The organism is Rhodococcus sp. NPDC058521 (assembly GCF_042719695.1).
Classification (GTDB): domain Bacteria; phylum Actinomycetota; class Actinomycetes; order Mycobacteriales; family Mycobacteriaceae; genus Rhodococcus_F.
In genome coordinates this window covers 1-50,977 of sequence record NZ_JBHXNL010000020.1, presented here as the reverse complement: position 1 = coordinate 50,977, position 50,977 = coordinate 1, and the positions used below count along the sequence as shown (strand labels likewise).

Genomic DNA, 50,977 nt, shown 5'->3' with positions numbered 1-50,977 from the left:
AGGAATCGGCGTCGGTTGATGCCCAGGCGTTCGAGCCATCGGCCCACGGTCGACACCGACGCTTGGTGCCCGTCACCTGTCAGTTCGTCGGCGATCCTGCGGGCAGACCACTTCTTGTCACGGCGCAGCTTCTCGATCCGGTCGACCAGAACCGGGTCGAGGGTGGTGGGCTGGTGGTGCGGGACGCTGGCCCGGTCGAGGAGGCCGGCCTCTCCACTGGTGCGGTACCGGTGCACCCATTTCGACAGGCACTGACGTGAGATTGCGGCCTCTGCGGCGACGTGAGCGATCGGCCGGTCCTGGCATCGGCGCACAAGTCGCAGTCTTCCAGCGGGCGTCAGTGGGGCATTACGGTGGGACACGCGGGTCTCCCTCGGGCTCGGATGTGTTGGTCGCACTTCTCATCCTGCCGACGGAGACCCGCGCCGTCAGCTACCCACGTACCCCTCCCCGTGTCACCAACCTCATGAACCACAACAACTTAGCGCTCCTTCCGTCGACACCCAGCGTGGCGGCCAGCTGCGCGCAGATGCGCTTCGGTTCCGGTCGCACTGCGGAGACATGCGGGTGTCCGGACGTGGGCACTACTCACCTGAATGGTGTACCTCGAACTCGGACTGATGGTCGTTCGGATGGTAGCCGCGGAGGTCTTTTTGTATGCGGTCAGTTGCAGCTCATGGCTGGCTCGCGTGGTGTGTGTGCAGTCCGGTGATGAGGAGTTCGACCATGTGTCGTGCGTTGTAGTCGGGGTCGTTGTTCGCGCCGATGCACAGGTTTCCAATGCCACGCATAAGCTCGTATGCACGCTGGCCGGGGTGGATCTCGCCGGCATCCGCAGCGGCGTCGAGTATTTGGGCGCACACGGGGACGAGGCGATCGACGAAGTAGGTGTGCAGAGGCGCGAATGTGGCGTCGTCGGACTGCAACGCCTCTGCCAGGCCATGTTTGGTGACCAGGAAGTCGACGAAAAGACTGATCCATTCCGCCAGTGCGGCATACGGCGTGGTGTTTTCGGTGAGGAGGGCGGGGCCGGCCTGGGCACAGGACTCGACCTGATGTCGGTAGACGGCCACGATGAGATCGGCCCGGGTAGGGAAGTGGCGGTAGATCGTTCCCACGCCGACACCCGCCGTTTCAGCGATATCGCGTACTGGTGCCTCGACACCCGACGTGACGAATGCGGCGGCAGCCGCCTCCAGCAATGTCTGCTCGTTGCGCCGGGCATCTGCCCGCTTCCGTGGGCCCGGTCGTGACCCACTATCTGCATCGATCACTGCTGTTACCTCCACAATTTGATAAACGGAACGGTGTTCCGTATGTTTGGTAGCGGAACACCGTTCCGCTTATTCAGGATGTCAGACCAGGGGCAGTGACACCAACCCACTCGCCGCAGGATCGCTATCACCTTCGGAGGAACGCAACATGCAGTACCGCACATTGGGGCGCACCGGCGTTCAGGTCAGCACTCTCGCGCTGGGTGCCATGAACTTCGGCAGGCTCGGAAACACCACCCAGGCCGAGGTCACCGCCTTGGTGGACTCGGCCCTCGAAAGCGGAGTCAATGTCATCAACACCGCGGACATGTACAGCCAGGGCGAATCCGAGGAGTTGGTCGGCCAGGCCATCGCCGGTCGACGGGATGACATCGTGCTGGCCACCACGGTGGGCCTGCCAATGGGGGACGAACCCAACCATCGGGGCAGCTCACGCCGCTGGTTGATCACCGAACTGGACAACAGTCTTCGCCGGCTCGGCGTCGATCACGTCGACCTCTACCAAATCCACCGGTGGGACCCGAATACCAGCGACGAGGAGACGCTGTCCACGCTCACAGACCTGCAGCGCGCAGGAAAGATCCGCTACTTCGGCTCTTCGACCTTCCCCGCACACCGTCTGGTGCAAGCTCAATGGGCAGCCCACGAGCATCACCTGAGTCGTTACGTCACCGAGCAGCCCAATTATTCGATCCTGCAACGCGGGATCGAAAGTCATGTCCTGCCGGTGACCGAGCAGTACGGGCTCGGCGTGATGGTGTGGAGCCCGTTGGCATCGGGATGGTTGTCGGGCGCGATCCGCAAGGGTCTGGAAATCACCACAAGTCGCTCGAAGTTCATGCCGCAGCGCTTCGACACCGACATACCGGCCAACAGGGCCAAGATGGACGCCGTCGAACAGTTGGCCACGATCGCCCAGGAGGCGGGCCTGACGATGATTCAACTCGCGCTCGGATTCGTCACGGCACACCCGGGAGTGACCAGCGCGATCATCGGTCCCCGCACCATGGATCACTTGCGCTCTCAGCTCGCGGCTGCGGACACGGTGCTGTCCAGTGATGTGCTCGATGCGATCGACGCGGTCGTCGCCCCCGGTGTCGATCTCGCCGCCAACGAAAAGAACGACACACCTCCAGCGCTACTCGACCCGGCGTTGAGGCGGCGTTGAGCGTGGTCCGCGTCGGCCGGTCGCCTGGTGAGGAAACCTCCTGTTGACGCGGGCCCGGTCCGGTTAGGCAGAGTCAGCGGGAAGGGGGTGACCCGACCCGGGTGCGGGAACCCCAGTCGCGGCCGATGGCAGGGCGTCAGCACTCGGTCGTCTCACGTTTTGCCTGTTGCGGCACTTGCGGGCATCAACCGTGGCGCCGGTGGGAGTGGTGCTGAGGTCGGTGAGGTTTGGAATGCGTCGATCAGGAGGGCGGCGAAGCGGCGGGAGGCTGCGAGTCTTGCCGCCGGTGTATTCGCTTGAATGCCGTTGTTGGCCATGATCATCAAGATGAGGTCATTCAGGTCGAAGTCGGGGCGCAGGCGTCCGGTGTCCTTGGCGCGGCGGATCAGTTCGGCGGCGCCGGTCAGCGCGGACGTGCGGATCGCGGCGAAGTCCATGGCGTGCGGATAGGCGGCCATGAATGCGGCGGTGAAGCCGTGGTCGCGTGCTTGCAGCTCACAGAGCCTCTCGATCGTGAGGCAAAAGCCGTGCCAGGGATCGGAGTCGGCGAGCGCCTCGTCCACAAAGGACTGGCAGGCAAGCATCTGGTCGGTGAATGCCTCCGCGACCAGCATCTCTTTGGTCGGGAAGTGGCGGTAGAGGGTGGCGGGTCCGACGTCGGCATGCCGGGCGACTTCCCGCATGGGCACGTCCAGGCCGGTGTTGACGAATACCGTGCGGGCCGCGTCGAGGATGCGTTCGCGGTTGTCACGCGCGTCCGAACGCAGGGTGTGAGGCAAACGCGTGGTCATCAGGTCCTGCCGACGTCCGGTCACCGACACCGCCCGACTGGTCATCGCCGCCTTGGACATGGCCGTCGCGGCCAGGGGTGGTGACGTGGCCGGCACGATTGTGCACTCCGACCGCGGAAGTCAATACACCGCGGAGGTCATGAAGCAGGCCTGTCAGCGTCACGGGCTGCGGCGTTCGATGGGTAAGACCGGCATATGCTGGGATAACGCTGGTGCCGAAAGTCTGTGGTCGACGTTAAAGCATGAGTACTACTACCGCCACACCTTCGCCTACCAGACAGAATTGGTTGCTGCAGTTGACAACTGGATGAACAGCTACAACACTCGTCGAAGACATTCCGCGATCGGAATGCTCAGCCCCATCGACTACGAGAAGTCATTGACCGGGGCCCTGATGGCGGCGTAACCACTGTCCACTTTTCGGGGGAACCTCAGTCCTCGCGAAGCTGCACGGCGTAGGCCCCAAGGCAATCCGACTCCTGAAGGAAGCCCGTGAGATAGCGACCGCCAGAGGACTGAGCGCCGATTCATGAATAAGGTTGTGTGTTCATCCGACGCGCAAAGTTGTTGCATGACCGTGGACCGAACAGCCGAAAGGCGTGTACTTACGGTGATAGGACTGATGCTCGCGGGTGGCACAGCTACTTTCGCAAGTGTCGGCCCACGCCTGCTCACCAAGTTGGCTTCCCGAGATCGCGCGTAGCGTCGAGTACGGGCGAGGCGACGATCGGAGGTGTCATGTTCTGGACTGTCGGAATCATTGTGCTTGCCTTCCTCGCCCTGGTGGTGGATCGAATCGCGTTGTGGGCCGAGCGCAAGGGATGGATCTACTGGCGCATGCACCGTCGAAACCATCCACGCGAGGCGGCGACCGGCGCCATCGACGAACTGCACGCTTTGCTCTCACCCGCGTACCGGCACACTGTCGCCGAGGCGGATGCCAAGAGGATGTCCCGCGTAGATCAAGCCACTGGCGAGGACGTTGGCGTCTCCGTCGACCTCGACAGCGGCGTTGTTCGACTTTCGCGCAGCTGAGGGTTCGCCGGGCCTGCGCGCCTGACTCTCTGCGATTGGCTGCGTTCCGCCGCACCGGCGCTGCCCATTGCTCATACTGGATTCATGGGGTCAGCCATCGGTGACCGATCTACCTCCTCGAACAGAGCATCGACCCCTGGGGGCTGTCCAGGACCCACTGGCAGCCGCACTGCGGAATCTGCAATACCAAGTGTGCTTCTAGCCATCCCTGACATCGGGTGGCTCACCACGTAGAACCTCGACAGGAGCGTGCAATGAAATCAGCCAACCCGTACCTGAACTTCAACGGCAATGCCGAGGATGCTTTCACCCTCTATCAGTCGGTTTTCGGCGGCGAACTCATGATGGTTCGCTTCAGCGACATGGACACCGGCGACGTGGAACTGACCGACGAACAGAAGAACGGTGTCGCGCACGTCGCGCTGCCGCTCGGCGACAGCATCCTCATGGGATCCGATGTTCCCCCGGAGATGGGAGGCCCGGTGACCATGGGAGACAGCTTCGTCGTGTCACTCGAGACCGACAGCGTCGAGGAAACCGATCGACTCTTCAACGGGCTGTCCGACGGCGGCCAGGAGACGATGCCACTGGGCAAGGTGGAATGGGCCGAGCGCTTCGGCATGGTTACCGACAAGTTCGGCGTTCAGTGGATGGTCGGCTACACAGGCAACGTCGACTTCAAGCCCTGACGCGGGTTCAGTCGTGCGAATCGAGAATCGCGTCCACTGCTGTGTACAGCGCTGCAGTTTCTCTTTCGAGGATGGACTGATCGGCGGGTAGGGCACGCTCGAGCGACAGTCCCGAGAGCACGACGTTCAGAAAAGCCGCATGCTGCGCGATATCGCCGGAGACGACGCCTTCCTTGGCTAGAAGCCCGAGCCAGTGTTCGACGCGGCGCTGCCCCTCGTTGACCATTGCCACATACGCCGTCCGAATGTCGTCGGTGGGATCGGGGACGACGAAAGAGTCGAAAACCGTGATCCACGCCTGTCTCGCTTCTTCGCCGACCTCCACGGCCAGGACCTGCCGCAGGCACTGAACCAACCTGTCACGAGCTGGAATCGACGTGTCGTGAATGATGTGGCCGTCGGGCGTGACCACGTCGTAGATCGTCTCGATCACTGCGTCACGTAACGCGCGCTGTGTCGGAAAGTGGTGGCGCAGCGAGCCCATGCTCACCCCTGCCCGTGCCGCCACCGTCCGGACACTCAACGCCGAGGCCGGGTCCTCGTCGAGCATCTCGCAGGCCGCGATGATCACCTTTGCTCTCGAGTCGAGACCACCTTTGCGCGGTTCCGCCATTCGCAATCCCCTCACCAATACACCGTGCTAGCACACTGTGCTAGATTCGTGCCGTCAAGAGCAACAGTACAGCGTGCTAGTGGCTGACGATTCTCGGTGAGTGGAGGTGAAGGCCGTGTTCGAGCAACTGAAACAGAGACGAGCGGCGAGCCGAGTTCGGACAGGAGACGGGCGCGCATTGCAGCGCTTTCGGTGGTGGCAATTACCAGGTCGCGCATTGTTTCACCTTCGCGTCACCGATTTCGCAGGTCGCGACGTGGCATATGCTGTCGACATCCGCCACTGGCAGAACCAGAGTTCGGGCAATGTGAAGGCCGACCTCTACCGCGACGGCAAACACGTTGCCTATTCGACACTGCCGGCAGCCTTACCGGTCGAGGGCGGGACTGTTCAGGTGGCCATGAGCGGCTTCGGCGTCAAACGCTGCCACTACGTCACCGACGGCGGCTCCGAGCGACAGCTGACCCCGGACCCCGCCTCGGCAGAGGGGCGCCGTGCCCGCCTTGCGCACAATCACCCGATCACCAGCCGAGCGATCGGCTTCGTGTCGGTGGTCATGCTGCTCATCGGCGTCGCACTTCTCGTCCTGCAAATAATGGAACCGCTATCGCAGATCCCGCCCATCGCAGATTCGGTCGGTAGCTTCCAGTCCCCCGTCGACCTGCCCATGTGGCTCAACATCGCATTGGGCGTCGGCGCTGCACTCGGCAGCATCGAACGGGCCCTTCGACTGCGCTATCACTGGCTGCTCGACGGCGCCGGCAACTGACTCACTCCCGACAAGGAATCCCATGATGTCTCACTTGTTTCGCTCGGCGGCCGTGGCGGTCGCGGTGACCGGCCTGCTCGTTGCCTGCTCGCAGCCCGCTGCTGAGACAGAAACAGAGCGCTCGGTGGAAGTTCAGTGGAGCGCCTGCCCGGACGGTGTCGAGAACCCCGAGGACGGTCCTTCCCAATTGCAATGCGCCACTGTATCCGTGCCGCTGGACTACGCCGATCCCGATGGCAGGCAGATCGACATCTCCATCTCCCGGCTACCGTCCCGAAACCCGGACGCGCGGCGAGGGGTGTTGCTGCTGAATCCAGGCGGGCCAGGAGGAACCGGCCTGGACCAGCCCAAATTTCTCGCGTCGCTGGGAATGCCGCAGAGTGTGCGGGACAGCTACGACCTGATCGGGATGGACACCCGTGGTGTAGGACACTCGTCGCCGATTGGTTGCGGATTCACCGACGACCTCGAGTACTACGGCGCCGTCCCGCCGTACGCATTCGACAAAGAGGCATTCGCCGAGCAGGCCGCGACCGCAGAGGAGGTCGCCGAACGGTGTGCAACCAACGACGATGGACGGCTACGTCATGTTACAACCGCAAACATGGCCCGTGACCTGGACCGGATCCGGGCCGCGCTCGGTGAAGAGAAGGCCAGCTTCCTCGGATACTCCTACGGATCCGCACTCGGCGCCGCGTACGCATCGATGTTCCCCGAGACGTCCGACCGGATCGTGCTCGACAGCAACATCGGCGACACCCACCTCGACCGGGACGGGTTGCGCAGGTACAGCCGTGGCATGGAGGAGACGTTTCCAGACTTCGCGGAATGGGCTGCTACACAGCATGATCGGTTTGGGTTGGGCCGCACGCCGAAGGACGTGCGCGACACCTACTTCGATCTCGCCGAGCGGCTCGACCGAACGCCAGTGGACGGAATCAACGGTCGAGCGTTCCGACTCGCAACGTTCGTAACGCTTTACAACCCGGAGTCCTACGAGACCGCCGCGCAAACCTGGCAATCCTTGCTCCAGCCGAACGAGGCCGAACCGACGCCCGACCCGCCGACGAGTGGGGAGCTCTCGCCGAACGACAACAGCTGGTCGGTTTTTCTTGCGGTGACCTGCAATGACGTCGAATGGACCGGCGACGTCGCCGCCTACCGACAGTCGGTGGCAGACGACCGCGTGGCGTACCCACTCTTCGGCGCGGCCGCCGCGAACATCTTGCCGTGCGCTTACTGGAAATCCGCACCAACCGAGCCGCCGGTCACCATCGAGAATGATGGACCGGCAAACGTTCTCATTGCGCAGAACCGACGAGATCCCGTCACACCACTTCGTGGCGGACAGCTCCTGGACGAGAAGTTCGGCAAACGGTCCCGGCTACTGACCGTCGACGGCAGCGGACACGGCGTTTACGTTCTCGGAAAGAACAAGTGTGCCCAAGACGTCGTCACCGACTATTTGGTCGAGGGCACCATGGTCGAATCCGACACCACCTGCCCGGCACCGACGCCGTGACAGGATCGGTCAGCTTCAGGCGGAGCCCATTCAGTCCTGGCGTTCGAAAGTGATGAGCAGGCCGTCCACACCACCTGGGCCGAGCCTGCCCTTCACGTCGGCGGCTGTGATCGTCTTCAATTGCCAACCCTTTCGAGCATGCTCGTTGAGGAGCTTCCCGCGCCACCTTAGGTCGATCGGTCACACGCAACAGCGCTGTGTCACATCAAGCCCATCACGAACGTCTGTATCCACAAAGGCTGTTTCCGAGGGCTCGAAGAGAAGGGAGGGGCGGGATGCAGGTTGTGTACACGGTCGTCACCGCTGTCGCGGTCGTGGTGGCGTTGTCCGGTGCCTGGGTGAATTTCACCCATCACCGCATTCCGGTCACCGCAGCCGAGCAGGTCCAGGTGCCGAAGGAGTGGATACGGCCGATCGGCGGTGTCTTCACGGTGGCTGCTATCGGTCTCCTCGTCGGAATCGTCGTGCGGCCGATAGGCGTGGCCGCGGCGATCGGGCTGGTGTTCTTCTTCGTCTGTGCTATCGGCGCACACGTGCGGGTTGGTGACCGGCACCTCGTCCCACCCATCGTCGCGCTGGCGCTGAGCATCACGACGCTCGTGGTGACCGCCATGTCGTAGCCGTGGGAGTCCCGTCCTCACCGTTATCGGTCGATGTTCCACCCATGTCCGCCACAATCGATACGTGGACTTCGACAGCGTTGCCGACAAGCTCTACGGGGTCGTCCCGTCCGAATTCGTCGCGGTCCGGCGTGCCGCGGTCACACGCGCGAAGGAGTCTGGGGACAAAATCCTGGCGAAGGAACTGAGTGCGTTGAAGAAGCCCACGACCACCGGCTGGGCACTCAACCTGCTCTCCCGATCCGCACCCGAGAACGTCGACGAACTTGTCGAACTCGGAGCGACGCTTCGTTCGGCACAGCAGGCGCTACGGGGCGACGAGCTGCGGACACTGGCGAATCGCCGTGCCGCCCTATTTGCGACGATGACCGACCGTGCAGCGTCCGAGGCGAAGGAGCGCGGTCACGAACTTCCGTCGACTGCATTGCGTGAAATCGGCCAATCACTGACCGCGGCGCTCTCCGACCCGGAGATCGGTGACGACCTGCGTCGTGGACGGATGCTCGGTGCCGTGTCCTACAGCGGTTTCGGGCCAGCCGCACTGGCGGCCGTGCCTTCGGCGCCCATCGAAGACGACAGCAGAACGGACGAGGAGGCGTCGGTCGACGACACCGATGAGCCGGCCCCGGAACTCGAAGTAGTGGCCGAGGAACCGGAGACTTTCGAGGTCCGGCGCGCGAGTGCGGCCGACGCCCCGGTGGTGGGGCGTTTGCTGTACGACTTCAACACCGAGTTCGAGACCCCGACACCTTCCGCCGAGGAATTTGCTGCTCGGTTCGAGCACCTGCTCGTCCGCGAGGACGCCCTCGTGCTCCTGGCCGAACGAGAAGAAGCGGCCGGGTTCGGCTACCTCACCTTGCGCCCAACTCCGTACGGAGACGGACCACTCGCGCAGCTCGAGGAGCTCTACGTTCGTCCGTCACTACGCGACAGGGGTATTGGCACACAGCTACTCGAAGCCGCGTTCGTCGAACTCGCCGAACGCGGGGCAATCGAAATGCACATCAATGTCGACGAAGTAGACACCGACACCCGCCGCTTCTACGAGCGGCACGGATTCGTGAACATCCAGCCCGGCACGGACTACAGGATGCTCTGCTACCTGCGTGAGTTCTGAGTCGATCACGCCATTTCGGGGACGTGCAGGTGCGCAATGGCGAGCTCGAACCCACAGGTGTCGAGCACCTCGGCATCGACTTCGTGACCTGCTTCGTCCTGAATGTCGCCGATACGTTCTGCGTTACGTTCCATCGCCTCGGCACTGTCGAAAGTCAGTGAAGACACCACGCGACCCGCAGCATGGTCGAGCATCAGGCCCGCGCTGCAGAAACCGTCAAGTTCCTCCATCTTTGGCATCACGACCATCTTCCACACATCTACGATGCGATCCATGTGCGCCGGCCCGGCCTTCATCCAGGTGATCCGGCAACACGCCCCGCGATCCGCATGGTGATCGCGATGCATCAACGCGATCTCCCACCGCGAGACATCCGTGGTCCCGTGAAAGACCTCGGCTGCGTCGTCGCGCAGCTTCCGCACCGGCCCTTCGCTGGCACGGAGCGACTCGTCGTCCCGCCACGAACTGGTCGCTATGCAACTGCCCGAGTCGCGATCGATCAGCAGCGACATTCCGAGACAGCCGTCGAAGTCCGTCAGCGCAGGCATCACGGTGTCGCGTACGTGCTTGATCCCGGCGTCGATGTATGACGGATGCGACTCAATTGTCGTCGAGCGTGCGAACATGTCGACACCCCTTCTTCTCAGGGCGGCGCCGACCCGGCGTCGCCGGTCATTCCCGTGTTTCAGCCTGCTCCCTCGAGTTACCGAAGGCAATGGGCGGAGTCGACAAGTTTGGGCAGATCCGCCCGCAGGCAGATCAGTTTGATCTCGACCCGGGACGCAAACTGATCGGTAGCGCCGCCGTAGATGTGGGCGCTACCAGCCAGGTCGGGAGCGGGTGGCGGTTCACGAATCTCCGAGTTCGGGCCTATCGGTACCGCGCAGTGCTCATACTGCATTCATGGTGTCAGCCATGCGCGATACCCACGCCGTGATCGTTGCCGACACGGACGGTCGGATCACGCAGTGGGACGCCGGTGCCGAGAGTCTGTTCGGGCATCGCGCCGAGGATGCCGTCGGGAAAAGCCTCGACCTCGTGGTGCCATCACATCTGCGGGAAGCCCACTGGGCGGGGTTCCATCGGGCGATGGAGAAGCCGCAGATCAAAGATATGGCAGCAGACCTACCCGTGCTGTGCGCCGATGGTGAGATACGCAGCTTCGCGGGACGACTGTTGGTGCTCAGCGACGGGCTCGGCACGGCGATCGGCGCCATAGCCATTTACACCGACCAAGGCAGCACAGGAATAGCCCCGTTCGGGTGACGCGACACCCTCACCATCGAAGGGGGCGCACGATGAATCAGCCAACCCGTACCTGAACTTCAACGGCAACGCCGAAGACGTATTCACCTTGCATCAGTCCGTGTTCGGCGGTGAACTGATGATGGTTCGCTTCAGCGACATGGACACCGGCGATATTGGAGCCGTCGTCCGAACCACTCGGCAAGGTGGAATGGGCCGAACGCTTCGGCATGGCGAGCGACAAGTTCGGCATCCAATGGATGATCGGCTACACCGGAAATGTTGACTTCAACCCCTGATCGCAATTCTCGGGGCGAGCACCGGCTCGGTCGTTGTGCCAGGCCTTTGATCCTGCCCACCCCCGGCCGCCGAAGGCCCAACGTACCAAGAATTGGTATGTTGTGACCATGGGTAAGAACACGTCCTTCAGTCTCGACGAGCATTACAGTGCGTTCATCGAGGACGAGGTCGCGTCGGGTCGCTACCGGTCGGCCAGCGACGTCGTCCGCTCGGCCCTGCGCCTGCTGGAAGACCGCGAAACTCACCTGGACGCGCTGCGACAGGCGTTGGTGGACGGCGAACAGAGCGGCCCCTCGACACCGTTCGACTTCGACGCGTTTCTTGCCCGTAAACGTGCCGAGGAGCCGCGCCGCCGGTGAGCCGATACCTACTCTCACCCGCCGCCCAAGCCGACCTCGAACACATATGGGACTACACCGCCGACCGCTGGGACGTCGACCAGGCCGAGGAGTACCTGCGAGCCGTCGACCGCGCAGCCGCGAATCCGCGGGTCTGCCGCGCCTGCGACGAGGTCCGAACCGGCTACCGCATGCTTGCCGCCGGATCGCACACCTTGTACTACCGCCTCACCGCCGAGGGCGTCGTCGATGTCGTGCGCGTCCTGCACCAGCGGATGGATGCCGACCGACACCTCTGACCGGAGCCCGATCGGTTCGTTGACGACCGGGGCGCCCCTTGCACGCGGTCACCTGGATCTTCGAGGGCACCAACCAGATTCACGGTCGCGTGATCGGCCGCATCCTCGCGAAAGAACCTCGATTGTGATGTAGGTTACAGACCTCACGAACCGATCAAACGAGGACGATTCATGTTGAGCACGATGCAAGAGGCCCCGCTGTCGATCGCGCAGTTGCTGAGGCACGGCAGCACGGTACACGGCAACGCTGAGGTCGTGACTTGGACCGACACCGGCGCACGCCGCCGCAGCTACGCCGAGGTCGGCCGCCGGTGCGCGGCGCTCGCGCACGCGCTGCGCGAACTGGGTGTCACCGGCGACGAGCGGGTCGCGACCTTCATGTGGAACAACGCCGAACACCTCGAGGCGTACCTGGCGGTGCCGTCGATGGGTGCGGTGTTGCACACCCTCAACATCCGGCTCTTCCCCGAGCAGTTGGTGCACGTGGCCAATCACGCGGAGGACCGGGTGATCATCGTCGACCCGACGCTGTTCCCGCTGCTGTCCCCGCAGCTGCCTCACCTGACCACCGTCAAGCACGTGATCGTCACCGGTGAGTCCACGGAGGGGCTCGAGGTTCCGGACGGGGTGCAGGTCCACGCGTACGAAACACTGATCGCGGCCCAGCCCACCGACTTCGACTGGCCGGAGGTGGACGAACGGTCCGCGGCGGCGATGTGCTACACCTCCGGCACGACCGGTGACCCGAAAGGTGTTGCGCACTCGCATCGTTCGATCTATTTGCATTCGATGCAGGTGTGCATGACGGAGGGGCCCGCGCTGGCGCAGGGCGACCGCGCGTTGGCGGTGGTGCCGCAGTTCCACGCGATGTCCTGGGGTTTGCCGTACGCCGCGTTCATGATCGGCGCCTCGTTGATCATGCCGGACCGGTTTCTGCAGCCCGCGCCGCTGGCCGAGCTGATCGCCGCCGAGCGGCCGACGTTCGCAGCCGCCGTCCCCACGATCTGGCAGGGCCTGCACCTGTACCTCGAAGCCCATCCGCAGGACATCTCCTCCATGAAGTACGTCCTGATCGGCGGGTCGGCGGTACCCCCGGCGCTGATGCACGCATTCGAGGAAGTGCACGGTGTGCAGGTGCTGCATGCCTGGGGTATGACCGAGACGTCGCCGCTCGGGTCGGTGGCGCGTCCGCCCGCGGACGCCGAGGGCGACGAGCGCTGGCTCTACCGGTACACCCAGGGCCGGTTCCCGGCGTCGGTGCAGGCCCGGTTGGTCGATGATGCGGGACAGGTCGTTCCGAACGACGGCACGGCCATCGGCGAACTCGAGGTGCGCGGGCCGTGGATCGCCGCCGCCTATTACGGGGTCGACGCGCCGGAGAAGTTCAACGACGGCTGGTTGCGCACCGGCGACGTCGGGTCCATCACCCCGGACGGCTACCTCACCCTCACCGACCGCACCAAGGACATCATCAAGTCCGGTGGCGAATGGATCTCCTCGGTGGATCTGGAGAACGCGGTGATGGGGCACCCGGACGTCCTCGAGGCCGCCGTCATCGGTATCCCCGACGACAAGTGGGACGAACGACCGCTGGTGGCCGTTGTGCTGCGTGAGGGCTCGCCCACCACGATCGACGCACTACGCGAGTACCTTGCGGACAAAGTCGCCAAGTGGCAGCTCCCAGAGAACTGGGCCGTGATCTCGGAGGTGCCCAAGACGAGCGTCGGCAAGTTCGACAAGAAGCGGCTGCGGACACAGTTCCAGGACGGCGGCCTTCCCATCACTCGGGTATAGGCTTCGGCACCGGACCGCGAAGGTGGCAAGGTCGGGTTCTGCGTCAACTCGTTGCGCGCACTACGAGTTCCACAGGCAGACGCTGCGATTCGACTTCGATACCCCGGACGAGGTCGAGCAGACAACCGACCGCCGTCTCGCCGATCTCGTAGGCGGGTGACCGGATCGTGGTCAGCGGCACGGGTAATTGGGCCACGATCGGGATGTCGTTGTACCCGACGAGGGCCAGGTCGTCCGGAACGACCAGGCCGAGGTCGCGAGCGACGCCCAGCACACCGACCGCGATGGTGTCGGTGGCTGCGAAGATCGCCCGCGGCCGGTCGGGTCGGTCGAGTAGCGCCCGGCCGGCTGCGATCCCACCGGCAACATCGAACGTGGACGGCAGAATCCGATTCGGCGGCACGACGATCGAGGCTTCCCGCAGCGCGTCGAGGAATCCGTCGACGCGGTCGCGCGCCGTGCTCGCGTTGTCAGGTCCGGCGATGACTGCGAGGTCCGAGTATCCGCGATCGAGCAGGTGACGGGCGGCCAGGTAGCCGCCGTGCCGGTCGTCACCGCCGACGAACGGCAGACCGGCATCCGCGTGACGGGTGACTGTCAGGATGGGAAGCCTGCCGACCGGCAGGGACTCCACGAACGGACGGCCGGGGATATGCAGGCCGCCGAGGATGAGACCGTCGACCTGCCTGCCGATCAGGAACTCCACCGCCCGGCGCTGGGCAGCGAGGTCGTCGGGCGGGCTCGACAGGAGGACCGAGTAACCGGCGCGGGTTGCGGCCTCCTCGATGCCCTGATAGGTGGTGGCGACGACTCCGTCGGTCAAGCGCGTCACGATCACTCCGAAGGTGGTGGTCTTGCGGGTGCGCAGGCTCGCCGCCCATAAGTTGGGTTGATAGCCCAACTCGGCTGCCGCTTCTCGCACGCGCAGAGCGGACGCGGACCATCCGTCGGCGGGCTCCTCCTGGCGGAGCACGCGGGAGGCGGTCGAGACGTGCACGCCGGCGCGCTCTGCGATGTTCGCCAGCGTCGGGGCGCGCGGGGGACGTGACATTCCTTCGTGTCCTCTGTTCTGTGATGTGTGGGTTGACTCACCTATCGGCGGTCCCTAGCATAGGTGATGCAATCGTTCTTGCAATCGTTCTCGCAAACGTTTCCGCCTTGTTGGAACGGCTGCGATCAACTTCCCGCCGGAGGCCCCGATGTCCCAAACCTTGAACCAGCTGTTCGCCCTCGACTCGCTGCTCGCGCCCGAGGAGATAGAAATCCGCGACACCGTGCGCAAATTCGCGAACGACCGAATCCGGCCGCATGTCGGCCAGTGGTTCGACGAGGCCCGGATCCCTGCCCGCGAACTCGCCGAGGAACTCGGCTCGCTCGGCGTGCTGGGCATGCATCTCGACGGCTACGACTGCGCGGGCATGAGCGCCACCGCCTACGGTCTGGCCTGCCTCGAACTCGAAGCAGTCGATTCCGGCATTCGCAGCCTGGTCTCCGTGCAGGGATCGCTGGCGATGTTCTCCATCCACCACTGGGGCAGCGAGGAACAGAAACAGCAGTGGCTGCCCCAGATGGCCGCGGGCAAAGCGATCGGCTGCTTCGGCCTGACCGAGCCGGACTTCGGCTCCAACCCGGCCGGCATGCGCACCAACGCCAAGCGTGACGGCGACGACTGGGTCCTCAACGGCACCAAGATGTGGATCACCAACGGGTCTGTCGCCGACGTAGCAGTGGTGTGGGCCCAGACCGACCTCGCCGAAGGCGCAAAGGGCATACGAGGTTTCGTCGTCCCCACCGACACCCCCGGGTTCTCCGCGCCCGAGATCACGAAGAAGATGTCACTGCGCGCATCGGTGACTTCGGAGCTCGTTCTCGATGAGGTCCGCCTGCCCGCCTCGGCCATGTTGCCGCTCGCGAAGGGCCTGCGCGGCCCGCTCACCAGCCTCGGCGAGGCACGATTCGGCATCGTCTTCGGCGCGGTCGGCGCCGCCCGGGACTGCCTCGAAACAGCGATCGAGTACGCGGGCTCCCGCGAGGTGTTCGACAAGCCGCTCGCCGCCTACCAGCTGACCCAGGCGAAGATCGCAGACATGGCGCTCGAGGTCGGCAAGGGACATTTGCTCGCCTACCAGCTGGGCCGGATCAAGGACCGCGGCGAGATCACTCCCGAACAGGTCAGCACCGGGAAGTTGAACAACGTCCGCGAGGCCATCGCCATCGCTCGTGAGTGCCGCACCATCCTCGGTGCCAACGGCATCACCCTCGAGTACCCGGTCATCCGGCACGCCAACAACCTCGAATCCGTCCTCACCTACGAGGGCACCTCCGAGGTGCACCAGCTGACGATCGGCCAGGCCCTGACCGGTGAGGCAGCGTTCCGGTGAGCGGCGCACTCGACGGCCTGGTGATCGCCGACTTCGGTCGAGTTCTCGCCGGACCCTACGCGACGATGCTGCTCGCGGACTTCGGCGCCGAGGTGGTCAAGATCGAGCGGCCAGGGCTCGGCGACGACACCCGTAGCTGGGGGCCGCCCTGGGTCGACGACCAGTCCAGCTATTTCCTCGGGGTCAACCGCAACAAGAAGTCGGTCGCCCTCGATCTGTCGGACCCCGCCGATCTCGCCTCCGCCCGCCAACTCGTCGAGCGTGCGGACGTGGTCGTCGAGAACTTCCTTCCCGGAACCATGGACCGTCTCGGACTCGGCTACGACGCGGTTCGGCAGCTCAATTCCGACATCGTCTACTGCTCGGTCACCGGGTTCGGCGGCGACAACGTCCTGCCCGGGTACGACCTGCTGGTCCAGTCGGTGGGTGGGCTGATGAGCATCACCGGCCCCGATCCTGCGACACCGACCAAAGTCGGGGTCGCCGTCGTCGACATCGTCACCGGCCTGCACGCGGCGCTGGGAATCCTTGCCGCGCTCCGGCACCGGGACCGAACCGGTGAGGGGCAGCGGGTCGAGGTCAACCTGCTCTCGTCGCTTCTGTCGGCACTGGCAAACCAGTCCTCCGCCTACGTCGGGGCCGGTGTCGTCCCCGAGGCCATGGGCAACCGCCATCCGAGCATCGCACCGTACGAGCTGTTCGACACCGCCGATCGACCGCTGGTGCTGGCGGTCGGCAACGACCGCCAGTTCGCCTCGCTCGTCGAGGTTCTCGGAGCGCCGGAACTCGCCGACGACGCACGTTTCGCCACCAATACAGCCCGGGTGGAGCACCGCGACGAGCTCTGCAAGACGATCACCGACGCGCTCGCGACGAACACCGCCGACTGGTGGTTCGACAAACTCACCGCGCAGCGGGTTCCGTGCGGTCCGCTCAACAACATGGCCGACGCTTTTGCCCTGGCGGAGCGGCTCGGGCTCGCAGCGATCGTCGAGATCGACGACCCGCGCCGGGAACGTCCGGCGCGCCATGTTGCCAACCCGATCCGACTCAGTGCCACCCCGGCGGAATACCGCACCGCGGCACCGCGGCTGAACGAGAACGGCGCGGATCGGCTCGGCGTCGAGGACTGACTCGACACTCCCCTAGGTGCACGCGGCCGGGTCGAAGCCAAGTACCGACAACGCCGGCTTCGACCCGGCCATACCGGCTGCACCTGCCGTCCTCACTGAAGTGCGTGACCCAGACATCCGATTGGTGTTCGACTCCAGTGCGACCCGATCGAACCGGAGCACGTGGAATCGGTTGCACGCCACTCCTATTCATTGTGGCCTGTGGTCGGACATCATGTCACCGCCCACAGCCGAGGGCACCGTGATCCGGCTCGAGGTCGAGCACCTTCCCGGAGTCCGGAATCCGAACCCCTGCGGGGCAGTTGTCGCATCACCACGCGGGGAAGACGCGACAGAACCGACGCCGACGACCCGGACATCGCCGATCTCACAGGATTCAGCTAAGGGAGCGTTAAGAACCGGCGCCAACCGTTCCCATTCCGTGTGATGTACCGCACTGTGTAAATCGAACGTGATGCAGCGCATCGAAGGGAGCATCGCATGACGCGCACAGCCACCGGTGAACGCCGGGTAGTCAGCAACGTACTGAAAGGATCCGTCGGCAACCTGATCGAATGGTACGACTGGTACGTCTACGCGGCGTTCTCCGTGTACTTCGCGAAGACCTTCTTCCCAGAGGGCGACACCACCGCTCAATTACTCTCCACCGCAGCGGTGTTCGCGGTCGGGTTCCTCATGCGCCCGCTCGGTGGCTGGCTGATGGGTGGATTCGCAGACCGCTACGGCCGACGAACGGCGCTCACCCTGTCGGTGACGGTGATGGCCTTCGGGTCGTTGCTCATCGCCGTCACGCCCAGTTACGCCACGATCGGTGTCGCTGCACCAGTGCTGCTGGTGTTGGCCCGGTTGTTGCAGGGCCTGTCCGTCGGCGGCGAATACGCGACCAGCGCAACATATCTGTCGGAGGTCGCGTCAAAGGGCCGGCGCGGGTTCTATTCGAGCTTCCAATACGTCACGCTCGTATCGGGACAGCTGATCGCGCTCGGGATCCAGATCGTGCTGCAGAGCATTCTACCTGCTGCAGCGATGGAGACGTGGGGCTGGCGCATTCCGTTCGTGATCGGCGCTCTGGGTGCGGTCGTGGTGATGTGGCTGCGCCGCGGCATGGACGAATCCGAGTCCTTCACCGCCACAAAGGAACCGGCGGTGCAGTCGCGGAACACCCCAGAATCGCGGCAGGGCTCACTGCGGATGTTGATGCAGTACAAGCGCGAGTGCCTGCTGGTGTTCGCCCTCACTCTCGGCGGCAGCGTCGCGTTCTACACCTACACCACGTACATGCAGAAGTACATGATCAACACCTCGGGCATCGACAAGGGCACCGTCGCGTGGATCAACTTCACGGCCCTGTTCGTGTTCATGATCCTACAGCCGTTCGCCGGCGGACTGTCCGACCGCATCGGCCGGCGCAAGCTGCTGATCTTCTTCGGTGTCGGCGGAACCCTGCTGACCGTCCCGCTGCTCACCGTCCTCGGTGGGACGTCGAATCCGATCGCCGCCTTCGGCCTGATGATGGTGGGCCTGACGCTGGTCACGGGCTACACATCGGTCAACGCGATCGTCAAGACCGAGTTGTTCCCCGTGAAGATCCGCGCGCTGGGTGTGGGTCTGCCCTACGCGCTGACCCAGGCGATATTCGGCGGAACCGTCGAAGCGGTCGCGCTGGCCCTCAAACGGGCCGGGCACGAGTCGATGTTCTTCTACTATGTGACTGGATGCATTGCGGTCTCGCTGATCACGTACGTGTTCATGCGAGAGACGTCCACGCGATCCGCTCTCGACACCGATCGCCGCTCGGCACCGGTGACCGACGAGCCCAGCCCGCCGGAGCGCGAGGTCGCCACCGTGCGCCCCTGATCGAGGACGGAGGAGCCTGGAAGTGCGGATCGCAGTAGTCGAGGACGACGACGGGGTCGGGGACGCGCTGGTCGAAGCGTTGACCGCACACGGGCACGATCCGGTGCGCATGCGCCGCGGCGCCGACATTCTCCTCGGCCACCGCGAGGCGGATCTGGTTCTGCTCGACCTGGGACTGCCCGACGCCGACGGACTGCAAGTGCTCCGGCAACTGCGGTCCGTCAGCGATGTTCCGGTCGTGGTGCTCACCGCCCGCAACGATGAACGCTCGGTCGTGCGCGGCCTGCGCGGTGGGGCGGACGACTACCTGGTCAAACCAGCTCGTCTTGCGGAACTGCTCGCACGCATCGAGGTCGTCTCCCGCCGGAGCCGGGTCGCCGCACAGGAACCGGTCCGCACTGTGACCACGGGCGATATCGTGATCGACCTCACTGCCCGCACCGTCGAAGCCGCAGGCGAGCCGGTGGCATTGACCGCCAAGGAATTCGACCTGCTCGCGGTCCTCGTCGAACGTCCCGGCAGCGCGGTGAGCCGCCAGCAGCTGATGGACGCGGTGTGGGGCGACGCCTATGTGGCTATCTCACGGTCGCTGGACGTGCACATGACCGCGCTGCGCGCGAAACTCGCTCGCCCGGGCCTGATCTCGACCATCCGTGGCTACGGGTACCGTTGGGGAAACTGACATGCGCCGGCGCGTCCTCGCCATTCTGCTCGTGTTCTCTGTGGTTGCGATCGTGGCATTCGCGGTTCCGCTGGCCTTCGCGACCGCGGCCGCCCGCACCCGGGAACTGGGACTGGCCCGGGCCTCCGACGCGACTTATTTCGCGGCGGCGGCGCGGCGCACGGGCGATCCGATCGTCGAGGACCAGTTGCAAGCCGAACTCGACCGCTACCACGGGCTGTACGGCGAGGGTGTCCTCGTGGTCGATGCCCGGGGCACCCCGCGAGCATCGGCCGGCCTCGGACTGGGCGACCTCGGCGTTCCCGCGGCGATCACGGCCGCGCTCCGAAACCAGAAGCAGAACATCAGTTCGTCGTTGACGCCGTGGGCGAACCCCAGGGCGTTGCTCGCAGTGCCGGTCGGCACCGGTGCGCAGGTCGACGGCGCGGTTGTTCTCGAGGCCTCGACGGCCGCCGCGCGCCACGACATCCGGACCGCCTGGATCACGATCCTCGCCGGCGCCGCCGCCGCCCTGACGGTCGTCACCGGATTGGCCGTGGCATTGTCACGCTGGACGGTGCGTCCGCTCGAGCTGTTGACCGACCGGGTCGCCGACCTCACCGCTCAGGTGCCAAGGGCGCCTGGTGCACCGGTGTCCGAGGATCCTTCCCGCCGCTATCACGGACCGCCCGAGGTGCGGCAGCTGGCACGATCCTTCGACACCATGTCGGCGACGGTGCGGTCGTCGGTCCGCGCGCAGCGACAGCTGGTCGCGGACACGGCACACAAGCTGCGCAACCCGTTGGCGGCACTGCAGATCCGGCTCGACTCGCTGGCCACCCACCTACCGGAGGCCGGGGCGCAGACACATCGACGCGCAAGCGCGGAGGCAAGCCGGCTGGGGGAGATACTCGACGCCCTGCTTGCGTTGGCGGCAGCGGAAGTCCCCGACGACGAGCGCCCTGAGGTATGCAACCTGCCGTCGGTGGTAGCCGACCGCGCTGATGCCTGGTCGGCCGCACTGGCCGAGAAGGAGATGCGGTTGACCGTCGGCGACGACATGCATGTGCAGGCCGCCGTATCCGGTGACCGGTTGGCTCAGGTGCTCGACGTGCTACTGAGCAATTCCTGTCGTTACGCCGGAACCGGCGTGACGGTGACAATCGACGCGCGTCGCGAATCGGACGGAATCCGCCTGTCGTACCGAGACGATGGGATCGGTGTGCCGCCGGAGGAACTCGAACGGCTCACCGAACGCTTCTACCGCGCCTCGAGCACGAGTGAGTCGGGCACCGGCCTGGGGCTGTCGATCGCCGGGGCACTCGTCGAGGCGATCGGTGGCCGGCTCGAGCTGCATGAGGTGCGACCGCACGGGCTACGAATCGACCTCGTGCTGCCGGCCGTGTCGGCGGAGGAGGCGTCATGATCGACCGTCGGGCCTTTCTCCGTGTGGCCGCCGCCGGCGTTGCCGGCATCGCAGTGTCGTCCTGCGGTGCGCCACCTGTGTCGTTGCGATTGGTGTCCGGGGAGGTCGGCGGATTCTTCTGGGAGTTCGCGCAGCTGCTCGCCTCCGCGGCGCGACGCGCGAACTCCGAGGTCGTAATCGCCCCCGTGGCGACGGCCGGATCCGTCGGCAATCTTCGAGCCCTGGAATCCGGCGAGGCGGAACTCGGTCTGAGCCTGGTGGATTCGGCGGTCGACCAGTTCACCGAGCACGGCGGTTTCGGGGCCGTCGGTCGAGTGTACGAAAACTACATGCAGCTAGCCGTGCGCGACGACTCGCAGATTCGCCGGATCGAAGACCTGCGAGGCGCTCGCGTCAGCGTGGGTGCGCCCGGCTCCGGAGCACAACTCAGCGCGGAACGGATCCTCGCCGCCGCCGGGCTCGGTACGGCGGGTGCAGTGGACCGGGTAGAACTCCCAATGACGGAGGCGGGCCACGCGCTCGGTAACGGCAGCATCGACGCGGCGCTGTGGGCGGGTGGCATCCCCACGCCGTCGTTCGTCGGGTTGCCGGTGCAGATCCGACTGGTGGACCTGTCCGCCACCGTGGACCAGCTTCGCGTTCAGTATGGGCCGATCTACGAGAGGGTCGTGATCGGCGCGAACACCTACGGCACACACCCTGCCGTCGCGACCGTCGGGCTGGCGAACCTGCTGCTCGCAGCGAACGGTGTCTCGGACACGGCGGTCGGCGCGGTGGTGGATCTGCTGATCGAACATGCTTCGGCGCTCGTGCCGAACCAGGCGGTCGGCAGCCAGTTCCTCGATCGCCAGTCGCTCATCGTCACCGGTGCGGTGCCACTTCATCCGGGGGCGGCTGCCGCCTACGTGCGCCAGCACGGCTGAGCCCACCCGTTGCGGAGACGTTCAGCACACCGAGGCCTTGGTGCAGGTGGTCGAGGGCACGGACCCTCGGCTCGAACCGGTCAGCCACGGATATCTCTCGGACGACAACTGGGACGCCAACTTCGACAATGGTCTGAACTTCATTCTCGACGGTCTCGAGGTGCATATTTCTGCGAACCACCGGGCGTGAACGGATCCGTCGAAACCGCCTCACGGGCAAGCCGAATCAGATCGCACGAATACATTCGGACGGTATCGTCGGAGACCGAAGGGATCGATGTCTACGGTTGAGGAAGACCTATGAAAGCCATCGTCGCGGGAGCAAGTGGTGCCATCGGAACGCCGCTGGTCGCGGCCCTCACACGCTCGGGGCACGAGGTGATCGGAATCTCCCGCAGCAAAGGGGGCGCTGCCCGAGTCGAGGAGCAGGGCGCCAAGGCAATCATTGCCGACGTCCTCGACCGTGATTCCTTGTTGCGAGCATTCGACGGAGCGTCTGCCGACGCCGTCATCCATGAGGCAACGGCGCTGAAGAACGCTCCGACCCACTACCGAGGGCGTGGAATCACCACCACGAACAAGCTTCGCACAAGTGGAACAGGCAATCTCATCGACGTTGTTCGCCTCGTTGGTGCGAAGCGATTCGTCATGCAGTCGATGATCTTCGGGTACGGATTCGCCGACCACGGCACCACGTCGATCACCGAGGACGCACCGTTCGGCGTACCCAAGGGTGGCAAATCGGATCCAGCCATGGAGGCATTCCTGTCGGCCGAACAGCAAGCGTGCTCTGCGACGGACATCGCAGGCGTGGCACTCCGGTACGGGTTTCTGTACGGCCCAGGACCGGCGTCGGCCAGAATCGCGAAAATGCTCCGCACCAAACTGTTTCCCATCCCCCGCGGCGAAGGTGGAACCCTCGGTTGGCTCCACGTCGACGACGCCGTATCGGCGACAGTCGCGGCGCTCGAGCACGGTAAGGCCGGACATTCTTACAACATCGTTGACGACGAACCGGCGACCTGGGGTGACGTCTTCGACGCGATGGCAGCAGCAACAGGCGCACCACGACCGCCACGACTCCCCCAGTTCATGCTCAGGCTGTCGACACCGTTCTTCGCCGAGCAGATGATCGACACCTCGATGCGCGTTTCCAACGCGAAGGCGAAATCCGGCCTCGGCTGGATACCCTCGAAACCGACCTTCCGCCAGGGCGTTGCGTCGATGGCCTGAACGCCGACTCGGGAACGCTGCGCTCACCCGGTCTGGACAAGTTCCTGGAAAATCGGGACACTCATCCGAACCCAAGATGATTGGCCCCGATCCCGGCCTCCAGGCCGGGCAGATGGGATTGCAGGACGAACGCGTCGACTTGTGTGCGGACCTGCTCGACCCGCATCTGCGGGCGACGAACCGTGACATAGGTCCGGACCATGACGTAGGTAGTGTCTGCTCCCGGATCAGCGGGGCGAAGATCCGGCCAGCTGAGGGCCTGCGCAGTCAGCCTCACCACAAACCAGACCACGACATGGCATGACGCGGGACCGTACAAAGTCCATGCCGAGGTTGCCTCAGTGCTCGACGAACTGGGACGCCGTCAATGGCTCAGGCAGGAGTAACACTCGTCACTTCAGTGCGGAAATACCACGTAGCTGTTTGTCGCCCAACAAACGGTTCATCCACCGAACAATGTCAGGCAAAGGGAACATCGAATGAAGCGTTCAACGCGCATTTCCATTTACGCAGCAGCCGCAATCGCAGCGATGGGCATGTCGACGGCCCCAGCAGCTGCCGATCAGCCGGCACCGGACATGAACGGCTACACGCACGCGATTGCGAGTTTCGACATCAGGTGTTTCGGGCTCGGTCCGAACATCCTCGACCTTCCTGCGGGCGGAGGCTTCGCCATTTTCGACCGGGGCGACGGCAACATCACCGCCACCCTCGGTCTCCCCGCACCGTTCTCCGGCGAGTTCGTCAGCCACGTGGATTTCAAGTGGCGGAATCTCACCACCGGGCAGTCCGGTTCCCAGCACGTCGACAGTCGCCGATTCTTCGGAGCGCCGCCACAGGAATTCGATGTGAACACCGGTAAGGGCAGGATCTTGTTGACAGCATTCGTCAGCAATTCTTCCTCCACACAACCTGTCCCCATACCGATGACGCCATGTGCATCACTCGGAACCGTCGATTGACCCAGTTGCCGAGCTGCACCACACTCGCGTTGAGCCCTCCGCGTCGCTCGAACTGGCGGTCTACGCGTTTCACCCTCCGAGGCGTGCCGATAACTCGAGTCCGATGGTCCGCGCAGCTTCCGCCTCCAGCATGTGCCAGTGTGTGCAGTCCAGCACGATGTTGCCGATCGAACCGCTGATGTGCGACTCCCATCCGTTCACGGCCTTGCAGCCCGTGTCGTCGTCTCGACCGGCTGTGAAGAAGAGGAGATCTCCGGTGTACTTTCCTGGCACGTGGTCGATTCCGATGATCTGAGAGTTGGCGACCGCCTGAAACATTCGGTCGACGGCCTGGTCGTCCAGCGTGCCGTAGAGACCTGGCGTCGCGGCGAAGAGACGTTTGGCGTCCTCCGGTGTGAACTCGTCGACTGGCTGCAGCCGCTGCTCCTGGGCTCCCATCAGTCCGAGGACATCGCCGACGGTGATCGGTTCCGGGCCTTGTTCGCGACTGTCGCCGATGAAGGTGTCGAGCATTGCGAGCAGCTCGATCTCCTCCCCCGCCGCCTGAAGCTGGATTGCCACTTCATGGGCAATTGTCCCGCCGAAGCAGTATCCGAGCAGACGGTACGGTCCCTCGGGGGCCACACTCCTCATCTCGTCGATGTATCGGGTGGCCACTGCGGATATGTCCACGGCTGGGGGGAGATCCTCGGTCAGCCACGGTGATTGGAGGCCATAGATGGGCACTTCGTCGTCGACGAACCGGGTCAGTGCCGCGAAACTCCAGGAGAGACCAACGACCGGGTGGATACAGAACAGGGGCCTACCACTGCCACGCGTTCTGATCGGCAGAACCGGATCCAGGGACGAGCCTCTGTCGTGTCCGGCCTCGCCCGCGTCGGCATCGATGCGAGCGGCAAGCGATGCAGGCGTCTGATCGTCGAACATCCAGTGCATCGGGACCGTGCCGACGCCGCGCTCACGCAGTGCGTTGACGGCACGTGCTGCCAACACCGAATTACCGCCGACATCGAAGAACGATTCGTCGACACCGATGTGCTCCACCCCCAGCGCGGTCGCGAATGTTTCGCACACAACGACTTCTGTCGGGGTGCGCGGCTCGGCAACACGTCCGGATGACGACACGGCCAAGGGCGTCTCGGGAACCGATCGAAGTGCGCATCGATCCAGCTTTCCGTTCACGGTCAGCGGAAGAGCGTCGACCTCGACGAGAATGTCCGGGATCTCATGGGAAGGCAGCGTCTCGGCCAGGAAGCTACGGAGCACTTTCGGTTCGGGCCTACTCGACCCGGCCGTGACCACGTACCCGACGAGTCGCTCGTGGTCACCGTCCACGGCGACGGCAGCGCTGTGTACCGACCGATGGCGCGACAGTGCAGCTTCGATACCACTCAATTCGATTCGGTAGCCGTGAAATTGGACTTGGGCGTCGCTGCGTCCCAAGTATTCGAAGCTACCGTCCGCGTTCCGTAGTGCACGGTCTCCCGTTCGGTACATGCGGGTCCCCGGCTCACCGAACGGATCCGGACAAAATCGCGCAGCACTCAACCCAGATCTTCTCCAATACCCACGCGAGACCTGGGGTCCCGCAACGTAGAGATCTCCTGCTACCCCGTCGTCGACCGGTCGAAGAAGCTCGTTCAGCAGGTACAGGGAACTATCGGGAAGAGCGCAGCCGATCTCGTACCCGGTCGCGCTTCGCGCGCGACCGCGATCGATCGAATGCAGTGACGCATGCACCGTAGTTTCCGTGGTGCCGTACATGTTCACGATGGTCGGTTCGACCCCGCTCGCAGCGAACCAAGGTCCGAGCGTACCCAAGTCCAATGCCTCACCACCGAATACGACGTAACGCAGCGTCGACCACCGTCGCGGTGAAGCCACCGTTGTCAGCTGAGCCGCCGCGGTCGGCGTCGTACTCAGAACCGACACACCCTCACGCTCGAGCAACCCCGCAAACTCATCGGGAGCGCGTGATGTGTCGAAGTCCACCACCAGCAATGTGCCCCCGTGCAACAGGGCACCCCACATTTCCCACACGGAGAAGTCGAAAGCAGATGAGTGGAACAGCGTCCAGACGTCGTCTGGGCCAAAGTCGAGCCTATGGTCGGCGGCAGCGAAAAGCGCTGTCACATTGGAGTTCTGTACGACCACGCCTTTCGGGGTTCCGGTGGATCCAGATGTGTAGATCATGTACGCAGCGGACGACGGTCGAACCACGCCACGACGTTCACCCGGATCGATGCCGGCCGTGGATTCTCTGCTTGCGTCAGCGAGTCGTACGACCGGAGTTCCGGTCGCGATCTCCCGGTCGGCGATTACGCAGACCGGGTCGGAGTCGTCGATCACGTAATCGATCCGTTGACGAGGATATGCAGGGTCCACCGGGACGTACGCCCCACCAGCCTTCACAACGGCCAGTATGGCCACGACCAGGTCGATGGAACGCGGAAGCGCCACAACAACCCGCGACTCCACCCCCACTCCATGGCGAATCAGACAGCGCGCCAACTGGTTCGACGACTCATCGAGCTCCTCGTAGTCCATCCGCGTCGAACCGAACACCACCGCACACTCGTCCCCGACACGGCTCGGGCGAGCCTCGTAAGCGCTGAGGAGCGTCTCGTGAATCTTGACGGCGGGTGCTGGCAGCGTGTGGTCGGACGACGAGGGCATCAGCGGCAGCGACGGTACCGCGGAAGCTGCTCCGGCAACGAAGTCTTCGACGAAACCGATCATCACACGGTGCTTCGACTCGAGTTCTGCCGACGAGTATCGTCTGGTGTTTCCGAGAAGATCGAGGTGCAATGCCCCGGATTGCCCCTTGTACAGGTTGATTTGAAGATCTCGAACGGGGCCTGAGGACACCATCGTCACCGGCGCCGGGACGCCATCGACGTTCACCGCGAACTCGTCCAGGATCACGTTCACCACGGGACCGAACGGTGGGCTCGACGGCGGCGCACCACGGTCTCTCTGTATGTCACCGAGACGGTAACGCTGATGTCGTAGAGCTCCGACCAGCTCGGTACGCGATAGCCGAATCAGAGCCTCCCGCGTCTGCCCCGCTACGTCGGCGAGCACCAGCGGAACGATATTCGCGACTGTGCCGGCTGTTTCCCGCACCGCACGGGTGGTGCGTCCCGAGGTAGTGAGGCCAAACGCAACCCCTGGGGTCCTTTCGCTCTCTGCGAAGTACGCTGCCAGTGCGGCGACCAGCACCGCCGCAGGCCCGTTCGTCGCTTCGAGCTCTCGAGTACAGCGTGCGCTCAGCACACCGACGCATCGGCGGGGAAACGCTGCGCGCGGTCCCTTTGTCACCGGCAGTGTCGACAGACGGTTCTGCCAGTACACGCGATCACGCTCATAGCGCGGCGACGATCGGTACTGTGCTTCGACCTCGGACAGGGCTCGCAGATCGGTCGAGCGAGATGGCGGGGGTGCGACACCGACCACATCAGCGTCGTATAGCTCAACGATGCGGCGCAGCATGTTCATCGCCGCGAAGGCGTCCAGCGCCACATGGTGTGCGCGCATGTACCACAAGTTGTGCTGGTCACCGACATGAAGCACAGCGGCAGCAACCAGATGATTCCGAGTCAGATCGATCGGCGTCGAACAGTCCGTTCGCATCCACTTCTGGGCGGCCTCGATCGGGTCCGCGAACCCGGTCATGTCCAGAAATCGAATTCCCTGATCAAGCCCCGGATCCACATACTGAAACGGCTCGCCCTCCACCTCGACCAACCGCAGCACGCCCGAACCGAATTCGATTGCAGCAGAATTACTTGCCCGCCGCAACGCCTCCATGTCGATGTCCGCATGAACGTCGACATACTGCCCGATCATCAATGGCACATCCGGATCGAGGAGCTGAGCTGACCACAACTCTCGTTGTGCAGTCGTCAGCGGAAACATGCCCGTCCCGTATTCATCGACACCCGCCATTTCGACCCCTCCCCCTTCATCGCATTGTCCCTGCCATTCCTCCCCGCTGGAGGTGTGGATCGTAACCGGCATTCGGTGCCGTCGCGCACCGACATTGCCAAGCACTTTCGAGTGCGCTTCCACAAGAAGGGGATTCGTCACCTGCAACGAGCTGGGAGGTCAGTACGACGCTTTCACCAACACCGAATTGTCGGACCAGTCCGTCTCGCCGCTGGTCGTCACCAAGTAGAAGATGTACGGATAGAAACCGCAATTGAACGGTCCGGCCAACGATGCCGATACCGACTCGCCGGGAGCCAGTGTGCCGAGATCTCGGCTGCCGTACAGGATCGGAGCATGGAGCGTCACGCCTTCGGCATCTGCATCACCCTCATTGGTGACCTGCACAGCGCACGTATTTTGTCCCGCCGGTGCGATGGTCAGATCTGGCCCTTCACCGAGCGAACCGGACGGCGCCGCCCCCGCTGTCGCGATACCTGTGGTGGCAAGTGCTGTGGCCATAAGTGCCGTCACTGCTGCTGATCGAAGAATACGCACAGTTACCCCTAGCTCCACTCTTCAGCCCGACCCTGTGCCTCGGAACGCTATCAGTTCCGGTTCGTCGACCACAGCACTGCTTCATACCTCGCCTACGAACGAGAAGCCAACCGCCGTGTCGAGTACTGGCTGAGGGTCCTTGCCGACGAACGTGCCCTACCACGCGGCGACCGCAGCCGGCAGATGAAATTCCTGCTCACCGTCGTCAACGGACTGTCCGTCGAACGCGCACTACCCACCGGCGAATCCACCCTCAACACCGAAACCGCGACGCTCTACACCGTCGTCGACACCATCCTCGCGCAGATCACACCATGACCCTCGAGCAGAGCACACAATGACCGTGCGCTCGCCTGCCACAGGATGTGCGGCTCGATCACAACAAACCGGCCTTCGGATCATTTCCGAACGGTGCGATAGAAAGGAGAAGCAATGATCCTCAAAACCTATGCCAGACTGTTCGTTGCGTCCCTCGACGACGCGATCCCGACACTCGAAGCTTTCGTAGGCCGACCGGCAGACTTGCGATTCTGGGCCGACGATCCAGCTCTACTCGACCCGATAGTGGGGCAATCCCTCTCCCCTCTCCCACCCCCTTCGACCGAGGTGGAACAGGCAGCCGTCGGAGACTTCTCGTCATCGCGGGAGAACCAGCGGCACTTGCCAGGGCTCGCATGGCCGCTGGCCCAGTGATCGTCGACGACCTTGCCGCGACCACCGCACAACTGGTTGCGCTCGGCTCCGATATCGTCGTCCCTCAGACACACAGCGAGACAGGAACATTCACCTACCTACGGCATCACGACGGCAGCATCGTCGAGTACCTTCAGTGGACTCCGCAACTCATCCACTCGATTATTGGACCATGAGGTGCATCTGCCAGCCACTGTTCGAATAGAAGCACGACGTGGTCGGGGAAAAGTAGATATGGTGACGCGAATGGGTCAGCAGCCGACAGATACGATCATGGCGTTGGCCGACTTGGTCACGCCCAATGGCGATACGCGTCGCCGCGACGCTCAGGCTCGTCGAACATGCAGGTGACGCGGGCGCGTCAGCGAAGCACCTTGCCTTCGAATCGAAATCGGCGGAACCCGCTATGCGGTCGCTACTCGCACATCTGGTAACCGCCGGCGTCTTCGAGCACGACGCCGGCACCGACCATCGGAACGTGGGTTGCAGCCCAACGGGTAGGACACCGTCTCGGGGTTGAATGGTGCCTGGACAAGCTTGAAGAGGCCGCCGCACTTACAACGAAACTTGATGAACCGAGCTCAGTTGTCGCAGGGTTGGCCCAGTTACCAATCGACCCGCGCGCAGACCTCTCGCGAGCCGTGCGCTACGTGATCTGGATGCGTGAGAACGGGCTTCTCGACAGTCTCTGCGCCGAGTCGTGCGCCAGCTTCGTCGAAACTCACTCGCGGACCGCCCCGGACCACCCGGATTTGGATCGATTGCGAAACTATCTAACGGCGGACGGCCTGATCGGACCTCTAAGTAGAAGCATCTAACCGCCGTGGTCATGCAGGCAGCCACCTATACCTCTTCTGAGGCAAGCGGCCGAACCGTCCATCTCCAACACGCATGCGCAGAAGCATCTTTCAATCGCCGGAAGCAAGCTGGACGAACGAGCACATCGGTCATCGGTGCCCACGATCGTTGACACGTAGGTTTTATCCTACGTATTGTTTCCGTATGTCAATCTCACAAATTCGAACGATCACCGCCTTTGTCGACGACCAGGACCGCGCGAAAGACTTCTACGTGGACGTCTTGGGTTTTGCCGTACGGTCCGACCTGAAGATGGGCGACAACCGGTGGCTGGAAGTCGCGCCCGGCGACAGTGGCACGGCCATCGTGTTGCACCGGCCGTTCCCCGGCACTACCGCAGGCACACTGAGTGGTGTGATCCTCGACAGCGCGGACCTCGAGGCGGACGCGAAGAAGTTGCGCGAGGCCGGTGTGACGGTCGACGGCCCGGACGAGATGCCGTGGGGAAAGCAGGCCACGTTCGCCGATCCGGACGGCAACAACTTCGTCCTTTCTGCTCCGTCGCGGCAGTTGCCGGAATGAGGCCTCTGCTCCAAGCGCGCGGGCTGGTCAAGCATTTCGGCGCTACGACCGCGCTCGAAGGCATCGACCTGACCGCCCGCAGTGGTGAAGTTCTCGCGGTACTGGGCCGCAACGGGGCGGGCAAGACGACTTTCATTCGTCTGCTTGCCACGTTGTTGCGCCCGGATGCCGGTGCGGTCGAGGTTTTCGGCAAAGACACGGTCACCGAGTCGCTGCCGGTGCGGCGCCTGATCGGGTTGGCGGGCCAAAACGCCACTGTCGAGCCGTTGATGACCGGCGCAGAGAACCTCGTCATGATCGGCGTCATGTACGGGCTCTCACACCGCGACGCACGCACAGCCGCGTACGCGGTACTCGATCGCCTGGGGCTGGCCGACCGGGTACATGATCGGGTCGCCAGCTATTCGGGGGGCATGCGCCGCCGACTGGACCTGGGTGCGAGCTTGGTCGGGCGGCCGCGGGTCCTGCTGCTCGACGAACCCACCACCGGGCTGGACCCCGCCAGTCGTCACGCCCTGTGGGAGTTGGTCCATGATCTGGTGGCCGACGGGACGGACGTCATCGTGACGACCCAGTACCTCGAGGAAGTCGACGTGCTCGCCGACCGCGTGGTGATCTTCGATCACGGCCGGATCGTTGCCGATGACTCACCCGAGCACTTCAAGACCTCTCACGGTGAGGACATCGTCCAAGTGCGCACGCGCGACCCGGAAGGCCTGGCCGTCATCGAACAGACGGTGACGCAAACCCAGCGAACCGGTATCGACGTCGACCGACTCGCCTGTTCGATGAGCTGGCAGTCACCGACTGGCGGTCAAGACGCGGCACGGTGCTTCACCGAGGCCGCCGCAGGCGATTTCACAATCGAGGAAATCACCGTCCGCCGGCCGAGCCTGGAGGAAGCGTTCCTCGCACTGACCGAATCCGAACCGTCCCCGGCTCGAGCCCGGAGCAAAGAGGCTCTGCGATGACCAACCTGGCCGCCACGAGCGCGCCCCCGTCAACCACACGACCCGCAACACACATGCTGACGTGTTCGCTCGCGGCAGCGCGGCGGGTCGTGCTCGTCACCCTGCGCAACCCGTCGCTGATCGTGATGTCGGTGGTGCAGAGCGTGGTGTTCCTGCTGATCTTCCGTTATGTGTTCGGCGGCGCCATCACGCCGGGAACACTGTCGTACGTCAACTTCATGGTTCCGGGCGTATTGACCGTCACGGTGTTATTCGCGGTCATGGGCGTAGGCACGGCGGTCGCCGGCGACGTGGACGCGGGGGTCATCGACCGATTCCGCTCACTTCCGATGCCGTCGCCGGTAGCGCTCTACGGGCGTGCCGCCGGTGAACACCTGCTGACGACGCTGACCCTGCTGATCACCACAGCCGTGGCGTTCGCCATCGGCTTCCGCATCCACAACGGCTGGGGCATTGTCGGACTGCTCGGGCTGTGCATGCTTGCCGCAGTCGCCTTCACCTGGGTGTTCATCGCAGTCGGACTCGCTGCCGGCAATGTTCAGGCCGCGCAGGGAGCAGGGTTCCTCGTCCTGCCGCTATCGTTCGTTTCCAGCGCATACGTGCCCGTCACCTCGATGCCGGGCTGGCTGCAGACCTTCGCAATGCACCAGCCCGTAACGGTCCTCGTCGAGGCCAACCGCTACCTGACCCAGGGAGACGCCGCCCTCGCCGGGCTCGGACACTCCGGCGGCTACTACGTGATCGCCGCTGTTGCCTGGTGTGTCGGTATCCTCGCGGTCGCCCAGGCGGGGGCGCTCGCCCTGTTCCGGCGACGCTGACGCACCCGACGGAAGAGGATCGCCATGCCCCAACGCGCGAAGGCCACCGCGACCGACCGCGTGTTCGGGGCGCTGGCCAACCCCACCCGACGCGACATCCTCGCGCTGTTGCTCGAGGGCCGTCGGCCGGTGCAGGCAATTGCCGATCATTTCGACATGACCCGTCCGAGCGTCTCCGAGCATCTGAAGGTGCTGCGCGAGTGTGGGCTGGTCAGCGAAGAAAAACACGGCCGCCACCGCTACTACCGCATCAACCCCGACCCACTGCACGATCTGCAGAGCTGGCTCAGCCCCTACGAACGATACTGGCGCCAACACCTGACGAAACTGGGCGAGGTGCTCGACACCATGAACGACGACGAAGCAGGCAGCGAAAATGCATGACGAGACGACCAGCGGCAACGATCTAACATCGATCGTGATCGACCAGTTCTACTCACACCCACCCGCGAAGGTCTGGCGGGCGTTGACCACGCCACATCTGATGGCGCAGTGGATGATGGAGCCGGTCGGATTCGCGCCGGTCAAAGGGCAGCACTTCACGTTCAAAGCGACCCCGATACCGGCCACCCGTTTCTCCGGTGACATCGCATGCGAGGTCCTCGAGATCTCCGAGCAGCAACGTCTCCGAATCAGTTGGACCGATGCCAACGCCGCCAGCCCCTACGATTGGACGGTCACCTGGGAACTGCACCCCGAAGGGAAGGGCACTCGGGTGATCCTCACGCACAGCGGCTTCGACCCTGACGACCCGGTCCAGCAGCATGCACGCACACTCATGAGCGGTGGGTGGCCCACAATCGCGCGCCGCCTCGGCGACGCACTCGAAACATTCACATAGCACCCAGACCCGTCCCCCGGCGATGACTCGGGAGTATCGGCGAGCGCACTCACATCTATTGCAGTGCAGACAGTCTCGCTGAATACTACGCCCGCGACATACACACGCCTCAACCTCTCGGGACCGAACCCCGAACACTCCCCCGACGGCATCGTCCGGCTCGCCAACGTCATCGACAGCCTCGTCGACCAACCGGGATCGAGGGCCCCCGAAAGGTGGCGGGTCCGGCCACCTGACCGGCCGGCCCGGTTCCCATGCCTTCATGAGTGACGACTGCAACGCATCCTCCCGATCGGGGTCGGCCACCATGAGATCGCCCGACAAACACGGGTTCACCTCAGCGGCTAGGCGATGGTTGTGGCGGGTCATTCTGGATATGTAGGGTCTAGTTTGTGCGAACGTCGACTCGGGTAGAAGCTGCGATCCATTGCTGTGTTGTTCTGACCTGGGCGCAGGGGCACACGCTGACCACCGGCCAGTTGGCGGACCTGTTCGGTCTTCCTCCGGCGTATTTGAACAAGACCTTGCAGGCTTTGGCCAAGGCCGGTGTCACCGAATCCGTTCCCGGCAATCGAGGGGGTTTCGCCTTGGCCCGCTCGGCGACGGCGGTCTCCTTGATGGATATCGTCGCGGCCATCGAGGGTCGAGATCCGCTGTTTCGGTGCCAGGAGATCCGGCAGGGTGGCACGGCCGCCGCCACCCGTGTACCCGTGGAGGCCTGCGGCATTGCCCGTGCCATGGGGCGCGCCGACGCGGCCTACCGCCGTGAGTTGGCGTCCCAGACCCTGGCCGAGGTCGCGAGCGCGTCGGGGACAGGCCCCAAAAGGCGGGCGTTGGCGGCGCTCGGGCTCTGACCCACTCGTCTCAGATCGGACGGGTCGTTCGCACGGAAGGAAACTGGACAATGATTATCTACATTGAGGATCATCGGCCGTTGCTGCGTTGTTGGCCACTGCTGTTGGGGACCTTCGCGGTCGGCACCGACGCGTGGGTTGTGGCAGGCTTTCTGCCGGAGATGGCCGATGATCTCGGTGTGACGGTGACCGCGGCTGGTCAGACCGTCACGGTCTTCGCTGTTGCCTATGCGATCGGCGCGCCGCTGCTGGCGGCCTGGACGTGTCACCGGCCGCGCCGGGCGCTGATGTGTGTGGCACTGGTCGCTCTGGGGGTTGTCAACCTCGGCGCGGCCGCCGCGCCCTCCTTGGGTCTGCTGCTCGTCGCCAGGGTTGCCGCGGGGTTGGCCGCTTCCGTGGTGACCCCTACTGCGGGTGTCCTCGCTGCGGCGAGCGTCCCGGACACCCATCGTGGGCGCGCGCTGGCGCTGGTGATCTCGGGACTGACGCTGGCGACTGCGATCGGTGTGCCCCTCGGCACCGTCTCGAGCGCGGTGGCGAATTGGCGCACGGTGTTGATCGGCGTGGCCGTTCTATCGGTGGCTGCCGCCGGGGCGGTGCGCTGTTTGGCACCCGACGCGCCGGGACGAGGCGTCATCAGCGTTCGGCGACGTTTCGCCCCGCTGGTCCGCAGTGAGATCATCGTGACCCTGACAGTCACCACGCTGGGTATGACGGCGGCCTATCTCGGGTACGCCTACATCGCGGCCTTCACCCGGACCGGCGCCGAGCTCCTGACGGTGGTCTTGCTGGCATACGGGGTCGGTGCCCTGGCCGGCTCCCTCGCATCGGGGGTGGTCGCCGACCGTCGTGGGCCCACCCTCGGGCTCACCATCGCCTATCTGCTGATGATCGGCGCCGTCGGTGTCTGCGCCGCCCACGTCGGCGCCGCGGTGACCGTCGTGGCCGCCGCCGTCTGGGGAGCCGCGTCGTGGGCGCAAACACCGCCCCAACAGCAACGCCTGCTGAGCTACGACCCTGAACACGCACCCATGACCATCGGCCTGAACGCCTCCGCGCTCTACTTGGGCATCGCACTCGGAACGGCGCTCGGCGGCGTGCTGATCCGAGGCGGGCCCTGGTACATCGCCGCAGCCACCGCTCTGATCGCCCTGTCCGCTGCGGCGCTCAACGTCACACTCAACGCCCGCAAACCCGTGGCCGAGCGCACCATTCGACCAGAACTCAGCAAGGAGCCCCGGGCATGATCGACGACGCGAACGCAAACGTGGTGCCCACCGTGGCAGACATCGAGCACGCCGCCGGCCTTCTCGACCCGGTGTTCGCACACACCCCGGTCCTGAAAAACACCAGCATCGACACGGTCATCGGTGCCAGAATGCTGTTGAAGGTCGAAACCCTCAATCCGATCCGCTCCTTCAAAGGTCGCGGCGCCGACACCTGGATGCGTGAGGTCGGTGTCGGTGCCGACGGCGTGGTGTGCGCGTCCGTGGGAAACTTCGGTCAAGGAGTGGCGTACGCGGCCCGCAAGCACGGTATAGATTGCCGTGTCTACGTCGGGGAATCCGCCAACCCCGACAAAGTGACGGCAATGCACAGACTCGGCGCACAGGTACTGGTCGGCGGTCACGACTACGAAACGGCAATCGAGACTGCCCGTTCGTTCGCAGACGTGTCCGGGTGGCGGTTCGTCCAAGACGGCCGCAACCGGTGGATTGCGGCGGGCGCCGGAACCATCGCCCGAGAACTGACCATCGCCGGTCACCGGCCCGACGTGGCCGTCATGCCAGTGGGCAACAGCGCCCTCATCCTCGGAATCGCCGCCTGGCTGCGACATCACCGCCCCGGCACCCGGATCGTCGGGGTATGCGCCGAAGACGCCCCCGCCCCCGCCTTGTCGTGGCACCAACAGCAGGTGGTGACCACCAAGGAGGTGGCCACCGTCGCCGACGGCATCGGAGTGCGCGAACCGTTTCCAGAATCCGTCGCAGCGATGACCGATCTGGTGGACCACATGGTGCTCGTCAGCGAACAAGCACTCCGCCACGCGGTACGCCTACTGACCGACACAACGGGGGTGTTGGTCGAGGCGGCCGGGGCCGCCGGCCTGGCCGCACTTCTGTCCAATCCGGGGCCATACCACGACAGCCACATATTCACCCCGCTGTGCGGGGCCAACCTCCCACCAGATGCGCTCCAATGGGCGCCCACCTGGCGTGACTAGACGATATGGAGTAACGCACGACGTGTCGTGAGCTCGACGGATCGATGCGCGGACGTCGTGGGCACGCACCACGCTCGATGGAATCGCAGCGCACCCGGGCACCACCGCGGCTCAACTCGCCGACGGTCTGCCGCTCAGCATCGAGAGTCTCAAGCGCCGAATCCGAACCCTCAAGGAGCACGGCCTGACCCGCAGCCTGCCCACCGGCTACGAGACCTCCGCCCGCGGCAACACCTACCTGGCCGCCACCGACGCACAAGAAGGACAACACCTATGAGCACGATCATCTCCGGTGCTCCGACCCTCATCTACCTCCAGACCTCCCGACGAGGACGCCTCAGTCCAGTTCTGCCTCAGTCCTACAGTGCCCTGTTCGGGCGGGAAGATCGATGAGCACAACCCCAGCGGCCACCGTTACGCCCGCACCGAGGGCCCCAGGCCGACCACCGCTACCCTTCCATGTGTTCCCCTGTGTTGATCCCTGCAATCGACACTCACCGTGTCGAATGGATGCCTGACGCCAGTTGCGCGACCACATGCGCTGCCGGAATCGCCTGTGCCTCAGCGAATCCGGTGCCCGCCCACAAGTTGACCGTGGTCGGATCATTGGCAGCAGCCTTGCGTAGCGGAGCGGTCAAGGTATTGACATAGGGATAGGCGGGTGGTGCGAACTCACCGAACTCGGTGATGAACGTGTTTCGTAAACCCCGCGCGGGGCGGCCGGAGTAGGCGCGGGTGACAATAGTCTCGGCGAAGTCTGGATCCCTGAGCGCGCCGCGATGGGCAGGCTTGGTGCCGGCCTCCGGCGTCCGTAGGAACATCGTTCCCACCTGAACCGCGACAGCGCCGTGTGCGATCAACGCCCTGACATCGTCGGCCGAGGACACTCCCCCCGCCGCAACGATCGGTATGTCGACCGACTCGCTGATCGTTGTGACCAGCTGCACCAACGGCGTCTTGCCCGGCTCGTCTGCAACGTGAAAGGTTGCCCGGTGTCCGCCGGCGCCGGGGCCCTGTACACACAACGCATCGGCGCCCGCGTCGACCGCGATCGCCGCTTCCGCAGCATTGGTGACTGTGACGACGACACAGCTGTCGTTGGCATGGAGACGATCGACGATGTCGGCGGATGGGCAGCCGAAGGTAAAGGATACGACCGGGACCGCCTGTTGCACGACGACTTCGATCTTGGCCTCGTACCGATCATCGGTGTACTCCACGGTGTCCGGCAGGTCGGCGCCGTACGCCTCGGCCCGCTTGGATATCAGGTCGCGGTACGCCCGGAGCGCGTCGGCGTCTACCGCCACCCGTTCCGGAACGAAGATATTGACTCCGAAGGGCTCACCGGTGAAATGACGCACCCCGGCGATGTCCTCGGCCAGCCGATCCGGTGTGAGATACCCGGCGGCGAGAAAGCCCAGCCCGCCGGCAGTCGAGACCGCCGCAGCGAGGCCAGGAGTCGAGGGCCCACCGGCCATCGGTGCCGAGACGATAGGAGTATCGAGGGTACGAAAGTCGAACAACACATTATCCTTTCAGCGCATGGTGGCGATCGGTCGAAGTGAGGATCGCTACCGCGACCGCCGCCAGTGCGGCGACCGTGACCGCAGCACAGGCGATCGCGAAGGCTGTGCCGTAGGAGTCGCCGATGACGGGCGCGACGAGTACCGGCCCCAAAACCTGACCTACGCCGTAGACGGCGGTGAGCGTGGCTGCGGTGCGAGTAGCCGGGAGGGAGTTCCCGACCGCCATCGCGACCGTGGTGATGCCCATGAACGTGCCGCCGAAAAGCGCTGCCGAGACCACGGCGCCGACGACTCCGTCCGACAGCGCCGGTACCGCCATGGAAACGGCTTGAACCACCAGTGCGATCACCAGCGCACGGTACATGCGGATGCGGGTTCCGATCGCATTCCACAGCACCGTCGCCGGTGCCGCGGCCACGCCGACCATTATCCACACACTTGCCCCGGACACCGAGTCCCCCTGGCGACCAACAGCGTCCACGAGGAAAGTGCCGACGATGATGTACCCCAGCCCTTCCAAGAAGTACGCGACGAGCAACAACCGCCATGCCCAGCGCAGTGGCCGGGTGGTCGGTCGGACATCGGCTGCCGGCGAGGCGCGATCAGATACTTCCGCACGTACATCGAGTGACCATGCCGGAACGAGCAGCAATGCAGTCAACACTCCCGAGCCGACCCACAGGGCCTGCCACGACAACTGCGTGCCGACGACAGTGAACACTCCGGTCAGGGCGATACCCACGCCTACTCCGGCGAAAGCGACACCCGGTGACGCGCCGTCGGCCCGCCGGTGCGCAACCGTGCTCACACACGCCACGAAAATGGCCGCACTGGCGACACCTGCGACGAAGCGCAACGCGCCCTGCACGATCACATCACTCGATACCGCCATCAACACCTCGCTCGCGACCAACGTGATCGACCAGCCGCGAAACGCACGGCGGGTGTTGAGTCGAGGCTGCACGGACAGCGCAATCGCACCGAGAAGATAGCCCGCATAGTTCCCAGTCGCGATCAACGCGCCCTCGCGCGCACCGATCCCCGTGGAGGCGATCATGACCGGCAGCAACGGCGTGAACACGAACCTACCGATACCCATCGCGGCAGCAAGACCGGCGGCCGCGGCCACCGCGACGTGGCGGCCGTCGACTCGCTGCGGAGACGTAATAACGGCGGGTCGGCTGCTCACGTGACCGACTGTATTGCCGGGCGAACCCGATCAAAAATGCCGTCTACGCATGCTGTATAACTCTGACGTATGGATCTCGAGTTGCGCCACCTCAACGCATTCGTGGCGGTCTGCGACGAGGGCAGCTACACCCGTGCGGCCGCAGGACTGCACGTCACACAACCATCGTTGACCCGCACGATTCAACAGCTCGAACAAATCCTGGAATGCGACCTGATCCGTCGAACATCGCGCCGCCTCGAGGTGACCGACAGCGGTGAACAATTCTTGCGGCACAGTCGACGAATTCTCAATGACGTCGCAACCGTTCGATCCGAAATGCGGTCGAACACGCGTGTGCGGGTCGGGTTCGCGTGGCTACTACCCGGCGCCTGGTTCACCGAGGCGTTCGCACGATACGAACAAGCCGACGGGCAGATAACGCTGCACCGAATGGACGACCCCGCTGCCGCACTGGCCGACGGTGACATCGACGTCGCCGTCGTGCGCAACGACAATCGCAGGTCACCGTCGACCACGTGGCGGCCGATCGCCGAGGAAAATCGAGTAGTCGCCGTCTCGGCCCATTCCGATCTTGCCCATGCCCAGCACCTTCACTGGAAAGACCTCGCGAACCACCCTTTGGTGGTCAACACCATCACCGGCACCACGACCGCAGCATCGTGGAACGAATCCGATCCCAACCGCACCATTGTCACCTGCAACAACTTCGACGAATGGATCGAACTCGTCGCCGCCGACCGAGGAATCGGTGCTGTCCCCGCGATCGCGGTCGAGCGTTCACCGCACCCCGGAGTCGTGTATCTCGACATCCCCGGCGTCCCGCGATCGAACGTGTATCTCGGCTGGCGATCGAGCCCCGCACCACTTCACTCCACCCGACGGTTTCTCGACGTCGCATTCCAATCTGCGGACATCGCCCAGAACTGATACGAACTGATGGGTCCTAAATGTACGGGGCTGACGATGAATGAACGCAAGGCCGTGACGATGGTGCATGTTCGACCAGTGCGTCGGCGTCGAAACCTGATGTGCGGTTGCGATAGTCGGACAGCGCATTACTCGTACGATCACCCCCGTATCTGTATGCGTTTGACTGCAACGTATTTGCAGCAAAATTCTTGATCGTTCGACGGATGTGGTCTGTGACGGTGACCGATTCACCGCTACAACCCCGGCTACCTCTGGTCCACCAGATTCAAACCGATAAGTTGGTTCAATATCCAACGGCCGCAAGCGTTGGGTTCCCAGCGGCGTGCGGGCGTACTCTCAGCGCTGTGCGCGTCCGAAAGCTTCACGGCGCAGCACGTCCCAGAACGTGGGGGTGCCCTCCGTCGTAATTGCTTCGATCACGCGGCCACGATGGAGGTCGTTCACAACTGCACCGAGAAGCGCATCCGCGAGATCGATTCGTGCGGTGTAGTGCCCGGGCGTGCCCGGGGTGCGAATTTCGTAGTCGCTCATCTCGTCGCGGTCGAAAAGGCCCGCCGCGCGAACTATCGTCCAGTCCAGTTCGGAATCGCGAACGATCTTCTCCATGCGTGCGTTGTCCTCGTAGACAGTCCGGCCCATGCGGATCAGAAGCCGAAACATGATTCGGTGCAGAAGATCCTCGCTCGGGGGCGATCGAAAGGTGACGGCTGTCGTACCGACACACGCCAATCGTTCAATGCCGTGAGTCGTCATCCCTCCGATGATGTTGGTGGCCCCCTCGGAGTAGATACTCACCCGCTCCTTGGTGTAGCCGGCACCGCCCAGTGCCGAAATGACTGCCTCGTGCCCGGCCACTGCCCGTTCGACGGCGGAGGGGTCCGTCGCATCGGCGCGCACGACCCGCAAGTTCGAATCCGAATATGGAAACTCACCGGGCCGGCGCACCACCGCGGTCACGTGATGCGACTTCGCGAGAGCCCGCTCCACCACGAGCCGACCCGTCTTTCCATTGGCCCCGAACACGACGATCTTCATCTATACCTCCCGCTAGAACGCTGATCTGTTACTAGATCATTGATCGAGTCTGGATCAATGTACTACTCTCTTGCCATGGGCGATACGGCACAGGTCGGCGGCGACCGCGCAAGCGGGGCCGCCACGAGAAGCAGCAACGCACGCGAGAGCGGACGGAGCGTGTGGCTGCGGCCCCCACGGGTTGGACGAAACGCTCCACAGCTGAGCAGGGTTCGCATCGTCGCAGCCGCGGTAGAACTGCTCGACGAGGAAGGGTTCGAGCGCCTCACCATGCGCAGACTCGCGGACCGATTGGGCACCGGGTCGACCACCCTGTACTGGTACGTCGACACGAAGGACGACGTTATCGATCTCGCCTTCGACGCGATCTTCGCCGAAGCATCGAAACCCGAACGGCACACAGATGATTGGCGGAGCGACATCACGTCATTGCTCACCGATTGGCGCGCCACATTGCTGCGCCATCCATGGACGGCGGCGCTGGCAGCGAATCGAAGGCCGCTACTTGGACCCGAATTCCTGGCGTGGATGGAGTACCTGCAGGCGTCGCTGGAGAGGGCAGGTCTGAAGGGGCGGGCAGTGTCCGCGGCGACGTGGGTACTGATCAGTCACGTCACCGGCAACGCCGCAAGTCGCTCGAGCCTCCACTTCTCGGCAGAAGACAAGCTCGACGCCCAGCAACTCTTGGCAGAACAACAGGACCGGTATCCAGTTCTCGTCGGCCACCGATATCCCTCGGACGAAAACTGGGACAACAACTTCGACAACGGCCTGAATTTCGTTCTCGACGGTCTCGAGGTGCAAATCTCGGCCGAGAACCGTGGCTGACTCGAGTCGTCGTCGCGGCGATGGCCCGAACACGGGCTCAGTCACTCATCCGAACTCCCGGGTGATTGGCCCGGATGCCGGCGGCGGCGAGTTCGACGGTTCGGTCGATGCGCCGCCTGCGAGTGTCCGCCTTCTTCGCCGTCACGACCCATTCGAGGATCGGCCGCTTGGACGACGGCGGAAAGGTCTCGAAGCTGGTGCGTGCCGCTTCGTTTCGGTGCAGAGCGTCGTGCAGGTCGGCGGGCAGTTCCGAACCGTCGTCCGGCAGAACCTGCCAGGTCCCCTTCTCCTTCGCGAGATCGACGAGGGCCTGGCCATGCTCGGTCATCAAGCCTTGCTCGATCATCTGCGCCGCACGTGTCCGGTTCACGCTGCTCCACGTGCTGCGCGGATTGCGTGGTGTGAACCGGAGCCGTGAGCTGTGTTCGTCGTGGGTGTGATGCAGTCCGTCGATCCATCCGAAACACAGGGCGTGCTCGATCGCCTCGTGATAGCGCAGGCTCGGCATCCCGCTGTCCTTGTGGTGGATGATCAGCCAGATCTCCTTCTCGGACTGACCGTTTCGATTCAGCCAGTCCCGCCAGACGGCGGCCGAGCCGGCAACCAGCGTCTCCATCTCACGCCTCCTTCGTGGCGACGATGTCGAGGTAGTGCTGGTTGAACATGACACCGAGGATGTTCCCGAACGGGTCGACGACGGAGGCGGTGACGAATCCGGGTCCGCGCGTCGTCGGCTTGTCGTGGACGGTCGCGCCGAGCGAGAGCAGTCGTTCGAAGGCCGCTTCGACGTCGTCCACGTGCCAGTAGGTCACTTGGCCGGCGGGCTGCTCCGTAGCGGTGCGCGGCGAAAACCGGCGGTCGATGATCCCGAACTCGTGCTGGAAGTCGCCGATCCGGTATTCGATGTAGGCCGCGGGGCCTTCTTCGGGACGGGTGAAGTAGGGGTCGATGCCCAGCACCTCGGTGTACCAGTCTCGGGCGGCGGCAACGTCGTCGGCGTAGAAGCTGACAGTGGTGAGTCCTCGCAACATCGGTGAATCCCTTCTCTCGTTTTGTTGGTGAATCCCACTTTGCCGGTCAAAGTGCTCACCAATTGAGCACTTTTTCGGAGAAGATGAAATTCATGCGCGCAGACCGACTCGTGGCCACCCTCCTGCTCATGCAGAACCGAGGACAGGTGACCGCTGCCGAGGTCGCCGACGAACTCGAAGTGTCGGTCGCCACCGCAAGGCGCGACCTCGAGGCACTGTCCACGGCCGGTGTCCCCGTCTACTCGCAGCCCGGACGCGGAGGCGGCTGGTCGCTCGTCGGTGGTGCGCGTACCGATCTGTCCGGGCTGTCCGCGAGCGAGGCCCAGGCCCTGTTCCTGCTCGTCGGACCCAGTGCGGCGGTGTCGTCCGAGGTCAAAGGCGCGCTGCGCAAGCTCGTGCGGGCCTTGCCGCAGACGTTCCGCGCCGAGGCGGAGGCCGCAGCCGACGCCACCATGATCGACCCGACCGCCTGGGGTGAGCCGCACGACGAACGCCCGGCCGTGGTGGAGATGTTGCAGTCCGCCGTGGTGCGCAGGCGGAAGGTCGCACTGACCTACGAGAACGCTGCTCGGCACCGATCAGAGCGCGTCGTCGACCCGTGGGGTCTGGTCGACAAGGACGGGTCCTGGTACCTGATCGCCGGTACCGACCGCGGCAGGCGCACGTTCCGCGTCGACCGAATCGTCGAAGCGAGCGTCACCGATCGGCAGGCCGACCGACCCGACGATTTCGCGCTCGCCGAGGCGTGGGACGAAGTCGTCGGAAGGATGGAGGAGCGGCGCAGCGCCACGTGGTCGACCGTGCTCGTCGAACGCCGGTTCCTGCCGATTCTGCGTGACCACTTCGGTCGCCACTGCCACGACGACGGCGAGGCGGAAGACGGTCGCGTGCGCGTCCGGCTCGCCGCGCCCACTCCTCTGGACATCGCGCGCAACCTGGCCGGTTGGGGAACACAGGTCGAGGTGCTCGAACCCCGCGACGTGCAGGCCGCGCTGGGGCGAATCGGTGCCGAGCTCGCCGGTCGGTACGGCGGCGCAGAATCGGCGGGTTGAACGGGTCCAGCTGGGCACAACACCCGTGACCGCGAGTGCACCTCGAGATTCACGGATACACGTTCTCCGAGCGTGTTACCTCCGAGTCCACGTACCCAGGTGCGGGAGGTAGACACCGGCGTGGCCGACCACCAACCGGTCACGAGTCGCGAGCACGCCGATCTCGAAGACGTCGAGGCCGCGGAAGTGATTGCGGGCGAACGCCGCGAGTTCCTCGTTTCCGGGCGCCCACGGATCTGCCGGACGCAGATCGAACGCACCCTCCAGCGGTCGCGGGTTGTCATCCAGGCCCCGACCGCGGGGGACGAGTCGCAAGCCGTCCGTGGTGTACATCTGCACGTCGAATTCGCGCCCTGCCGGGGACACGAGCGTGACGTCGTGCCTCGTCTGAGCCCAGTCGAAATGCTCGGTGCGTGCGTGCCAACCGTCCGGGAGTGGTCCGCCGAACGACAGGTCGCTGGGCGGAGCGAGGGCGACAGCGGACTGATCGGTGTGCGGATCCGCGTCACCGAGAACCGGCTGTGCCAGTGTGGAATTGGTGGTCCGGAACTCCCAGGTCGACGCTTCCAGATGTTTGAACCAGTAGCCGGTGCGCCCGCCGTCTCGGCCCTCCACGCGGAGTTCCTTGTCCTCGAGCCGATTACCGGTGTCGATGACGGAGATGCGCGACGTGACCTCGCCGGGGATCTTCGGTTGATGCTGCCAGTCCTCCGCGGGCAGGGAAATGGCCGCGTACCGGGGGTCGAAGCGCTCGGCGAGCTGGTTCGGTGCGGTGGGCAAGGGGCCCTGTTCCTGCCACGTGTAGCGGCCGGGAATGTGGTTCGCGCCGGCGAGATCGAGGTCGTATTTCCTGGTGTACATGTCGCCGAAGCGGTTCTGGACGAAGTTGACCGATTCCGACGTGGAGATGGACTCCGAGACGAACCGGCCGCCCAGAGGCCCACCGATCTCGTAACTGTGGTCCGCGGGCAGCCACGGGTCCTGGTAGACGATGCGCGAGCCGTCGTCGGTGAGGTTGACGACCTGCACGAGACCGGCCGTCGTCGGATGCGCGTGCCCCTTGGGATCGACGAAACTCTCCGACATGCGGTGGCTCAGAGTCCATGTCGTCGGAGCGGTGGGATCGCTGGGCACCTGCAGGCCGGGCCACAACCAGATCGGTCCACCGAACGAGCGGGTCCAGTTCCACAGCGCCGGACCGGACAACAGATTGTCGAGCGAATAGATCCAGCCGTCCGAATCGAGGGCGACGAGCATGTTGCTGTCGACGGACATGGCGACGATGGCGCCGTCGAGACAGTCGGGGGTCGGCACCTTTCTCCAGGTGTCACCCGAGGCCTGCGGGCGAGCGTAGAGCGAACCCTCGCGAAGGACGACGTCCACGAACCCGTTGAAACCGTGCTGCGCGTCCCGGAAGGCGACGTCCTCGGGGAGATCGATGCTCTCCGGTGCCGGCGGAAGCCGATCGAACCCGGCGTGTCCTCCGTCGATACTCGGAAGCGGCAGGAAGATGCCCGGAAGTGGCAGCACGATCTGGTTGGAACCGATGGGCGGAACGCAGGCGCGGGGGCCTGGTGGAAGTGGGGACTGCGCTGCCGCCGGTGCGGCTCCGAGCACTCCCGCAGCCACGATCACCGACAAGAACACCGCTTCGACACGTCTGCCAACCACAGCAGCCCCTTCGTGAGCACACCCGACGTTTGCGAGGAGCGTACCGACGGCGGGACGGCCGCCGAGGCGTTTCTCGTCGAGCTCTGTCTGTCACGATCTCGCGGCGAATGTCGGCTACTGGGAGACCGCAGGTTCCCGATCGAAGAGGGTGGAATTGTGAAAGCGCTGATCAAAGTTGTCCGCCCTCTAGTTCGGATCCTCTTGGTCGAGTTGGTCGCGACGGCGCGTCAACGCGGCGATCTCCGCAGTATTGCCCGCAAGGGCGATCGCCTGGTCGTACGCACTGCGCGCCTCCTCGCTTCGGCCCAGTCGGCGAAGGAGATCGGCGCGAGTGGCGTGGTAGGCGTGATAGCCGGACAGCTTGTCGTCGAGACGGTCGACGGCCGCAAGGGCCACATGCGGTCCATCGAGTTCGGCGACTGCAATGGCTCGATTGAGGGCGACGATCGGGGAAGTGTCCAGGCGCGCGAGTTGGTCGTAGAGGGCCACGACCTGCGACCAGTCGGTATCGCGCACGTCCCGGGCGGAGGTGTGTACGGCATTGACGGCGGCGAGAATCTGGTAACGGCCGGGAGGCACCCCGGCGGCGAGACGCTCCCGCACCAACCCCTGGCCCTCGGCGATCAGTGCCTCGTCCCAGGCTGCACGATCCTGCTCGTCGAGAGTCACGAGTTCCCCACTCGCTGAAACCCGGACGCTGCGACGTGCCTCGGTGAGCACCATCAACGCGAGTAGTCCGGTGACCTCCCCGTCGTCCGGTAGGAGTTCGCGAACGAGACGGGTGAGCCGGATCGCCTCGGCGGTCAGGTCGTCACGCACCGGGCCGGTGTCGGATCCGGTCGCCAGGTAGCCCTCGTTGAAGACGAGGTACAGCACGGCGAGTACACCGGAGACACGTGCCGGGAGATCCTCGGCGGCGGGCACGCGATAGGGAATGCGTGCCGCTTTGATCTTGGCCTTCGCGCGGGTGATCCGCCGTCCCAGTGCGCTTTCGGTCACGAGGAAGGCGCTGGCGATCTCCGGCACGGTCAGACCCCCGACCATGCGCAACGTCAACGCCACGCGGGCTTCCATCGCCAGCGCGGGGTGAGCGCAGATGAAGATCAGACGCAGGCGGTCGTCGTCGATCGCGCTGGGTGGCGGATCCGGCTCACCCGGGTCTTCCGACAGCATCCGGGCCTCCCTGTACTTGTCGTCGCGCTTGTTCTCGCGCCGAATCCGGTCGATCGCCTTGTGGTTGGCCGTCGTGGTCAGCCACGCGCCTGGGTTGGGCGGAACGCCGTCGACCGGCCACCGCTCGACGGCGGTCGTGAACGCTTCGGCCGCCGCTTCCTCGGCAACGTCCAGGTCACCGAAGCGCCTGGTCAGAGCCGCGACCACCCGGGCCCATTCCTCGTGATGAGCGCGGGTGATCGCCTCGTCGACGTCTTTCACTGGAACGGCCGAACCTCGATCTTCCGATCACAGACCTTGGACGCCTCGGTGGCGAGTTCCAATGCCACATCCAGATCGGGGGCCTCCCACACCCACACACCGGCGAGGTACTCCTTCGACTCCACGAACGGCCCGTCGCTGAACACCGGTTGTTCGCCGCGGTTGTCGACGACCGTGGCCGCCTCGGTGGCCGCGAGTCCGCCCGCGAAAACCCAATAGCCGTCGGCGATCAGTCGCTTGTTGAACTCGCTGATGAGAGGTTGCCGATCGGTGCTGCCGGGATTGCTCTTGTCGTCTATGACGGAAACCAGATACTGCATGTCGAGATCATCTCCTGTGTGGTGGTCCGGTGTTCTGGAATTTCAGGTCGTACTGCGTCGGCCGCTGTAAGCGGCCTCATCACTACTACGAACACCACTCCCCCGATCCGACACCTGTCCCCGAGGTTTTTTCGCATCCAATGTTCGGCGGCATGGTCATACACTGAGCGCATGACAGCAGATCGCGGACCGACGTTCGACGGCATCAAGATCGGCCGACCCGCCACCGGTGCGGTCATCGACGCCGGGTATTCGTCCCTGTCGGATCTCCCCGATGACCTCGACGCGCTCGCGACACTGCACGGCGTCGGCCCCAAGGCCATCCGCCTCTTGCAGGAAGCCCGCGAGCGCGGATAGACGTTGAAGGAGTTGAACGCGATGCGCACCTATGGACGTACTTTGATCACGGGAGCAGCGATGATGGGCCTCGCCGCGATCGGGACCGGAACCGCGAGCGCCGACGAACCGCAGATTCCTCCACCTGAACCGACCCTGACCGTCTTCGCCGCATCCCTCGGTGCAGACACCTACTCGGCGGTGGTGGGCGTCGAGCCGGATTACGTGTGTAAGAGCGATCCGGCAGGCACTCCGATCGGGGCAGCGGACGATTACGGGCAAGCACTCGTGGGCCCGATCGGCCTCGCCGGCTTCAGCGCACCGCGAACGGACCGGGACACGGTCGGCATCACCTGTGGCCCGCAGTTTTCGGAATGGAGCGACACGGGGACCGGCACGGTGTTCATACTGAACTAACGGAGTCCGACGCAAGGAGTTCGGCCATGCGCGCAATTGCCGCAACGGCGGTCATGACCATCTCGCTCATGATGGACGGTACGGCACTCGCGCACGCGAGCCCGCCGTCGCAACCGCCGAGTGCGCTCTGCGTGATCGTCGGCGGGCCGATCTACTTCCTCCAACAGCAGGTAGGCCTCGACCCCTACGGCCTGTCCCAGGATCCGCTGGCCGTGGCTCTCCGAAATCTCCAGATGCAGGTCTGCTCCCAGCGCTGATTCGAGTTCAGTCCTGGCGTTCGAAGGTGATGAGCAATCCGTCGACACCGCCCGGCCCGAGTCGACCCTTCACGTCGGCAGCGGTGATCGTCTTCAGCTGCCACCCCTTCCGGGCGTGCTCGTTGAGGATCTTCTCCAGGCGGTCGCCGGACAGCTTTCCGCCGATCATCTTTTCGCGAACTTCGACGACCTTGTACGAATACGCCATTGACCAAAATTCCTTCCAGTGGATTACGTGCTGTCCCGCCACCCTACGAGTTCGCATTGTGTAGTCCTGGGGTCTCATATTGGTCACTGCTCGCTGTATAGTCAGCACATGCTGACCATTGCTTCGCGCGTGGACGTGATGAACCGCCTCGGCCGGGCGATGGCCGACCCACCCGGTCGCGCATCCTGCTCTCCCTGCTGCGCCGGCCCGGCTATCCGGCACAGCTGGCCCGCGAGATGGAGCTGACCAGGACGAACGTGTCCAATCACCTCGCCTGCCTGCGTGGCTGCGGGATCGTCGTCGCCGAACCCGAAGGCCGACAGACGCGTTACGAGATCGCCGACCCGCATCTCGCCGCTGCGCTCACGGCGCTGGTCGACGTGACACTTGCCGTTGACGAGGACGCCCCGTGCGTCGATCCCGCCTGCGGCGTGCCCGGTTGCGGACAGTCCCGATGACGGCCGCGACGCTGGGGGCGGAGCGAACACTTGTGCTGCGGCGGCGAATTCGGATCGTCGTCGCGATCACGATCACGTGGAACGTCGTCGAGGCGATCGTCGCGTTGTCGGCCGGCGGGGCCGCGTCGTCGGCGGCGCTCATCGGGTTCGGGCTGGACTCCATCGTGGAGGTGCTCTCCGCAGCGGCTGTGGCCTGGCAGTTCGCCGCACCCGATCCGCAGAAGCGAGAGAAGGTCGCACTGCGGGTGATCGCGGTGTCGTTCTTCGGCCTTTCCGCGTACGTGTCGGTGGATGCGGTTCTGTCGCTGGCCGGCTTGCGAGAGCCCGAGCACTCCCCCGTCGGAATCGCCATCGCGGCACTGAGTCTCGCCGTCATGCCATTTCTGAGCTGGTTCGAGCGGCGCACCGGCCGCGAACTCGGTTCCGCGTCGGCTGTCGCGGATTCCAAACAGACCCTGATCTGCACCTACCTCAGTGCCGCCCTGCTCATCGGGTTGCTGCTCAACAGTCTGCTCGGTTGGGCGTGGGCGGACTCGGTTGCCGCACTCGTGATCGCTGTCTTCGCGGTGCGCGAGGGAACCGAGGCCTGGCGAGGCGACGCCTGCTGCGCGGCGCCCGTTGCAGTCCTCACCGGCGAGAGGGAGCGTGACCTGTGCGAAAGCGATTGCTGCCCTACGGAATCGGAATAGGAAAGGCCATGTTTATCGTCCACCGAGGCCGGTGGCCTCGAGGATGACGATGAGCACCACCACGGTCAGAAGGCCTATTCCGCCCCAGATCATCCGCTCCCGCAGTAGATTCCAGACGGTGTCCGCTCATCGGGGGCTCTGCCCCTGTGCGCGGCCTGCGAGTGCAGGGACTCGCTATCGGCTCACAGCGAAGCGTCAAAGGTCCAACTGGGCATCCGGGTGCAGTTGCTACACCGCTGATTGACGCTCTCGCGTTCCACCCAAGGCACCTTCTTGCCAGAGCATGAAGCCAACTGTCGACGCATAGTTGTCGGTCCGGTGTTCAAGTATGAGATCGGTTCGGATTGGACACTTCGATATACGGAAGGGAAGAACATCGTGAACGCTCTGCCACCGGCGTCGGAGGTCTGGTAACTCTTCTTGTGGGACTGAAGTCCCTATTCAGTCCCGTCGTCAAGATTTTGAGACGAGACCACCTGGCGAACAAGGTTCAGGGCGACCTTGCCTTTCGGGAGCCGAAGTAATTCCTCGACGAATCGCTACCTACTACGATCGCCGTGAACATCCACTTCAATTCAGTGCTTCCTTCGCGGGTTGTATCTTCTATGTACTGTTCATCATTCTTGCAGCGGGAACGATATTCATGGGGGACAGAGACGTCGTGCATGCGTGGCTGCTCGTCTGGTTCTTCTGTTACCTCAAGGCCGAGAAAAGGATTCGCACGCATACAGCCGAACTGGTTGCCTCGCGTGAGACAACACGGTCTGTCACCAGCACTGTTGCGATACGACCGATCGAGCCCTTATCGTCCACTGGTTCCAGTGACCTCGAGGATGATGATGACCACCACCACGGTCAGCAGACCTACTCCGCCCCAGATCAACTGCTCCCACAGTCGACTCCAGACGGTGTCGGCGATCTTCCAGTTCATTCGCCCGTTGCTGTGCTTGGCCATTCACGGTCCTCGCTGGTCTACGCGTTTGCCCGCGCCAGGGCTTGCGCAGTCTGGTCGTCGGTAGTGAGCGTCTCTGCCACCTGCGCGCCGACCATGTCATGAATCGCCTTCACGCAAGTGATGTGTTCGTGGAGGACGGTCGACGAACTGACAGGTGACGGGCACCAAGCGTCGGTGTCGACCGTGGGCCGATGGCTCGAACGCCTGGGCATCAACCGACGC

At 64.3% G+C, this 50,977-nt stretch carries 59 protein-coding genes and 3 pseudogenes; 40 read left to right on the top strand and 22 right to left on the bottom strand.

Annotated elements, in window-relative coordinates; all coding sequences use genetic code 11:
* Both ACFWO3_RS21480 and ACFWO3_RS21475 read right to left on the bottom strand, forming a co-directional pair.
* On the bottom strand, window positions 1–362 hold a 362-nt coding region (locus tag ACFWO3_RS21480; protein WP_378581597.1), incomplete at its 3' end, for a helix-turn-helix domain-containing protein.
* 312 nt (window positions 363–674) lie between these two features.
* Complete coding sequence (locus ACFWO3_RS21475) at window positions 675–1,274, bottom strand: TetR/AcrR family transcriptional regulator (protein WP_378581595.1); 600 nt, start codon at window positions 1,272–1,274, stop codon at window positions 675–677.
* A 148-nt stretch (window positions 1,275–1,422) separates the two neighbouring features.
* Here ACFWO3_RS21475 and ACFWO3_RS21470 point away from each other — a divergent pair, with 148 nt between their 5' ends.
* Window positions 1,423–2,442, top strand: a complete 1,020-nt coding sequence (locus tag ACFWO3_RS21470; RefSeq protein ID WP_378581593.1) for an aldo/keto reductase — start codon at window positions 1,423–1,425, stop codon at window positions 2,440–2,442.
* Between the two features lie 152 nt (window positions 2,443–2,594).
* Here ACFWO3_RS21470 and ACFWO3_RS21465 read toward each other — a convergent pair whose 3' ends face one another.
* Window positions 2,595–3,329, bottom strand: a complete 735-nt coding sequence (locus ACFWO3_RS21465; protein WP_378581591.1) for a TetR/AcrR family transcriptional regulator — start codon at window positions 3,327–3,329, stop codon at window positions 2,595–2,597.
* Between ACFWO3_RS21465 and ACFWO3_RS21460 the strand changes: the two genes are divergently transcribed.
* The 3 genes from ACFWO3_RS21460 (at window position 3,292) to ACFWO3_RS21450 (ending at window position 4,957) form a co-directional block, all read left to right on the top strand.
* Window positions 3,292–3,639, top strand: a complete 348-nt coding sequence (locus ACFWO3_RS21460; RefSeq protein ID WP_378581589.1) for a transposase — start codon at window positions 3,292–3,294, stop codon at window positions 3,637–3,639. The two genes, ACFWO3_RS21465 and ACFWO3_RS21460, sit on opposite strands and share 38 nt — an antisense overlap.
* A 332-nt stretch (window positions 3,640–3,971) precedes the next feature.
* The gene (locus ACFWO3_RS21455; protein WP_378581587.1) at window positions 3,972–4,268 is read left to right on the top strand and encodes a DUF6191 domain-containing protein; all 297 of its coding nucleotides are present in this window, start codon (window positions 3,972–3,974) and stop codon (window positions 4,266–4,268) included.
* 254 nt (window positions 4,269–4,522) lie between these two features.
* On the top strand, window positions 4,523–4,957 hold the full coding sequence (locus tag ACFWO3_RS21450) for a VOC family protein (RefSeq protein WP_378581585.1): 435 nt from the start codon (window positions 4,523–4,525) through the stop codon (window positions 4,955–4,957).
* Window positions 4,958–4,964: 7 nt separating this feature from the next.
* Here the strand turns inward: ACFWO3_RS21450 and ACFWO3_RS21445 are convergent, their stop codons facing one another.
* Window positions 4,965–5,570: a TetR/AcrR family transcriptional regulator gene (locus ACFWO3_RS21445; RefSeq protein ID WP_378581583.1), complete on the bottom strand. Its 606-nt coding sequence runs from the start codon at window positions 5,568–5,570 to the stop codon at window positions 4,965–4,967.
* A 115-nt stretch (window positions 5,571–5,685) separates the two neighbouring features.
* Between ACFWO3_RS21445 and ACFWO3_RS21440 the strand changes: the two genes are divergently transcribed.
* Window positions 5,686–6,339 (top strand): hypothetical protein, encoded by a 654-nt coding sequence (locus ACFWO3_RS21440; protein WP_378581581.1) that lies wholly within the window; start codon window positions 5,686–5,688, stop codon window positions 6,337–6,339.
* A gap of 22 nt (window positions 6,340–6,361) precedes the next feature.
* Window positions 6,362–7,861: an alpha/beta hydrolase gene (locus ACFWO3_RS21435; protein WP_378581579.1), complete on the top strand. Its 1,500-nt coding sequence runs from the start codon at window positions 6,362–6,364 to the stop codon at window positions 7,859–7,861.
* 30 nt (window positions 7,862–7,891) lie between these two features.
* Here the strand turns inward: ACFWO3_RS21435 and ACFWO3_RS21430 are convergent.
* Window positions 7,892–8,017 (bottom strand): annotated as a pseudogene (locus tag ACFWO3_RS21430) (DUF4177 domain-containing protein); the annotation flags it as partial.
* Window positions 8,018–8,136: 119 nt separating this feature from the next.
* Here ACFWO3_RS21430 and ACFWO3_RS21425 point away from each other — a divergent pair.
* Together ACFWO3_RS21425 and ACFWO3_RS21420 are read left to right on the top strand one after the other, a co-directional pair.
* Window positions 8,137–8,481, top strand: coding sequence for a DoxX family protein (locus ACFWO3_RS21425; protein WP_378581577.1), 345 nt, complete (start codon window positions 8,137–8,139; stop codon window positions 8,479–8,481).
* 640 nt (window positions 8,482–9,121) lie between these two features.
* Complete coding sequence (locus ACFWO3_RS21420) at window positions 9,122–9,598, top strand: GNAT family N-acetyltransferase (RefSeq protein ID WP_378581599.1); 477 nt, start codon at window positions 9,122–9,124, stop codon at window positions 9,596–9,598.
* A 5-nt stretch (window positions 9,599–9,603) separates the two neighbouring features.
* On the opposite strand, the gene ACFWO3_RS21415 is transcribed toward ACFWO3_RS21420, so the two are convergent.
* Window positions 9,604–10,224, bottom strand: coding sequence for a hypothetical protein (locus ACFWO3_RS21415; RefSeq protein WP_378581575.1), 621 nt, complete (start codon window positions 10,222–10,224; stop codon window positions 9,604–9,606).
* Window positions 10,225–10,513: 289 nt separating this feature from the next.
* Between ACFWO3_RS21415 and ACFWO3_RS21410 the strand changes: the two genes are divergently transcribed.
* Window positions 10,514–10,864: a PAS domain S-box protein gene (locus ACFWO3_RS21410; RefSeq protein WP_378581573.1), complete on the top strand. Its 351-nt coding sequence runs from the start codon at window positions 10,514–10,516 to the stop codon at window positions 10,862–10,864.
* A gap of 37 nt (window positions 10,865–10,901) precedes the next feature.
* Here ACFWO3_RS21410 and ACFWO3_RS21405 read toward each other — a convergent pair whose 3' ends face one another.
* The gene (locus ACFWO3_RS21405) at window positions 10,902–11,096 is read right to left on the bottom strand and encodes a hypothetical protein (protein ID WP_378581571.1); all 195 of its coding nucleotides are present in this window, start codon (window positions 11,094–11,096) and stop codon (window positions 10,902–10,904) included.
* A gap of 154 nt (window positions 11,097–11,250) precedes the next feature.
* On the opposite strand from ACFWO3_RS21405, the gene ACFWO3_RS21400 reads away from it, so the two are divergent.
* The 3 genes from ACFWO3_RS21400 (at window position 11,251) to ACFWO3_RS21390 (ending at window position 13,574) form a co-directional block, all read left to right on the top strand.
* Window positions 11,251–11,502 (top strand): type II toxin-antitoxin system ParD family antitoxin, encoded by a 252-nt coding sequence (locus ACFWO3_RS21400; RefSeq protein WP_378581569.1) that lies wholly within the window; start codon window positions 11,251–11,253, stop codon window positions 11,500–11,502.
* Complete coding sequence (locus ACFWO3_RS21395) at window positions 11,499–11,780, top strand: type II toxin-antitoxin system RelE/ParE family toxin (protein WP_378581567.1); 282 nt, start codon at window positions 11,499–11,501, stop codon at window positions 11,778–11,780. Before ACFWO3_RS21400 ends, ACFWO3_RS21395 begins: the two co-directional genes overlap by 4 nt.
* 171 nt (window positions 11,781–11,951) lie before the next feature.
* Window positions 11,952–13,574, top strand: coding sequence for a long-chain fatty acid--CoA ligase (locus ACFWO3_RS21390; RefSeq protein WP_378581565.1), 1,623 nt, complete (start codon window positions 11,952–11,954; stop codon window positions 13,572–13,574).
* A gap of 43 nt (window positions 13,575–13,617) precedes the next feature.
* On the opposite strand, the gene ACFWO3_RS21385 is transcribed toward ACFWO3_RS21390, so the two are convergent.
* On the bottom strand, window positions 13,618–14,625 hold the full coding sequence (locus ACFWO3_RS21385; protein WP_378581564.1) for a LacI family DNA-binding transcriptional regulator: 1,008 nt from the start codon (window positions 14,623–14,625) through the stop codon (window positions 13,618–13,620).
* 148 nt (window positions 14,626–14,773) lie between these two features.
* Between ACFWO3_RS21385 and ACFWO3_RS21380 the strand changes: the two genes are divergently transcribed.
* The 8 genes from ACFWO3_RS21380 (at window position 14,774) to ACFWO3_RS21345 (ending at window position 23,188) form a co-directional block, all read left to right on the top strand.
* A complete protein-coding gene (locus ACFWO3_RS21380) occupies window positions 14,774–15,955 on the top strand; it encodes an acyl-CoA dehydrogenase family protein (RefSeq protein ID WP_378581563.1) in 1,182 nt (393 codons plus the stop codon).
* Window positions 15,952–17,088, top strand: a complete 1,137-nt coding sequence (locus ACFWO3_RS21375) for a CaiB/BaiF CoA transferase family protein (protein WP_378581561.1) — start codon at window positions 15,952–15,954, stop codon at window positions 17,086–17,088. Before ACFWO3_RS21380 ends, ACFWO3_RS21375 begins: the two co-directional genes overlap by 4 nt.
* A gap of 480 nt (window positions 17,089–17,568) precedes the next feature.
* Window positions 17,569–18,945, top strand: coding sequence for an MFS transporter (locus ACFWO3_RS21370; RefSeq protein ID WP_378581559.1), 1,377 nt, complete (start codon window positions 17,569–17,571; stop codon window positions 18,943–18,945).
* Window positions 18,946–18,967: 22 nt separating this feature from the next.
* Window positions 18,968–19,627, top strand: coding sequence for a response regulator transcription factor (locus ACFWO3_RS21365; RefSeq protein WP_378581557.1), 660 nt, complete (start codon window positions 18,968–18,970; stop codon window positions 19,625–19,627).
* Between the two features lies 1 nt (window position 19,628).
* Window positions 19,629–21,032, top strand: a complete 1,404-nt coding sequence (locus ACFWO3_RS21360; protein ID WP_378581555.1) for a sensor histidine kinase — start codon at window positions 19,629–19,631, stop codon at window positions 21,030–21,032.
* Entirely contained in the window at window positions 21,029–21,955 is a 927-nt protein-coding gene (locus ACFWO3_RS21355) for a TAXI family TRAP transporter solute-binding subunit (protein ID WP_378581553.1), read from the top strand. The genes ACFWO3_RS21360 and ACFWO3_RS21355 overlap by 4 nt, the downstream gene beginning before the upstream one ends.
* A gap of 40 nt (window positions 21,956–21,995) precedes the next feature.
* Window positions 21,996–22,145, top strand: coding sequence for a hypothetical protein (locus ACFWO3_RS21350; RefSeq protein WP_378581551.1), 150 nt, complete (start codon window positions 21,996–21,998; stop codon window positions 22,143–22,145).
* Window positions 22,146–22,255: 110 nt separating this feature from the next.
* Window positions 22,256–23,188 carry an NAD-dependent epimerase/dehydratase family protein gene (locus ACFWO3_RS21345; RefSeq protein WP_378581549.1) on the top strand — a complete coding sequence of 311 codons (933 nt, stop codon included), beginning with the start codon at window positions 22,256–22,258 and terminating at the stop codon, window positions 23,186–23,188.
* Between the two features lie 61 nt (window positions 23,189–23,249).
* Here the strand turns inward: ACFWO3_RS21345 and ACFWO3_RS21340 are convergent, their stop codons facing one another.
* Window positions 23,250–23,468 carry a hypothetical protein gene (locus ACFWO3_RS21340; RefSeq protein WP_378581547.1) on the bottom strand — a complete coding sequence of 73 codons (219 nt, stop codon included), beginning with the start codon at window positions 23,466–23,468 and terminating at the stop codon, window positions 23,250–23,252.
* A gap of 199 nt (window positions 23,469–23,667) precedes the next feature.
* On the opposite strand from ACFWO3_RS21340, the gene ACFWO3_RS21335 reads away from it, so the two are divergent.
* The gene (locus ACFWO3_RS21335; RefSeq protein ID WP_378581545.1) at window positions 23,668–24,150 is read left to right on the top strand and encodes a hypothetical protein; all 483 of its coding nucleotides are present in this window, start codon (window positions 23,668–23,670) and stop codon (window positions 24,148–24,150) included.
* Between the two features lie 69 nt (window positions 24,151–24,219).
* Here ACFWO3_RS21335 and ACFWO3_RS21330 read toward each other — a convergent pair whose 3' ends face one another.
* Window positions 24,220–28,098: an amino acid adenylation domain-containing protein gene (locus ACFWO3_RS21330; protein WP_378581543.1), complete on the bottom strand. Its 3,879-nt coding sequence runs from the start codon at window positions 28,096–28,098 to the stop codon at window positions 24,220–24,222.
* A gap of 159 nt (window positions 28,099–28,257) precedes the next feature.
* The gene (locus ACFWO3_RS21325) at window positions 28,258–28,599 is read right to left on the bottom strand and encodes a hypothetical protein (protein WP_378581541.1); all 342 of its coding nucleotides are present in this window, start codon (window positions 28,597–28,599) and stop codon (window positions 28,258–28,260) included.
* A 219-nt stretch (window positions 28,600–28,818) separates the two neighbouring features.
* On the opposite strand from ACFWO3_RS21325, the gene ACFWO3_RS21320 reads away from it, so the two are divergent.
* From ACFWO3_RS21320 to ACFWO3_RS21270, 11 genes are all read left to right on the top strand, one after another.
* The gene (locus ACFWO3_RS21320) at window positions 28,819–28,953 is read left to right on the top strand and encodes a hypothetical protein (RefSeq protein ID WP_378581539.1); all 135 of its coding nucleotides are present in this window, start codon (window positions 28,819–28,821) and stop codon (window positions 28,951–28,953) included.
* 114 nt (window positions 28,954–29,067) lie between these two features.
* Window positions 29,068–29,328: a hypothetical protein gene (locus tag ACFWO3_RS21315; protein WP_378581537.1), complete on the top strand. Its 261-nt coding sequence runs from the start codon at window positions 29,068–29,070 to the stop codon at window positions 29,326–29,328.
* Window positions 29,310–29,504, top strand: a complete 195-nt coding sequence (locus ACFWO3_RS21310) for a VOC family protein (RefSeq protein ID WP_378581535.1) — start codon at window positions 29,310–29,312, stop codon at window positions 29,502–29,504. The genes ACFWO3_RS21315 and ACFWO3_RS21310 overlap by 19 nt, the downstream gene beginning before the upstream one ends.
* 826 nt (window positions 29,505–30,330) lie before the next feature.
* The gene (locus tag ACFWO3_RS21305; RefSeq protein WP_378581533.1) at window positions 30,331–30,708 is read left to right on the top strand and encodes a VOC family protein; all 378 of its coding nucleotides are present in this window, start codon (window positions 30,331–30,333) and stop codon (window positions 30,706–30,708) included.
* Complete coding sequence (locus ACFWO3_RS21300) at window positions 30,705–31,679, top strand: ABC transporter ATP-binding protein (protein WP_378581531.1); 975 nt, start codon at window positions 30,705–30,707, stop codon at window positions 31,677–31,679. Before ACFWO3_RS21305 ends, ACFWO3_RS21300 begins: the two co-directional genes overlap by 4 nt.
* Entirely contained in the window at window positions 31,676–32,497 is an 822-nt protein-coding gene (locus ACFWO3_RS21295; RefSeq protein ID WP_378581529.1) for an ABC transporter permease, read from the top strand. Before ACFWO3_RS21300 ends, ACFWO3_RS21295 begins: the two co-directional genes overlap by 4 nt.
* Window positions 32,498–32,521: 24 nt before the next feature.
* Window positions 32,522–32,881, top strand: a complete 360-nt coding sequence (locus ACFWO3_RS21290) for an ArsR/SmtB family transcription factor (RefSeq protein WP_378581528.1) — start codon at window positions 32,522–32,524, stop codon at window positions 32,879–32,881.
* A complete protein-coding gene (locus tag ACFWO3_RS21285; protein WP_378581526.1) occupies window positions 32,874–33,338 on the top strand; it encodes an SRPBCC domain-containing protein in 465 nt (154 codons plus the stop codon). Before ACFWO3_RS21290 ends, ACFWO3_RS21285 begins: the two co-directional genes overlap by 8 nt.
* A 392-nt stretch (window positions 33,339–33,730) precedes the next feature.
* The gene (locus tag ACFWO3_RS21280; RefSeq protein ID WP_378581524.1) at window positions 33,731–34,192 is read left to right on the top strand and encodes an RrF2 family transcriptional regulator; all 462 of its coding nucleotides are present in this window, start codon (window positions 33,731–33,733) and stop codon (window positions 34,190–34,192) included.
* Window positions 34,193–34,242: 50 nt separating this feature from the next.
* The gene (locus ACFWO3_RS21275; protein ID WP_378581523.1) at window positions 34,243–35,439 is read left to right on the top strand and encodes an MFS transporter; all 1,197 of its coding nucleotides are present in this window, start codon (window positions 34,243–34,245) and stop codon (window positions 35,437–35,439) included.
* A complete protein-coding gene (locus ACFWO3_RS21270; protein WP_378581521.1) occupies window positions 35,436–36,416 on the top strand; it encodes a threonine/serine dehydratase in 981 nt (326 codons plus the stop codon). The genes ACFWO3_RS21275 and ACFWO3_RS21270 overlap by 4 nt, the downstream gene beginning before the upstream one ends.
* A 494-nt stretch (window positions 36,417–36,910) precedes the next feature.
* Here the strand turns inward: ACFWO3_RS21270 and ACFWO3_RS21265 are convergent, their stop codons facing one another.
* A complete protein-coding gene (locus ACFWO3_RS21265) occupies window positions 36,911–37,942 on the bottom strand; it encodes a nitronate monooxygenase (RefSeq protein WP_378581520.1) in 1,032 nt (343 codons plus the stop codon).
* A gap of 1 nt (window position 37,943) precedes the next feature.
* Entirely contained in the window at window positions 37,944–39,131 is a 1,188-nt protein-coding gene (locus ACFWO3_RS21260; RefSeq protein ID WP_378581519.1) for a YbfB/YjiJ family MFS transporter, read from the bottom strand.
* Between the two features lie 69 nt (window positions 39,132–39,200).
* On the opposite strand from ACFWO3_RS21260, the gene ACFWO3_RS21255 reads away from it, so the two are divergent.
* Complete coding sequence (locus tag ACFWO3_RS21255) at window positions 39,201–40,061, top strand: LysR family transcriptional regulator (RefSeq protein ID WP_378581517.1); 861 nt, start codon at window positions 39,201–39,203, stop codon at window positions 40,059–40,061.
* A 339-nt stretch (window positions 40,062–40,400) separates the two neighbouring features.
* Here the strand turns inward: ACFWO3_RS21255 and ACFWO3_RS21250 are convergent, their stop codons facing one another.
* A complete protein-coding gene (locus ACFWO3_RS21250) occupies window positions 40,401–41,099 on the bottom strand; it encodes an NAD(P)-dependent oxidoreductase (protein WP_378581515.1) in 699 nt (232 codons plus the stop codon).
* A gap of 75 nt (window positions 41,100–41,174) precedes the next feature.
* Here ACFWO3_RS21250 and ACFWO3_RS21245 point away from each other — a divergent pair, with 75 nt between their 5' ends.
* Complete coding sequence (locus ACFWO3_RS21245; protein WP_378581514.1) at window positions 41,175–41,927, top strand: TetR/AcrR family transcriptional regulator; 753 nt, start codon at window positions 41,175–41,177, stop codon at window positions 41,925–41,927.
* 37 nt (window positions 41,928–41,964) lie between these two features.
* Here ACFWO3_RS21245 and ACFWO3_RS21240 read toward each other — a convergent pair whose 3' ends face one another.
* Together ACFWO3_RS21240 and ACFWO3_RS21235 are read right to left on the bottom strand one after the other, a co-directional pair.
* Window positions 41,965–42,543 carry a YdeI family protein gene (locus ACFWO3_RS21240; RefSeq protein ID WP_378581512.1) on the bottom strand — a complete coding sequence of 193 codons (579 nt, stop codon included), beginning with the start codon at window positions 42,541–42,543 and terminating at the stop codon, window positions 41,965–41,967.
* A gap of 1 nt (window position 42,544) precedes the next feature.
* Window positions 42,545–42,958, bottom strand: a complete 414-nt coding sequence (locus tag ACFWO3_RS21235; RefSeq protein ID WP_378581510.1) for a VOC family protein — start codon at window positions 42,956–42,958, stop codon at window positions 42,545–42,547.
* Between the two features lie 92 nt (window positions 42,959–43,050).
* On the opposite strand from ACFWO3_RS21235, the gene ACFWO3_RS21230 reads away from it, so the two are divergent.
* Window positions 43,051–44,010 (top strand): helix-turn-helix transcriptional regulator, encoded by a 960-nt coding sequence (locus tag ACFWO3_RS21230; RefSeq protein WP_378581508.1) that lies wholly within the window; start codon window positions 43,051–43,053, stop codon window positions 44,008–44,010.
* 75 nt (window positions 44,011–44,085) lie between these two features.
* Here ACFWO3_RS21230 and ACFWO3_RS21225 read toward each other — a convergent pair whose 3' ends face one another.
* The 3 genes from ACFWO3_RS21225 to ACFWO3_RS21215 form a co-directional block, all read right to left on the bottom strand.
* Complete coding sequence (locus ACFWO3_RS21225; protein WP_378581506.1) at window positions 44,086–45,681, bottom strand: hypothetical protein; 1,596 nt, start codon at window positions 45,679–45,681, stop codon at window positions 44,086–44,088.
* 186 nt (window positions 45,682–45,867) lie between these two features.
* Entirely contained in the window at window positions 45,868–47,115 is a 1,248-nt protein-coding gene (locus ACFWO3_RS21220) for an RNA polymerase sigma factor (RefSeq protein WP_378581504.1), read from the bottom strand.
* Window positions 47,112–47,435, bottom strand: a complete 324-nt coding sequence (locus tag ACFWO3_RS21215; protein ID WP_378581502.1) for a YciI family protein — start codon at window positions 47,433–47,435, stop codon at window positions 47,112–47,114. Before ACFWO3_RS21215 ends, ACFWO3_RS21220 begins: the two co-directional genes overlap by 4 nt.
* A gap of 171 nt (window positions 47,436–47,606) precedes the next feature.
* On the opposite strand from ACFWO3_RS21215, the gene ACFWO3_RS21210 reads away from it, so the two are divergent.
* The 3 genes from ACFWO3_RS21210 to ACFWO3_RS21200 are packed head-to-tail and all read left to right on the top strand — an operon-like array spanning window position 47,607 to window position 48,445.
* Window positions 47,607–47,792 carry a helix-hairpin-helix domain-containing protein gene (locus ACFWO3_RS21210; RefSeq protein WP_378581500.1) on the top strand — a complete coding sequence of 62 codons (186 nt, stop codon included), beginning with the start codon at window positions 47,607–47,609 and terminating at the stop codon, window positions 47,790–47,792.
* A gap of 21 nt (window positions 47,793–47,813) precedes the next feature.
* On the top strand, window positions 47,814–48,188 hold the full coding sequence (locus ACFWO3_RS21205; protein ID WP_378581499.1) for a hypothetical protein: 375 nt from the start codon (window positions 47,814–47,816) through the stop codon (window positions 48,186–48,188).
* 26 nt (window positions 48,189–48,214) lie between these two features.
* On the top strand, window positions 48,215–48,445 hold the full coding sequence (locus ACFWO3_RS21200) for a hypothetical protein (RefSeq protein WP_378581497.1): 231 nt from the start codon (window positions 48,215–48,217) through the stop codon (window positions 48,443–48,445).
* Between the two features lie 7 nt (window positions 48,446–48,452).
* Here the strand turns inward: ACFWO3_RS21200 and ACFWO3_RS21195 are convergent, their stop codons facing one another.
* Entirely contained in the window at window positions 48,453–48,653 is a 201-nt protein-coding gene (locus ACFWO3_RS21195) for a DUF4177 domain-containing protein (RefSeq protein WP_378581495.1), read from the bottom strand.
* 108 nt (window positions 48,654–48,761) lie between these two features.
* Between ACFWO3_RS21195 and ACFWO3_RS21190 the strand changes: the two are divergent.
* Window positions 48,762–49,111, top strand: a pseudogene (locus tag ACFWO3_RS21190) (ArsR/SmtB family transcription factor).
* Entirely contained in the window at window positions 49,108–49,800 is a 693-nt protein-coding gene (locus tag ACFWO3_RS21185; RefSeq protein WP_378581493.1) for a cation transporter, read from the top strand. Before ACFWO3_RS21190 ends, ACFWO3_RS21185 begins: the two are co-directional and overlap by 4 nt.
* Window positions 49,801–50,602: 802 nt before the next feature.
* Here ACFWO3_RS21185 and ACFWO3_RS21180 read toward each other — a convergent pair.
* Window positions 50,603–50,755 (bottom strand): hypothetical protein, encoded by a 153-nt coding sequence (locus ACFWO3_RS21180; RefSeq protein ID WP_378581491.1) that lies wholly within the window; start codon window positions 50,753–50,755, stop codon window positions 50,603–50,605.
* Between the two features lie 17 nt (window positions 50,756–50,772).
* Window positions 50,773–50,977, bottom strand: a pseudogene (locus ACFWO3_RS21175) (hypothetical protein); the annotation flags it as partial.

Coding starts and splice junctions, on each gene's coding strand:
- ACFWO3_RS21470 (WP_378581593.1), top strand. CDS start 1,423: ATGCAGTACCGCACATTGGGGCGCACCGGCGTTCAGGTCAGCACTCTC.
- ACFWO3_RS21460 (WP_378581589.1), top strand. CDS start 3,292: ATGGCCGTCGCGGCCAGGGGTGGTGACGTGGCCGGCACGATTGTGCAC.
- ACFWO3_RS21455 (WP_378581587.1), top strand. CDS start 3,972: ATGTTCTGGACTGTCGGAATCATTGTGCTTGCCTTCCTCGCCCTGGTG.
- ACFWO3_RS21450 (WP_378581585.1), top strand. CDS start 4,523: ATGAAATCAGCCAACCCGTACCTGAACTTCAACGGCAATGCCGAGGAT.
- ACFWO3_RS21445 (WP_378581583.1), bottom strand. CDS start 5,570: ATGGCGGAACCGCGCAAAGGTGGTCTCGACTCGAGAGCAAAGGTGATC.
- ACFWO3_RS21435 (WP_378581579.1), top strand. CDS start 6,362: ATGATGTCTCACTTGTTTCGCTCGGCGGCCGTGGCGGTCGCGGTGACC.
- ACFWO3_RS21425 (WP_378581577.1), top strand. CDS start 8,137: ATGCAGGTTGTGTACACGGTCGTCACCGCTGTCGCGGTCGTGGTGGCG.
- ACFWO3_RS21415 (WP_378581575.1), bottom strand. CDS start 10,224: ATGTTCGCACGCTCGACGACAATTGAGTCGCATCCGTCATACATCGAC.
- ACFWO3_RS21410 (WP_378581573.1), top strand. CDS start 10,514: ATGCGCGATACCCACGCCGTGATCGTTGCCGACACGGACGGTCGGATC.
- ACFWO3_RS21405 (WP_378581571.1), bottom strand. CDS start 11,096: ATGCCGAACTTGTCGCTCGCCATGCCGAAGCGTTCGGCCCATTCCACC.
- ACFWO3_RS21400 (WP_378581569.1), top strand. CDS start 11,251: ATGGGTAAGAACACGTCCTTCAGTCTCGACGAGCATTACAGTGCGTTC.
- ACFWO3_RS21390 (WP_378581565.1), top strand. CDS start 11,952: ATGTTGAGCACGATGCAAGAGGCCCCGCTGTCGATCGCGCAGTTGCTG.
- ACFWO3_RS21385 (WP_378581564.1), bottom strand. CDS start 14,625: ATGTCACGTCCCCCGCGCGCCCCGACGCTGGCGAACATCGCAGAGCGC.
- ACFWO3_RS21380 (WP_378581563.1), top strand. CDS start 14,774: ATGTCCCAAACCTTGAACCAGCTGTTCGCCCTCGACTCGCTGCTCGCG.
- ACFWO3_RS21370 (WP_378581559.1), top strand. CDS start 17,569: ATGACGCGCACAGCCACCGGTGAACGCCGGGTAGTCAGCAACGTACTG.
- ACFWO3_RS21360 (WP_378581555.1), top strand. CDS start 19,629: ATGCGCCGGCGCGTCCTCGCCATTCTGCTCGTGTTCTCTGTGGTTGCG.
- ACFWO3_RS21355 (WP_378581553.1), top strand. CDS start 21,029: ATGATCGACCGTCGGGCCTTTCTCCGTGTGGCCGCCGCCGGCGTTGCC.
- ACFWO3_RS21345 (WP_378581549.1), top strand. CDS start 22,256: ATGAAAGCCATCGTCGCGGGAGCAAGTGGTGCCATCGGAACGCCGCTG.
- ACFWO3_RS21335 (WP_378581545.1), top strand. CDS start 23,668: ATGAAGCGTTCAACGCGCATTTCCATTTACGCAGCAGCCGCAATCGCA.
- ACFWO3_RS21330 (WP_378581543.1), bottom strand. CDS start 28,098: ATGGCGGGTGTCGATGAATACGGGACGGGCATGTTTCCGCTGACGACT.
- ACFWO3_RS21325 (WP_378581541.1), bottom strand. CDS start 28,599: ATGGCCACAGCACTTGCCACCACAGGTATCGCGACAGCGGGGGCGGCG.
- ACFWO3_RS21320 (WP_378581539.1), top strand. CDS start 28,819: ATGAAATTCCTGCTCACCGTCGTCAACGGACTGTCCGTCGAACGCGCA.
- ACFWO3_RS21315 (WP_378581537.1), top strand. CDS start 29,068: ATGATCCTCAAAACCTATGCCAGACTGTTCGTTGCGTCCCTCGACGAC.
- ACFWO3_RS21310 (WP_378581535.1), top strand. CDS start 29,310: ATGGCCGCTGGCCCAGTGATCGTCGACGACCTTGCCGCGACCACCGCA.
- ACFWO3_RS21305 (WP_378581533.1), top strand. CDS start 30,331: ATGTCAATCTCACAAATTCGAACGATCACCGCCTTTGTCGACGACCAG.
- ACFWO3_RS21300 (WP_378581531.1), top strand. CDS start 30,705: ATGAGGCCTCTGCTCCAAGCGCGCGGGCTGGTCAAGCATTTCGGCGCT.
- ACFWO3_RS21295 (WP_378581529.1), top strand. CDS start 31,676: ATGACCAACCTGGCCGCCACGAGCGCGCCCCCGTCAACCACACGACCC.
- ACFWO3_RS21290 (WP_378581528.1), top strand. CDS start 32,522: ATGCCCCAACGCGCGAAGGCCACCGCGACCGACCGCGTGTTCGGGGCG.
- ACFWO3_RS21285 (WP_378581526.1), top strand. CDS start 32,874: ATGCATGACGAGACGACCAGCGGCAACGATCTAACATCGATCGTGATC.
- ACFWO3_RS21275 (WP_378581523.1), top strand. CDS start 34,243: ATGATTATCTACATTGAGGATCATCGGCCGTTGCTGCGTTGTTGGCCA.
- ACFWO3_RS21270 (WP_378581521.1), top strand. CDS start 35,436: ATGATCGACGACGCGAACGCAAACGTGGTGCCCACCGTGGCAGACATC.
- ACFWO3_RS21255 (WP_378581517.1), top strand. CDS start 39,201: ATGGATCTCGAGTTGCGCCACCTCAACGCATTCGTGGCGGTCTGCGAC.
- ACFWO3_RS21250 (WP_378581515.1), bottom strand. CDS start 41,099: ATGAAGATCGTCGTGTTCGGGGCCAATGGAAAGACGGGTCGGCTCGTG.
- ACFWO3_RS21245 (WP_378581514.1), top strand. CDS start 41,175: ATGGGCGATACGGCACAGGTCGGCGGCGACCGCGCAAGCGGGGCCGCC.
- ACFWO3_RS21240 (WP_378581512.1), bottom strand. CDS start 42,543: ATGGAGACGCTGGTTGCCGGCTCGGCCGCCGTCTGGCGGGACTGGCTG.
- ACFWO3_RS21235 (WP_378581510.1), bottom strand. CDS start 42,958: ATGTTGCGAGGACTCACCACTGTCAGCTTCTACGCCGACGACGTTGCC.
- ACFWO3_RS21230 (WP_378581508.1), top strand. CDS start 43,051: ATGCGCGCAGACCGACTCGTGGCCACCCTCCTGCTCATGCAGAACCGA.
- ACFWO3_RS21215 (WP_378581502.1), bottom strand. CDS start 47,435: ATGCAGTATCTGGTTTCCGTCATAGACGACAAGAGCAATCCCGGCAGC.
- ACFWO3_RS21210 (WP_378581500.1), top strand. CDS start 47,607: ATGACAGCAGATCGCGGACCGACGTTCGACGGCATCAAGATCGGCCGA.
- ACFWO3_RS21205 (WP_378581499.1), top strand. CDS start 47,814: ATGCGCACCTATGGACGTACTTTGATCACGGGAGCAGCGATGATGGGC.
- ACFWO3_RS21200 (WP_378581497.1), top strand. CDS start 48,215: ATGCGCGCAATTGCCGCAACGGCGGTCATGACCATCTCGCTCATGATG.
- ACFWO3_RS21195 (WP_378581495.1), bottom strand. CDS start 48,653: ATGGCGTATTCGTACAAGGTCGTCGAAGTTCGCGAAAAGATGATCGGC.
- ACFWO3_RS21185 (WP_378581493.1), top strand. CDS start 49,108: ATGACGGCCGCGACGCTGGGGGCGGAGCGAACACTTGTGCTGCGGCGG.
- ACFWO3_RS21180 (WP_378581491.1), bottom strand. CDS start 50,755: ATGGCCAAGCACAGCAACGGGCGAATGAACTGGAAGATCGCCGACACC.